The 57,671-nt window shown below is 45.8% G+C and carries 52 protein-coding genes (1 of these 52 running past the window's edge); 40 read left to right on the top strand and 12 right to left on the bottom strand.

Annotation, left to right across the window (positions count from 1 at the left end; genetic code table 11):
• Positions 1–2,206 carry the 5' portion of a two component system sensor kinase gene (locus KO537_RS21735; RefSeq protein WP_219235769.1) on the bottom strand. It extends 569 nt beyond the left edge of the window, so the window shows 2,206 of its 2,775 coding nt (coding positions 1–2,206); it begins with the start codon at positions 2,204–2,206; its stop codon lies off the left edge, out of view.
• Between the two features lie 254 nt (positions 2,207–2,460).
• Between KO537_RS21735 and KO537_RS21730 the strand changes: the two genes are divergently transcribed.
• The 38 genes from KO537_RS21730 to KO537_RS21545 all read left to right on the top strand — a co-directional run bounded on the left by KO537_RS21730 (position 2,461) and on the right by KO537_RS21545 (position 38,479).
• A complete protein-coding gene (locus tag KO537_RS21730) occupies positions 2,461–2,850 on the top strand; it encodes a hypothetical protein (protein WP_247651579.1) in 390 nt (129 codons plus the stop codon).
• A complete protein-coding gene (locus KO537_RS21725; RefSeq protein ID WP_131525041.1) occupies positions 2,847–4,322 on the top strand; it encodes an EscC/YscC/HrcC family type III secretion system outer membrane ring protein in 1,476 nt (491 codons plus the stop codon). The genes KO537_RS21730 and KO537_RS21725 overlap by 4 nt, the downstream gene beginning before the upstream one ends.
• Position 4,323: 1 nt before the next feature.
• Entirely contained in the window at positions 4,324–5,529 is a 1,206-nt protein-coding gene (sctD, locus tag KO537_RS21720; protein WP_168826756.1) for a type III secretion system inner membrane ring subunit SctD, read from the top strand.
• Between the two features lie 8 nt (positions 5,530–5,537).
• Positions 5,538–5,729 carry a hypothetical protein gene (locus KO537_RS21715; protein WP_131525043.1) on the top strand — a complete coding sequence of 64 codons (192 nt, stop codon included), beginning with the start codon at positions 5,538–5,540 and terminating at the stop codon, positions 5,727–5,729.
• 104 nt (positions 5,730–5,833) lie between these two features.
• Positions 5,834–6,202 (top strand): hypothetical protein, encoded by a 369-nt coding sequence (locus KO537_RS21710; protein ID WP_168826759.1) that lies wholly within the window; start codon positions 5,834–5,836, stop codon positions 6,200–6,202.
• Between the two features lie 47 nt (positions 6,203–6,249).
• Positions 6,250–6,825 carry a secretion protein EspA gene (locus KO537_RS21705; RefSeq protein ID WP_006081435.1) on the top strand — a complete coding sequence of 192 codons (576 nt, stop codon included), beginning with the start codon at positions 6,250–6,252 and terminating at the stop codon, positions 6,823–6,825.
• Positions 6,826–6,862: 37 nt separating this feature from the next.
• Complete coding sequence (locus KO537_RS21700; RefSeq protein ID WP_168826761.1) at positions 6,863–7,663, top strand: secretion protein EspA; 801 nt, start codon at positions 6,863–6,865, stop codon at positions 7,661–7,663.
• Positions 7,664–7,673: 10 nt separating this feature from the next.
• Positions 7,674–8,144 (top strand): SycD/LcrH family type III secretion system chaperone, encoded by a 471-nt coding sequence (locus KO537_RS21695; RefSeq protein ID WP_028759293.1) that lies wholly within the window; start codon positions 7,674–7,676, stop codon positions 8,142–8,144.
• Positions 8,134–9,588, top strand: coding sequence for a type III secretion system translocon protein (locus KO537_RS21690; protein ID WP_168826763.1), 1,455 nt, complete (start codon positions 8,134–8,136; stop codon positions 9,586–9,588). The genes KO537_RS21695 and KO537_RS21690 overlap by 11 nt, the downstream gene beginning before the upstream one ends.
• 12 nt (positions 9,589–9,600) lie before the next feature.
• Complete coding sequence (locus KO537_RS21685; protein ID WP_028759295.1) at positions 9,601–10,203, top strand: pathogenicity island effector protein; 603 nt, start codon at positions 9,601–9,603, stop codon at positions 10,201–10,203.
• A gap of 63 nt (positions 10,204–10,266) precedes the next feature.
• Positions 10,267–10,650: a secretion protein gene (locus KO537_RS21680; protein ID WP_173246826.1), complete on the top strand. Its 384-nt coding sequence runs from the start codon at positions 10,267–10,269 to the stop codon at positions 10,648–10,650.
• Positions 10,651–10,698: 48 nt separating this feature from the next.
• Positions 10,699–12,324: a hypothetical protein gene (locus KO537_RS21675; RefSeq protein ID WP_173246823.1), complete on the top strand. Its 1,626-nt coding sequence runs from the start codon at positions 10,699–10,701 to the stop codon at positions 12,322–12,324.
• A gap of 207 nt (positions 12,325–12,531) precedes the next feature.
• Complete coding sequence (locus tag KO537_RS21670) at positions 12,532–13,011, top strand: SycD/LcrH family type III secretion system chaperone (protein WP_173246820.1); 480 nt, start codon at positions 12,532–12,534, stop codon at positions 13,009–13,011.
• A 47-nt stretch (positions 13,012–13,058) separates the two neighbouring features.
• Positions 13,059–14,186: a hypothetical protein gene (locus KO537_RS21665; RefSeq protein ID WP_173246817.1), complete on the top strand. Its 1,128-nt coding sequence runs from the start codon at positions 13,059–13,061 to the stop codon at positions 14,184–14,186.
• Between the two features lie 39 nt (positions 14,187–14,225).
• Positions 14,226–14,927 (top strand): hypothetical protein, encoded by a 702-nt coding sequence (locus tag KO537_RS21660; RefSeq protein ID WP_173246814.1) that lies wholly within the window; start codon positions 14,226–14,228, stop codon positions 14,925–14,927.
• Positions 14,928–15,141: 214 nt separating this feature from the next.
• Positions 15,142–15,840 carry a helix-turn-helix domain-containing protein gene (locus KO537_RS21655; protein WP_173246811.1) on the top strand — a complete coding sequence of 233 codons (699 nt, stop codon included), beginning with the start codon at positions 15,142–15,144 and terminating at the stop codon, positions 15,838–15,840.
• 9 nt (positions 15,841–15,849) lie between these two features.
• Positions 15,850–16,065, top strand: a complete 216-nt coding sequence (gene sctF / locus KO537_RS21650) for a type III secretion system needle filament subunit SctF (RefSeq protein WP_012197145.1) — start codon at positions 15,850–15,852, stop codon at positions 16,063–16,065.
• Between the two features lie 25 nt (positions 16,066–16,090).
• A complete protein-coding gene (locus tag KO537_RS21645; protein ID WP_012197146.1) occupies positions 16,091–16,405 on the top strand; it encodes an EscG/YscG/SsaH family type III secretion system needle protein co-chaperone in 315 nt (104 codons plus the stop codon).
• A complete protein-coding gene (gene sctI, locus KO537_RS21640; protein ID WP_131525054.1) occupies positions 16,392–16,733 on the top strand; it encodes a type III secretion system inner rod subunit SctI in 342 nt (113 codons plus the stop codon). The genes KO537_RS21645 and sctI overlap by 14 nt, the downstream gene beginning before the upstream one ends.
• Positions 16,730–17,449, top strand: coding sequence for a type III secretion inner membrane ring lipoprotein SctJ (sctJ, locus tag KO537_RS21635; RefSeq protein WP_173246808.1), 720 nt, complete (start codon positions 16,730–16,732; stop codon positions 17,447–17,449). The genes sctI and sctJ overlap by 4 nt, the downstream gene beginning before the upstream one ends.
• 29 nt (positions 17,450–17,478) lie before the next feature.
• A complete protein-coding gene (locus tag KO537_RS21630) occupies positions 17,479–18,159 on the top strand; it encodes a type III secretion system domain-containing protein (protein ID WP_219235767.1) in 681 nt (226 codons plus the stop codon).
• Positions 18,156–18,809, top strand: a complete 654-nt coding sequence (locus KO537_RS21625) for a type III secretion protein (RefSeq protein ID WP_012197150.1) — start codon at positions 18,156–18,158, stop codon at positions 18,807–18,809. Before KO537_RS21630 ends, KO537_RS21625 begins: the two co-directional genes overlap by 4 nt.
• A gap of 10 nt (positions 18,810–18,819) precedes the next feature.
• Positions 18,820–19,848: a TyeA family type III secretion system gatekeeper subunit gene (locus KO537_RS21620; protein WP_028761714.1), complete on the top strand. Its 1,029-nt coding sequence runs from the start codon at positions 18,820–18,822 to the stop codon at positions 19,846–19,848.
• A 293-nt stretch (positions 19,849–20,141) separates the two neighbouring features.
• Positions 20,142–20,579, top strand: a complete 438-nt coding sequence (gene sicP / locus KO537_RS21615) for a chaperone SicP (RefSeq protein ID WP_219235765.1) — start codon at positions 20,142–20,144, stop codon at positions 20,577–20,579.
• Position 20,580: 1 nt separating this feature from the next.
• Positions 20,581–24,624, top strand: a complete 4,044-nt coding sequence (locus KO537_RS21610) for a type III secretion system effector BopA family protein (protein WP_219235764.1) — start codon at positions 20,581–20,583, stop codon at positions 24,622–24,624.
• Between the two features lie 118 nt (positions 24,625–24,742).
• Positions 24,743–25,102: a type III secretion apparatus gene (locus tag KO537_RS21605; protein ID WP_219235762.1), complete on the top strand. Its 360-nt coding sequence runs from the start codon at positions 24,743–24,745 to the stop codon at positions 25,100–25,102.
• Positions 25,099–27,159, top strand: coding sequence for an EscV/YscV/HrcV family type III secretion system export apparatus protein (locus KO537_RS21600; protein WP_269319663.1), 2,061 nt, complete (start codon positions 25,099–25,101; stop codon positions 27,157–27,159). Before KO537_RS21605 ends, KO537_RS21600 begins: the two co-directional genes overlap by 4 nt.
• A 12-nt stretch (positions 27,160–27,171) precedes the next feature.
• Positions 27,172–28,503, top strand: a complete 1,332-nt coding sequence (locus KO537_RS21595) for an EscN/YscN/HrcN family type III secretion system ATPase (protein WP_012197156.1) — start codon at positions 27,172–27,174, stop codon at positions 28,501–28,503.
• A 16-nt stretch (positions 28,504–28,519) separates the two neighbouring features.
• A complete protein-coding gene (locus tag KO537_RS21590; protein WP_219235760.1) occupies positions 28,520–28,921 on the top strand; it encodes a hypothetical protein in 402 nt (133 codons plus the stop codon).
• The gene (locus tag KO537_RS21585) at positions 28,914–29,360 is read left to right on the top strand and encodes a hypothetical protein (RefSeq protein WP_131525059.1); all 447 of its coding nucleotides are present in this window, start codon (positions 28,914–28,916) and stop codon (positions 29,358–29,360) included. The genes KO537_RS21590 and KO537_RS21585 overlap by 8 nt, the downstream gene beginning before the upstream one ends.
• 4 nt (positions 29,361–29,364) lie before the next feature.
• Positions 29,365–30,285, top strand: a complete 921-nt coding sequence (locus tag KO537_RS21580) for a hypothetical protein (RefSeq protein WP_219235759.1) — start codon at positions 29,365–29,367, stop codon at positions 30,283–30,285.
• A gap of 119 nt (positions 30,286–30,404) precedes the next feature.
• Entirely contained in the window at positions 30,405–31,055 is a 651-nt protein-coding gene (sctR, locus tag KO537_RS21575; protein WP_012197160.1) for a type III secretion system export apparatus subunit SctR, read from the top strand.
• On the top strand, positions 31,052–31,321 hold the full coding sequence (gene sctS, locus KO537_RS21570; protein WP_012197161.1) for a type III secretion system export apparatus subunit SctS: 270 nt from the start codon (positions 31,052–31,054) through the stop codon (positions 31,319–31,321). Before sctR ends, sctS begins: the two co-directional genes overlap by 4 nt.
• A 2-nt stretch (positions 31,322–31,323) precedes the next feature.
• Positions 31,324–32,124 (top strand): type III secretion system export apparatus subunit SctT, encoded by an 801-nt coding sequence (sctT, locus tag KO537_RS21565; protein WP_028761721.1) that lies wholly within the window; start codon positions 31,324–31,326, stop codon positions 32,122–32,124.
• 21 nt (positions 32,125–32,145) lie between these two features.
• On the top strand, positions 32,146–33,195 hold the full coding sequence (locus tag KO537_RS21560; protein ID WP_219235757.1) for an EscU/YscU/HrcU family type III secretion system export apparatus switch protein: 1,050 nt from the start codon (positions 32,146–32,148) through the stop codon (positions 33,193–33,195).
• 544 nt (positions 33,196–33,739) lie between these two features.
• On the top strand, positions 33,740–34,972 hold the full coding sequence (locus KO537_RS21555) for an efflux RND transporter periplasmic adaptor subunit (protein ID WP_219235755.1): 1,233 nt from the start codon (positions 33,740–33,742) through the stop codon (positions 34,970–34,972).
• A 2-nt stretch (positions 34,973–34,974) separates the two neighbouring features.
• Positions 34,975–37,008 carry a MacB family efflux pump subunit gene (locus KO537_RS21550; RefSeq protein ID WP_173246787.1) on the top strand — a complete coding sequence of 678 codons (2,034 nt, stop codon included), beginning with the start codon at positions 34,975–34,977 and terminating at the stop codon, positions 37,006–37,008.
• A 7-nt stretch (positions 37,009–37,015) separates the two neighbouring features.
• The gene (locus KO537_RS21545; RefSeq protein ID WP_173246784.1) at positions 37,016–38,479 is read left to right on the top strand and encodes an efflux transporter outer membrane subunit; all 1,464 of its coding nucleotides are present in this window, start codon (positions 37,016–37,018) and stop codon (positions 38,477–38,479) included.
• 114 nt (positions 38,480–38,593) lie between these two features.
• Here the strand turns inward: KO537_RS21545 and KO537_RS21540 are convergent, their stop codons facing one another.
• The 10 genes from KO537_RS21540 to KO537_RS21495 form a co-directional block, all read right to left on the bottom strand.
• Complete coding sequence (locus tag KO537_RS21540) at positions 38,594–39,736, bottom strand: site-2 protease family protein (RefSeq protein ID WP_168826794.1); 1,143 nt, start codon at positions 39,734–39,736, stop codon at positions 38,594–38,596.
• Positions 39,737–39,967: 231 nt separating this feature from the next.
• A complete protein-coding gene (locus tag KO537_RS21535) occupies positions 39,968–40,345 on the bottom strand; it encodes a DUF4144 family protein (RefSeq protein WP_028759298.1) in 378 nt (125 codons plus the stop codon).
• Between the two features lie 233 nt (positions 40,346–40,578).
• Complete coding sequence (locus KO537_RS21530) at positions 40,579–42,267, bottom strand: FapA family protein (RefSeq protein WP_173246781.1); 1,689 nt, start codon at positions 42,265–42,267, stop codon at positions 40,579–40,581.
• 479 nt (positions 42,268–42,746) lie between these two features.
• The gene (locus KO537_RS21525; RefSeq protein WP_173246778.1) at positions 42,747–43,790 is read right to left on the bottom strand and encodes a methyltransferase; all 1,044 of its coding nucleotides are present in this window, start codon (positions 43,788–43,790) and stop codon (positions 42,747–42,749) included.
• 196 nt (positions 43,791–43,986) lie between these two features.
• Positions 43,987–45,309, bottom strand: coding sequence for an alkaline phosphatase (locus KO537_RS21520; RefSeq protein WP_173246775.1), 1,323 nt, complete (start codon positions 45,307–45,309; stop codon positions 43,987–43,989).
• Positions 45,310–45,383: 74 nt separating this feature from the next.
• A complete protein-coding gene (gene gshB, locus KO537_RS21515; RefSeq protein ID WP_173246772.1) occupies positions 45,384–46,337 on the bottom strand; it encodes a glutathione synthase in 954 nt (317 codons plus the stop codon).
• A gap of 93 nt (positions 46,338–46,430) precedes the next feature.
• Positions 46,431–47,162, bottom strand: coding sequence for a 16S rRNA (uracil(1498)-N(3))-methyltransferase (gene rsmE / locus KO537_RS21510; protein ID WP_173246769.1), 732 nt, complete (start codon positions 47,160–47,162; stop codon positions 46,431–46,433).
• A gap of 8 nt (positions 47,163–47,170) precedes the next feature.
• Positions 47,171–47,950, bottom strand: a complete 780-nt coding sequence (gene endA / locus KO537_RS21505; RefSeq protein ID WP_219235770.1) for an endonuclease EndA — start codon at positions 47,948–47,950, stop codon at positions 47,171–47,173.
• A gap of 126 nt (positions 47,951–48,076) precedes the next feature.
• Entirely contained in the window at positions 48,077–48,736 is a 660-nt protein-coding gene (locus tag KO537_RS21500; RefSeq protein WP_173246764.1) for a SprT family zinc-dependent metalloprotease, read from the bottom strand.
• A 158-nt stretch (positions 48,737–48,894) separates the two neighbouring features.
• The gene (locus KO537_RS21495) at positions 48,895–50,049 is read right to left on the bottom strand and encodes a hypothetical protein (RefSeq protein ID WP_173497250.1); all 1,155 of its coding nucleotides are present in this window, start codon (positions 50,047–50,049) and stop codon (positions 48,895–48,897) included.
• A 330-nt stretch (positions 50,050–50,379) separates the two neighbouring features.
• On the opposite strand from KO537_RS21495, the gene blaOXA reads away from it, so the two are divergent.
• Positions 50,380–51,204, top strand: coding sequence for a class D beta-lactamase (blaOXA, locus tag KO537_RS21490; RefSeq protein ID WP_105251500.1), 825 nt, complete (start codon positions 50,380–50,382; stop codon positions 51,202–51,204).
• Between the two features lie 163 nt (positions 51,205–51,367).
• Here blaOXA and KO537_RS21485 read toward each other — a convergent pair whose 3' ends face one another.
• A complete protein-coding gene (locus KO537_RS21485; protein WP_105251501.1) occupies positions 51,368–52,279 on the bottom strand; it encodes a LysR family transcriptional regulator in 912 nt (303 codons plus the stop codon).
• Positions 52,280–52,400: 121 nt separating this feature from the next.
• Between KO537_RS21485 and KO537_RS21480 the strand changes: the two genes are divergently transcribed.
• Complete coding sequence (locus KO537_RS21480; protein WP_219235753.1) at positions 52,401–56,954, top strand: biotin carboxylase N-terminal domain-containing protein; 4,554 nt, start codon at positions 52,401–52,403, stop codon at positions 56,952–56,954.
• Positions 56,955–57,671 lie beyond the last annotated feature (717 nt).

Raw genomic sequence — 57,671 nt, 5'->3', positions numbered from 1 at the left:
GAGTCCCTTTTTCTAACGCGGCTTCACCACTGCTAACGGCAATGACTTGTTGTCCTAATTCAAGCAACATTTTACCTATGATATCGCGATTAGTTTCGACATCGTCGACTAAGAGGATCTTTAACCGCCAAGGGAGAAGTGTTGGGGTATGCTGACGTTGCTTATGTGGCAGGTTGTGGCGAATTTCAAAGAGCCTCTGCCATAAACGAGCCGGCAAGTGAGCCAGTTCAGGAGATGCTAATGCCGGATTATCCCCTTCAATGGGGCAAGCTCCCCAGAGTGTGAGTTGTGGATGTAATGCTAAAGGAGCGACAATCACCGTATTAGGCAAACATAGGGGCGCAGTTGGATCAACTAAGGGTAAATCGAGAATAAAGGTACTACCTTCGCCCAAAGTGCTAAACATTGTGAGTTTGCCTTTCATTTTGCTAGCGAGTTTAGCTGAGATAGGTAAACCAAGCCCTGTGCCCGATTTATGATGGCAAGTTTGTGCAAAAGGTTCAAAAATACGCTGCTGATCTTGAATAGCAACCCCCCCCCCCGTGTCTTCCACACTAAAATACAGATGCTGCTTAACCACTTCGATACGTAATAAAATCTGGCCAGCTTCGGTAAATTTAGCCGAATTACCGAGCAAGTTAACCAGAATTTGCCTGACACGCAGAGGATCCAGTAGTGCTTTCTCGGCGACATTAGCATTGACTAAGCATTTCAGGGTGATGGGCTTATTCACGATTCGAGATTGGATGGTGATCATTGCATCATCAGCCAACTTCAAAATGGGGTAAGACTGTAAGTTCATTTCAATTTGGTCGGCTTCTATACGGGAAAAATCCAACAAATTATTGATAATGGCGAGTAAAGAATTGGCACAATTATATGCGGTATCACGCAAATCCATTTGCTTAGGTGTCAGTTGGGTATTACGTAGTAATTCGAGCGACCCAGTAATACCATTCAATGGAGTTCGAATTTCGTGGCTGATAGTTGTTAGATGCTCGGTTTTACGTTCATTGGCCTTTTCTGCTTCTTGCTTAGCCAAGGCTAATTCATTGGTACGAAGGGTGACTTTTTGCTCTAACTCGTCATAGCTTTCTTTTACTGTATCGAGTAGATGGTTATAGGCTTTCGCAATTTGTCCCAGCTCGTCATTACGATCCTGTGGTAGTCGGTGTTCGAAGGTCGACTGACTGGCATTATTGATGATATTTACGAAGTTTCTCATAGGTTTGCTAAGGTTAATCTTTAATATATTCAGTAGGATAGTTGCTGTCAAAACTAAGACCAACAGAGCGCATGGCAGTTCTTTAAAAAAAGGTATTAACGCCATATCTTTAAGATAGACATCTGAAATTAACGTGATGTGCTGCCAGCCTGGCCCATGAATATGCTCTTTTATGACATAGTAATCGCCTAATGGGTGTGCGGTGTTCTTAGCATGTGGGTGGTCATGACTAAATTCATCTTTGAGTTTAACGAGTATCGACGGAGTTAAGGTTAAGGTAGATTTAGAAAATAACTCCCCCTTTGGTGTCATGAAAAAGCTAATGTCCCCAGGTCCTAATGCATTATTTAGTGACATTGCTGACGCTAAATTGATACTAAAACCGACTTGTGGGGATAGGGGATCCTGTGGGTCACTCGAGTAACTGAAACTTAAGTGGTAGTCTTCTGAATTCTTGTCCTTGAGCGGTGTTCCCCAACGATAACCTGTAGTCGACGCTTGTACTGAGAGCTGTTTTATCTCGCGTAGACGAATTTGAAAATATTCATCATTGGCATCGGATGCTGCATAAATCGTAATACCTTCGTTAGGTTTCAAGATGAAAGTATCTAAATATCTGTGTTGTCCAGCACTGCCAAATGTTTGCGCGACCCACATGGTCAAAGTATCGTCATGGCTTTTCGCTTGGAATGGAAAATAATGAGACACAATTTCCTGGTCATTCACTTTGTCTATTGAAGCGAACTGTTTGAGCTGTTTATCGAGCTGGCGCACATCATAACTGGCATCGGTGAAAAGTGTATTACTCACCTCGGCCCGTAATCCGCTGAGCTCACTAAAGGCAACTAAGGAGCGTTCGAGTGTATGGCTGAACGTGTTGTTATAGGATAGATATTCCATCATCAGCCATAGAGCTACGAGCACTGACATAAAGGAGACTGTGAGCTTAGTAACTAAGGAAAACTTCCATTGGATCTTCATCTATGTTCTCTGCTCATCTTATTTCGGCCTTTGTCAGTTAAAAATACGCTATTCATCTTGTTCTTGCATGAACTTCGAAATCCATTCGAACCATTTTCTCATCTTAACCACATTAACGGCCAGTGCTATCAGGTGAATAACTGAGGCTTGGTATTTTTCATCTACCTACCTTAAGTAGTTAAGGTGTTCACCTGATGGGCGCTAGGCTTAGACACTTACATACTGATCCCATGAAAGTGAAACAGGGTGTGAAAATGCTGACGAGATTGATTGAAAGTGGCTTCTTGGCTAGCCAAAACGTCGAAGGAAACACGACTTGGACCTTAGCCGAAAGACAAGCCCTCGTTCTCGAAACTGACACCTCTGTATCTATTGCAATAGTGCTAGCGATTTCGACCGATATTGCTGTGGATTGGCTAACACAAGCAACGCTCGCATTAGCCGCTAGTGATCACGCCTTAGATTGTGGCCTTCAGCTTAGAGGTGAACTCTGGTTGTTATGGCGTTATTACGATGAAATTCAAGATGATGAAGCTTTATCTCAAGGGATTGTCATGCAACTTGCTATAGCGAGGTTTCTCGAAAAGAGCCTGCTTAAACCTGTTGATAGCAATCGAGCTTCACTTATCGGGAGGACAGTATGAAAAAACTACTCAGTCTACTGTTACTTTGTCAGATTGGCCTAGTTCAGGCTGCACCACTGACAAACATTAAATGGCAAGGTGAACCCTTTGTAATGATCAGTCGAGGCACTGCGCTAGCCTCCGTCATCCAAGACTTTGCCAACAATTACGGCGTACCAGTCATTGTCAGTAACAAGGTCAACGACAACTATATCGGCCAAATCCAAGAACAAGATCCTAAATCCGTTATTCAAGATCTGACCCGTCGCTATGGCTTAGTTTGGTACTACAACAACGAAGTCTTATATGTTTACAAAGCCAGTGAAATTAATAGTGAAGTGCTACCGTTAACTAGCTTATCCGCGACTAAGGTCGACCATTACCTGCGCAGTGCAGGAGTGTTAGATAAGGGGGTCTGTAACATTAAATCTATGGCAGGGATCAGTGGCTTACAAGTCACAGGTGTACCCGAATGCATTAACAGTGTCACCAAACTTACGGCACAACTTGATGCCAATGCTAAACAAACCACAGAAAACCAAGAAACGGTTAAAGTCTATCCACTGAAATACGCATCTGCCACAGACTCTATTTATGAATATCGTAGCCAACCTGTGAGTATTCCAGGATTAGTTACAGTGCTAAAAGAAATGGATCAAGGTACACAAGTCGCCAATGCAGTGGCGGGTTCTGTGAGTAATATTAGCGGCCCAGTCTTTGCCGCTGATCCTCGTCAAAACGCCATCATAGTCCGTGGAAGTGCCCGTGATATGGCCACTTATGGCTCTTTGATAAGACAACTCGATACTAAGCCCACCATGATTGAAGTGTCTGTATCGATATTCGATGTGGACGCCTCTGACTTTAAACAGTTAGGCATAGATTGGTCGGCGTCAGCCAAATTAGGGGGTGGTTCAGTCAGTTTCAACAGTGGTGATAGCAGTGACAATTTTTCCACTGTCATAGGCAATACTGGCAACTTCATGATGCGCCTCAATGCACTAGAGAAGAACTCTAAGGCCAAAGTGCTCTCACGTCCCTCTGTGGTTACGTTAAACAATGTGCAAGCAGTACTCGATAAAAACGTGACATTTTACACTAAGTTGGAAGGAGATAAAGTCGCTAAATTAGAGTCAGTGACCACTGGTTCTCTATTACGAGTCACACCAAGATTGATTGATGAAGTAGGTCATCAGGCTGTGATGTTGGATCTCAATATTCAGGATGGTCAACAGAGCCAAGCAGTGAGCCGTAGTGAACCATTACCACAAGTGCAAAACTCCGAGATCTCGACTCAGGCGACGCTGAAATCGGGGGAGAGTCTGTTACTCGGCGGCTTCGTACAAGATAGAGATGAAACGACCCAGAACAAGATCCCGTTACTAGGCGATCTACCATTACTGGGCGGTTTGTTTAGAAGCACAGATCACCACACTCAAAGCGTGATGCGTCTGTTCCTGATCAAAGCGGAACCCGTTAACCAAGGAGATTAATATGTCTTCAGGATACAAGCTCTTATGGTTAAACGGTCCATTGCAAGGACGAGAGCTATCTTTGCCTCTTGGTAACTTAAGCATCGGACCCGATGGTGATGTGTTAGCCACACTTGAACACGTAGAACAAGTGGATTTATTGATCGATGAAGCGGGGGTTCGGCTGCAGTCTTGGGTACCGACTTGGATAGCTGGACAGCCTATAAGCGAAGTCAATATGTTGCCATTGGGGCAAGTTATTGAACTCGCTGGTGTGGGTATCCTCTTAGGCCATTGCACCGATGAATTACAGCAACAAGCAATACCATCACATTTTCAAACAAAGGCAAAGAAGTCGTGGTGGTTACTGGCGACAGTTTCAATGCTCTCTATGGTGCTATTAGCGACAGTGTTATTAGCTCCTGCAAAGATGCCTATCGCCGAGTTGACACAAGCACAATGGTTATCGCAGCAGTTGCAGACCGACGGTTTAAACGGAGTTCAAGCCCATTGGTCAAAAGATGGCGTGGTGACACTGAGCGGCTTTTGCCAAGATTCACAACGTATGGCGCAGTTTCTCGGTGATATCAAAGGACAAGGTATTTTATTTATAGAGCAGACCACTTGTGGCGATCAGTTGATACGTAATGTCAAAGATGTCTTAGTCCAAAATGGATTTGCCAATGCCCTTGTGACCTTAGGTAGTGAGCCCAGCAATGTCATTATCTCAGGCGCCATTCAGTCAGGGGAGCGCTGGGATAAAGCGGTGTCTAGCTTGAATAACCTGCCCGGACTTGTTAATTGGCAAGTTAGCAATCAGGTTGACAGTCAGCTCAAACCGTTAATCTCCGCATTGCGAAACAAAAATTTACTGGTTGGTCTCATGATAGAGCGGATCAATGATGCCATCGTCATGACAGGCAAAGTCAGTGAACAACAACAGCAACAGATTATGACTGTTGCGCAAGGATTAGAACCAACGCATGCCAATGGATTGAAGTTAGTATTTCAAAATATTCCAGTACAAAACGAACTTAATCATTTATTTAATGCTTCTGTGGTGACCTATGGTGGTAATGCTCAGTCTCCATTCATAGAGTTATCGAGTGGTGTTCGGTTATCAACGGGTAGCAAATTAGATAATGGTTATGTCGTGGAGTATATGAACATTCATGGATTAGATCTCAGTAGAGCCGGTGAGTTAATTCATGTACCACTTATTTTTTAGGAGGCATTATGTCAAGAATTACACAGCTTGAGGATGATATTAAATCACATAATTACAAACAGGAGGCTTACCATAATAGACTAGCTAAAATGCGCAGTAATATCTTATCTGGTAATAGTGGAACAATTCCATTGTTGGATGAAGCTATCAATGCGGCAGAAATAGTTATAGACACACTTTTTTCACGTTATAAAAAATAGCTTTAAATTTTAATCTGGTGGTTTGACCAGTTTTGTTTTATTCCCATCGTTTTTAGGTATCTTCAATACATAATAGTATTAATATATAAGTCAAGGGGTTAGTTATGGATATGTTCAGTGATATAAAATCAGTTATGCAAGATCTTCAGCAACGTAAAGCAGCACTTGGAGAACATATTAAAGAATTTCAAGCGCTACAAGAAGAAATAAATCTTCTAGTTGAACGTTCTGATAGGGATCCTGAAGCATTAGCTAAGCTGATTAAGTTAAAGAATGCATTCCCTGGTGGATTTGAATTACAGCAAAATACTGTTATGAATAAAGTCAGTGAATTGGAACATCATTTCAAAAGTCTCGAAACACAATTTAATTTGTTAGGTAAAATAGAATCTGGCGAAGTTGATAATGATATTGACTCAACTTCTAAAGAAAAGGTGATTGACAAGGTTAAAAAAGTTAGAAGTTATATGTAAGTTCAATAAAAATCATGCTTAATTTAAATAATCAATGAGGTGTTATTATGGATATTTCAAATGTAGGTAATCAAGGCACTAGCATTATTAACTCTCAACAACCTGAAAGTGTCAAAAATCAAATTGCTTCACGCGGTGATTCAGTACTCTCAGGGGGAATTGCAGTCTTATATATGTTTATGAATCTGCTTTCTGAATTAGCCGATGCCAAATACAGTCAAATGCAGCAAAAAGCTGATGTTTCTCGTCAAGCGCAAGATATGGCAAATCAGGTTGATGAGGTCATTGCAAACGTCTCCAAAGATGGTGATAAAGCCGTAGGTAAACTTCCTGATGATGTCGTGAAATACATGCATGACAATGGTTTCACCATAGATGGTATGACCATCGATAAGTACCTAGCCAAGAATGACCCCGACGGTAAAGGGTTAGATAAAGGTAAGTTACAGGCGGTGAAAGCGGCGTTGGAATCTGTATCTAACCGTGCCTCTGACTTCGTTTCACAATCTCAGCTACAGCTGCAAAAAATTATGCAGACTTACAACGTTACCGTCAGTTTATTAAATAGTATGCAAACCATGCTAGCGGAGATGAACAAGTCGATTGCACAAAACATTCGTTAATTTAGTGCGATATCGTTTTTTGTTGGAGGTCATCATTGTGGAAATTACAAATGTAGCAACTCAAGGTACCAGTATTACCAACAGTCAAGCGTCGGATGAGGTGAAAGCTCAGATAGCGTCTCGCGGAGATTCAGTGCTCTCTGGAGGTATTGCAGTACTGTATATGTTTATGAATTTGTTGTCAGAATTGGCCGATGCTAAGTATGGCCAAATGCAGCAAAAGGCCGATGTGTCGCGCCAAGCTCAAGACATGGCGAATCGCGTCGATGAGGCGATAGCTCAAGTCGCGAAGCAAGGGGATAAAGCCACGGTAAATCTGCCTGCTGATGTCGTTAAGTATATGAGTGACAATGGCTTTGAAGTTGATGGCATGAGTATCTCTGCTTATCTCAGTCACAATGATCCCTCCGCTGTTTATTTGAAAAAGTTACTAGACAAAATTGCCGCAGCTGGACCAGAAGGAATGCAATCGGCGAGTTGGCAAGATGTGATCAGTTATATGGATGAACACGGCATCAAGGTCGATGGTCAGCGTTGTTGTGATTATATCTGGGGTCTTCCCGAAGTCGGACAGCAATCATGGCAAAGCATCAGTAAGGTACATATGCAACAGATTGCCAATGCCCTTGGCGCTGCTGGAGGACTAGATAAAGGCAAGCTGCAAGCGGTGAAATCGGCTTTGGAATCGGTCTCAAATCGTGCCTCTGACTTTGTCTCCCAGTCACAATTGCAACTGCAGAAAATTATGCAGACCTATAACGTGACCGTCAGTTTACTCAATAGCATGCAGACCATGTTGGCCGAGATGAATAAATCCATCGCCCAAAATGTCCGTTAGGGAGTCAGTTATGAAACAGGAAGAATTTGAAGTAATTGAACACTTTCTGCAACGGGGAGGCTCACTGCGTATGTTGGCTGACGTCGAGCAAAGTGACTTGAATGTGTTGTACCAATACGCGTTGCAGTTAATGGCTTGCCGTGATCAACAGGGGGCGAAGCGGATCTTTTACCTCTTAATGCGCATAGACCAATGGAATTACGACTACTGCTTTTCTCTAGGGATATGCTGCCAGCAGTTACACGAACATGAAGAGGCCATTTTCTGTTTGGGCCGGGCAGGGATGATCAAAGTCGATAATCCGTTACCCGCTTATCATGCTGGTTTGAGTTACTTGGCGTTAGGTAACCATGATTATGCCCAGAGAAGCTTTAACGCCAGTCTACGTTGGTGTGAAGGCCACCCCGAGAGCACAGGGATTGCCGCCAGTGCACAGCGCGGGCTAGCCACACTCGCTAAGGAGAATTCCCATGTCAATTAACAGTGTGACAGAAAGAGGCCCTGAGAATGTGTCGGCCAATTATGCTAGCGCCCAGGCGCATGCTGTTAGCAAAGCAAGTTTGCCCGACTGGTCCATGCCTGTGACGCTCACTCAAACTGAGCATAAAGATCAGCATCAAGGTCCAGTCACAATGAAAGATGCACAAAGGGCATTGCAGCGTATTTTAACGCCCTTTTTTACCCCAGATCCTAAGACGGGCACTGTTGGTGGATTGGGATCATTGAATTCATTAGAAAAAGCGTCCATGGATTCCATGGTCATGATGGCTGCGAATCTCAGTATTTCGACCTTCGCAGACACAGCAAGCTCGGCCATGAAAGCTAGCAAGATAATGACCGATACTCAAGAGTTCCTGCGCGATAAAAAGGTGAAGGAATATCAAGAGCAACTGGCAAAAGCCATCGAGCAAGCTGATAAGGCCCACAAGGGTGGAATTTTCGGAGCCATTTTCGACTGGATTGTCGGAGCGGTTGAGGCCATTTACGGTGTAATTAAGTTGGTCGAAGGCGCCTTACGCTGTGCGGTTGGTGATGTTGCGGGGGGCGCATTAGAAATTGCCGGAGGTGCTGCCTATCTCGCTGCAGGGGTTGCTGGCATGGTTAAAGCCGCGGCAGAAACCGCCATCTTATGTGGGGCAGATAAAGATAAATGCCAGAGCGTAATTGATGTGGCAGGCAAAGTGCAATTAGGTTGCGAAATAGTGGGCATGGCACTGGATATCTTCCAAGCAGGGCGGGCAATTTCAGCGACACGTTCAATTGCCAAAGGTACAGAAACGGCGATGAAGGAAGCGGCTCCTAAACTCGTTGATGGTATTACTAAAGGTTCTACCGAAGCGGTCACTAATGTCGCGAAAGAAGTTGGTAAGCAAGTTGCTGAACAAGTTACTGACCAAGTTATGGCCAACTTAGGCAAGGGTTTAAAAGAAGCCGCTGAACAGGGTGGACGTAAACTTGCCAGCGGTCTGATGGATGCCTTCAGTAAAGAGGCGATTGAGCAACTCGTGACTCGATCTGTCGAAGAAGTCGGCAAACAGGCTATTAAGAAAGGCGTCCAGGTCACTGCCGAGGAAATCACTAAGCAAGTGGTGAAAGAGGTTAGCCATGAAGTGATTAAAACGGCAATCAAGGCATGTACTTTTACGACCTTAGATGTGATCCGTGCGACCGCTGGTGCAGGAAAAGCGATTACCGATGGCAGCATAGCCGTTGAGAAAGCCAAACTGCAAAAGCAAATTGAAGAACTGATTTTAAAACAGAATTTCTTAGAGTTTTGCTACGAGTGGTACGACAAAGCTAAAGAACAGCAAATGAAAACTGTAAAAGATCTGATTGAAAAACAAGGCGACAGCTTAGACGGTGCCAGTAAGGCGATCAGTCAGAGTGGCGCACTACAAGCCCGTATCGCAGGTTCAACAGTATAAGTGAGGTTTACCATGACAGATATCAACATTATTTCGGGCCAAGGCCACACTCCAGCGCCCGTTAACACAGACAAGACTGATCAACTGAATGACAACTGTGCCAGTGACGGTATGGATGCTATCTCGCAAATTAATGATCTTATGCTGAAATTGGCCGAGATGTTTAAAAAATTACGCAACGTATTACAGGACTACAACGTTAAGCAGCAACAACTCGGTTGGGACGTACAAATTGCCTCTATGGACGATAAACGTTCCGCCATTGATAAGGCCTGCGAAGCGAGTATCTGGACTGGTGTATTAGAAATCGCCGGAGGCGTGATAGGTATGGCAGGGGTTGGGTTATCGGGCAAGTTTGGCGATGCTGCGACTCACATGAGTGGGGCGTTTAGCAAAGGGATTGAAGGCACAGGCAAAGTGGTCGGTGCCAATATAAGCAAAGAGGCTGAACTAGAGCGCACTATCGGTGATTTTAAGGCGAGTAACGCCCAGAGCTATATCAAGGGTGTTAATGATCTGAATGATAAAGCAAAGCAAATTTCAGAGCAGATGCGCTCCTTGATCAAAGAGCTCGTCGAATTGCACGGCCGCATTAGCTCGGCAGTACATAACTAGCAGTGCTTCTATTCAACATCATTAAGTGTTAGGTCGAACCGGCCTAACACTAAGGAGATCAATATGGATAGTGTAAGTCAATATCTTGCCCGTCAAGGGGTGACAGTCAGTCCTGCTTATTTTGAAAACAGCCAGTTTGAATGGGGAAAATGTTGGGATAGTCCCCATTGGTCGATGGTGTATCGCGTCGACGAAAACACCCTGACCATTTGTGACTTTTGCAGTAAAGGCAATACTTCGGGGGTCAGCAGTGCGGTTTTACAGTTAGTGGAACAATTACGTGATTTAAGGCGAAGTCTGCCGGATATTCAGCAGATCCGCGGCATGGTAATCCATGATGCAGGTAGGCCTGCACAACGTCTCGCTCGTCAGGCACTGAGAGAGGTATTGCTCAAACAAGGCGCCAAGGAAGTTAATCAGAATGGCGAGACTTGGTTGGTGTACTAGGGCAAACAAAAGCCGTTCATGAGCATGGTCAATTAAGAGGTAAAGATTATGACTGTCGAAGTCGCATTAGGTAGTCAACATACCTATCACTTTAACGAGAGCCGCTTAGAGCGGGTTCTCACCGCCAACACTTTAGATGAAGCGGGGAAAATGGGCTTACTGGACAAAATTCTTGATTGGTTTCGTGGTGGCGTGAAACTCGAAGCGATACAAGCTTTATATCAGCAAGTAACCCAGCCTGGCGTGCTCACTCCTTCCCAAGTGGCACAAAGGTTTTGTGCATTACGTAATTTAGCGGTCGATCAACATCAAACCAAATTTAAATTAGCTCTAGGCGACAATGGTGAGCAATGGCGTATGTTGCTAAGTATTGGTGGCCGTACAATTTATCAAACGGATAACCGCGATATAGACACACATTTCTATCAAGTTGCCGCAGTGAAAACCACAATAACGGCCAGTGATGACTTGCGAAAAATGGCCTCTTCACTCACGCTGGAAAAGTATATTGAAGGCAATATTCAATGTATGTCTGACAATCAAGTTGTACAACAAGCCTTACGAAATAGCTTGACAGATCCTCGCTTTAGCAGTGAAAAGTTTACTGGAATTCTCCCTAATGATAGCGAAGCTGCGACCTTTGTCGCTCAATTTGGCGATCTTCAGTGGACCTTCTCTAATCGCGCTGAAACAAATGGTGAATTTCGCGGCGGTTTACTTAAAAATGCTTTATCTTCAAATGATTATAAAAATATTGGCGACTTGGTGGCTAAAGGTTTTATGAGCTGTGAGGATAATTTTCTGCGTTATGCCGTCACACCATCTCGTTACGAATTACTTAATTACGTTACTGCTCATGGCATGGAGGATGAAGGGCTAATACGAGTGCTATATCAGGCCAAAGTAGGTAATACCAATTTAGGGGCTCTTTATGGTTTACCCGCCCCCAAAGATGCACCGCAACTAGACAATTTCGATGATTTTGTTTTATGTGATGAGAATATTAATCTTGGCGAATCCCAAGCGGATGTTTATGCCGATGAAGCTACATTCTACCAAGGTATAGGGCAGCACCAAACCACCACCATAGGTGATAACTGTTATAAATTACTTCAGTTGGATATCAATGAAGGCCTGCATTATCTCGCGACTAAAGCTAACCCGTATAAATTTCACGGAGGCATGCAGAACGCGTTCGATTACCTTGTTGGACGCAACTCAGGTGCGATTGCATTACGTAATTGTATAACATGCGCTAAGGCTGTCGATGTCAATATGGGACTCATGTTGGCTCGACAAAATGATAGCGTCGTTCCGCTCAAGTTTTGGGAAGCGATAGACACGAGAGCGGGTGTTATCAGTCAAGTTACGGCTCAGAGCCAAACGATAGGGTTATCGCCTGAACAGTCTGTCTCATCGTTATTATTTAGCGCCTTGCCTCAAGGAAAGCGAGCCATAGTCACTGTCCCTGTCAGTGGGGGAAAAGATTCCCATGCCATGAATTTTTTTCACTTCGATTCGGGTAAATGTTTTTTGGTCGATGGACAAAATGGTAAAAGCTATGATCTTCAGCACCCTGAGGATCGCACCGCGTTAGATAGCCAATATAATGCTCAGGGCCGAGACCTAGCACCTATCACACTCCATACCACAGGAGACTTGCCGAAACTTTAAGTAGATAAGGCATTCAATCGGATAGTTTACGATTTTCTCGTTATTCAGATACAGGATAGCAATCCGATTTAAGACACTTATTCGTGAACATTTACCTAGCCAAAAACGAATGAGCATCATCTTTTTTTCATACTAATGGATAGATTTTCGCATTGTCGAGTGGATCCCCGTAAATGCATTTAAATTGAACCGCTAAAGGCACCTCAAATGATAAATAAAGAGATTGAATTAGATTTTGAAAAGCTTGAAGCAGCCTGCAAGTTAGCCTTAGTCGAACAACAGACCTTAGCTGAGCAAGCTGGCTTAACGAGTCAAGATCTCGAGCTAATTTACCTATCAGGTACGAGTAAATATCAGGCAGGCTTACCCGCAGAAGCGATTGTCGATTTTACCTATTTGGTCATGCATCAGCCTTGGGATAGACGTTTTCATCTTGGACTGGGGTCTTGCCTACATTGGCTAGGTGAATACCAGCATGCCTTGACCTTCTATGGTTATGCACTCGTGATGGATGCCTGCTCTCCCGACGCGAGTTTCCGCATTGCGCAGTGCTTTCTGAGCTTAGATGATGACGCCTCGGCAATCGAAGCGTTACAGATGGCTATCTCACAGAGCTACAGTAAGCCAGAGCACCATTTTGTGGGGGAGCAAGCACAGCAATTGCTTAGTGCTCTCAATAATCAATAGACAATAGGATTTGCAATCTTCATTTATATTATTGAAAGAGGTTTATTATGAATGAGTTAACACATGTTCCTTTATCATCCCCGACTTTAAGTAGTTTAGATTTAGTCAGTTCGGCCCGCGCCTTGTTAAAAACACAATTAGGCAGTTTTGATCCCAAACAAGTGCCCCTGAGCTCTGAAGTCGACGGTAAGGTCACTGATATTCAATCCAAGGCACAACTGACTCGGGATGAAGCTAAAGTGGCTGCCGATGAGGCTAAAAAAGTGGGGGTAGATCTGGCCAAGTCCGGCTTTTTTAGTAAGCTCGCTTCGGTGGCTTTTGCTGGTATTGCGCTTGGCGTGTCTATCGCTGCCACAATACTCACGGGGGGCGCAGGGGTTCCCTTATTGATAGCCTCTGGCGTTGCTTTTACCTTAGCGGTCGCCGACGCGGGTTGTGCTTTTGCTGACTGGCGCAGTAAAGCGGCTGGGGGAGAAGGACTCGCCATGGGCAGCGATTCCATTGCTAATGCGCTAAATATCTTGTTAAGCAAGATGGGGGTAAATGATGATAGAGCACAGTGGTGGGGCAAAGCCGTTTCCATTAGCTCAAGAGTTGCGCTAGCAGTAGGCACTTTATGGAGTGCGGTGGTATCTCCTCCCTCTCTTCCCGCGCATATTGCTGGCACAGTTAATATGGTGAATATGGCCCGTAGAAGCGCCGAACCTGTCGTAGAAGGGGTTATCGGTTTAGTGAACCATACCTCGACCAAGGTACTGGATAAGTTAAAAGGTACTTCTCAAAATAAATCATTCGAAGCAGAAGTGTCTAGCGTAAAAGCATACCTACTGCGTCAGTTACAAGCCTCTGTCCTTACACAGCAAGGTAATATGAAACTCAGTGAGGTGCAGTTAGCACTGAAAGAGAGCCAAGCCAATGAAAAAACGGCACAATTTGATGCCGAAATCCGTATGAAACAGAGTGAGCGATTCAGAGGAACTAATCAAACATTACAGCAACAACTTGCAGAGAAAGAGGGATTGCTACTGCAGAGTCAAAATCAATTTGAGCAACTACAGTCACGCTTCGATAAATCCAACGTTCAACTATCAGGCGTGATGCAGCAGCTACAAATGCTACAGCAGCAATTGGCAGCATTACAGCCTGCGAGAGCTAGAAATAATAGCTTTAGCTAAATCAATAACAGTCCTTAAACAATATAGCGAGGAGACAATATGTTAAGCAGTAACGCCTTTAACGCTAGCATAGCGACTGGGTTAGGCCGTTTTTCTCCCTCAGAGAACGCAAGGCAAGCAATTCGGTTATCGCCAGATCAAGCGATAACTCAAAGACAAGCGATTAAAGACCAACACATTACGCAATTATCTGATGCACTATGGCTTAGCAGAGACGGGGATACTGTGGTGGCAAAAGCATGTAAATCCGCGTTTAATGCCCTGGGAACGCAAGCTGATAAGCAAGATGCCGCTAAGCAGCACATCTTATGCTATGCAGCCCTAAAGTTAGACAAATTGATCCAGCATGGCAGTTATCTTGCGAGTCCTAAGGTGAACAAACAGGTACTGGCTGATATCGCTACTATGCTCGAAATCGATAGACACGGTGCAGGCAAGAGTGCCCTTGAGAGCGCTGCAAGGGTCCTAGTCGATAGAGTACATCTCGATCGAGTAGAACACGTAGATCCCGCAATAATGACCGCAGTTAGAGATAGATTAGTCTTAAAAACACTCCATTGTTTGACCGAGAAAATGAATCGGGTCGTCGATAAACATATTGAAAAAAAGGGGTTATACGGAAAAGAGGGCCATAGTTTCAGTTCTGCACAAATTGACCATAAAGTGTATGACCTCCTGCTAATTCATAAACAAGTTCAACGGGGTCAAGATCTTAATGCATTACGCAGTGGCTTAGTCTGAGTCATTACGGACCGTCAGCAAGGATGCTGGCTAGTGTATCAATCGTTTTCTTTTTCAGTCGTTCCTTCGATTCTTATCCCACGGGTTAGTTTCTCATAAGTCGTTGTTGACGCAGCTGCATTTAAGCGAATTCAGATCTCAGGTTAACACCTGATGTCAACCTATCCGCTCGCGTTTCACAATGAATCATAGTTTGCAGTAAGGGTTAATCCATATGAGTGCAATACAAATAATTTTGTTTCGACAGCCAGGGAAAATCCACTATCAGGGTGAAAATCTAGCGGTCGGCAGTAATCAGTTAGTTGTAACCACTGAGGAGGCAACAGCTTCTGCTTTGAGTCGTGACAATTGGATGAGCATCTTTTGTTATCCAGGTGAGCTACACGCATTATTTCACGAAATTGCCGATCTGATTGGCCCGAGTGCTGAGATGAATCGATTTCAACCTGAATCAACAAAAATACTCCCTGTATTTGATGAGTTAAGCAATGTCATAGAACAGTTGAAAGGTAATCATAATTTATTGATTAAGTTTATTTTTATGTACTGTCTTGGCATGGATAACCGTTACTTTTCCGGTTTAATGCGTTACTTCTTAGCCCATAACGACAAGATGCTGAGCTATCTTGAGGGCAATTTTATGCAACCTTGGCCAGTCACACGCTTTGCCGAAAATTTAGGCATTGAAGTACGCCGACTCAATTTCTTGTTTTATAAAAACTATGGTGTATCGGCAAAGCAATGGTTGTTAGAACGGCGCTTAAGTTATGCCCGTCAGCAACTTATGGTGACTGAGAAAAAAGTCGCCGATATTGCCTTAGATAGTGGTTTTAGTAATCACGCACATTTTACCGAATCGTTTAAGAAACGTTATTTATGCAGCCCAACCGTACTGCGTGCAACCTTTGTATAAGGAGGTCCCATGGACTTAAGTGCCATAGTTAATCAATTGTCTCAGCTATCGACGCGCTCAGCTCAAGAGGTACAGGCCAAGATGTCTGCAGGCGATTTGACCGATCCCGACAAGATGATCAAAGCCCAATTTGCCATGCAGCAATACTCTAACTTTGTCGGCTATGAGAGTGCCATGATAAAAGCGATTAAAGACATGATCCAAGGGATCATTTCTAAGATTTAACCCCCTTCGATTGCAAGGATAAATTATGTTAACCAGTGCCGATAAACAACTGTTAGTAGAGGCTGCCATTGCCGCCTCAAACCATGGTCTAACATCGCAAGCCTATGCTTTGCTAGCCATTTTTCCTCAACTGATTAGCGATGATGAAGACAGACATATTTGTGCCAGCCTTATTTACTTTGGTTTAAATGAAAATACTAAAGCATTAAGGGAATTAGCTTCTTGTCAGACTGAAGCAGCCCAAGGATTAAGGTTTTTATTTTCAGGTTCAGGCCCAACAGCTGGGCGGAGTGAAATTATTTCACAGATGTTACGTGGAGGTTCCAATGGAAATTCATAGCCTAAGTCAGCTTGCTAAAGTCACCCAGCAAGCCAGCAAAACTACAGAAGCAGACCCTAACTTAGCAAGCCAGTTTTCACAATTAATGCAATTAGGGGGATCGGATATAAGTCAGGCGGTTAACATAGCAACTCAGCCACAGGCTTCGGGTTCATTACAAGGTGTGATACAGAGTGCTGAAAGTCACGGAGTCGGCCACTCACCCTCTCCAGAGGCCATGTTAGGCGGACAGCTCTTGATGGGTAAAGCCATCGTTGAGGTCGATTTGGCGGCAAAGACTGCGGGCGCCGTCTCCCAATCCATAAACAAATTGGTGAATATGCAATGAAATATTCTAAATGGTCAATATTGTTGCTCGTCTTCGCATTGACTGGATGCAAAGTCGATCTCTATCGAGATCTTCCACAAGATGAAGCGAATCAAATGGTCGCCCTGTTGATGCTTAATCACATAGATGCCAGTGCTGAAGCGGATCAAAAATCAGGTAATGTGTCCTTAAAAATAGATAAAGATCAATTTATCAATGCCGTTGAATTACTGAGGCAAAATGGCTTTCCTAAACCTCATTATGCCAATATCGAGGATTTGTTCCCTTCGGGTCAGTTAGTGACTTCACCCGCCCAAGAGGAAGCGAAAATGGGTTATCTAAAAGAGCAACAACTTGAGCGTACCTTGTCGAGTATGGATGGGGTGATTAGCGCTAGGGTGTCTATTGCTGAACCAGCACCCGACTCAGGGCGTCAGATTGCACAGACTAAGTCGGCCTCCGTATACATTAAATATTCACCTCAGGCTAACTTAACAAATACGGAAAATCAGATTAAGAGCTTAGTGCAGAATGCCGTTCCAGGACTGAGTTACGATAATATCAGTGTCTTTTTGCAAGCTGCGAGTTATCGCTATCAAGCAATTACCCAGCCCACTAGCAGTAGTTCATCTCAATTTTTAGCCCAGGTCGAAGCGTACAAGTTACCATTAGTGATCAGCTTATCTGGAATAATGCTACTCAGCATAGGCGGTATGTGGTGGATGAGACGTAAGTAACCATAACAATTGTTGTTTCTGGAGGAACTATGGAGGACTTGACCCCTAATCAACCACTAATACGGGTCGAAGCTACTGGCCAAAATAAGTTAAATCGAGTTGTATCACCAGCATTATTGGCCTTCAATCGTCTCGTTTGGCAACCTGTTGCGACTATGCATCCGAGCTGGTGGCAAGAATTACAATTAACTCTTTGGCAGGCACAGTATCAAGCGGGTACCCGATTAGCGCAGCGAATCGAAGCAGTTGTGGTTTCCCGTTATGGTTTGGCAGGTCAAGATTTACCAAAGGAATTTAATGAGCTCGAGGCTAACCTGTTAGCCTGCCGGCATAAACTCAGTGCCATAGTGACGGCGTTGGGGCTCTTTCTCCTCAACCGCCCTGATTATGTGTCATTACGTGAATATCGTGATGCCTTGCATCAAGAGTTAAGCCACGCACAAATTCAACAAATTTGGAATTTGTGGCCCCAGAGGCCCCAACTTACAACATATGCCTATCGAGACGAAGTGACTGCGACAGAGTTAGTTGGCGTAGCCCAGACCTGCGCTATTAACCTGATAGGACAATTATGGGGAAACAAACCGTTCTGGCGGGCATTAGCCTTGACCTTACCTGTGCAAGCAACATTGCCATGTAAAGCGGACTCCCTAGCACCTATTTCCTTAGATATTCCTCGCTGGTTAATGAGATTGGAGCGACTACTATGAACCCATTTTTAATTGAGGTACGCCCTTGCGAGCTCCGTCGTGAAGGCCATCATTTGATCAGCGCCACAGCGTTACATCGGGCGAGTGAGTTAGCGGATATGGAACACTTAGTTCGTACGCGAATTGCCAAAGCACTCAAAAAAGCCCGCCGTCAACGCGATGCCGCGCAAACTCGTAGTGAGCAGATACTAGAGCAAGCACAACAGGATGCCCAAGCGCTTAGCGCACAGTGGCAACAGCAAGCTAAAGCTGTGGCCATCGATGAGGCCATTAGCTGGCATTATAACGAAGCCCAGTTAATTCAATCGCTTACCGATAAATTACATGCCAATATTGCCGAGCAAATTAAAAAAGTGCTGACGACTTGGATGCAAGAACATGAGTTGTCTGCATTTCTAATCAAACGGTTATCCGATCAAGTCTGTGAACGAGTAGGGCAAGGTGCCTTAACACTGCTGGTTTCAAATGATGATTTTGCCGCGCTAGCCAAGGCATTCGATGGCCGTATGACAGTGCAAGTATCAGCGGAGTTAGTCTCTGGGCAGGCCGAATTAAGTTCTTCGACTATGACAGCTAAAATTGATCTTAATGAACACTTACAGCAATTACTGGCGGCGTTTGTCCCCGAACCATTAAAGGGCGTTGGCTAAGGAGCTTATTATGGTGCGTATCGATGGTGCCAACGCAGTGGATTTTCATAACACAGCGAGTGTTAACGAAACCCATGGACAAGTGTTTCCGGCAAACAATGTAACAGACATGGCGGCCGCAGAATTAGCGGAAGTGCGTTCTGAAGCATTGGAAGAGACCATGGAAGGATTAAGTCTCGGATTAAGCAGCCATTTGAAAAAGTTAACCTCAGGTAAAGAGCCAACTGATCCCCGATTTACAGCACTCGAGCAGTTACTGCAACAACTGGGAGACACGCAAGCAAGCACAGTCAATAAACTGGCCGAACAGTTTGCGAGCTTAGGCGATGGTGATGAGATCCTTTCGCAACTTAAACAATTGGGTTTAGACAGCGGTAACATGATGCTATTAATGATGGCGCTAGTCATGTCAGGAAAATTAGGTCAATCCGCCCATAATAAGCTACGCAAATTACTGACAGAATTACTCTCGCAAGAAGGAGCTGAAATAGCATTATTTGCCGCCCTTGAAGGCGTTGCACTCGATCATGCTGGTCTGCAAGCCTTGCAACAACTTTATCAACAAGCGGTTCGAGGCGATGCCGGCCTAGCCAAATGGTTTGAATTACTTCAGCATCTTCCTGACCGCCGTAAGCGGATCCGTGTGTTGCTTAGAGCACTATCTGAACCTCTGAGCGATCAGCACAGCGGGAGAAACATGGTCAAAATAGCTGCAGCGGTAGATGACTTACGTCGATTGCTTATTTTTCTTACGATAGAGGAACATTGCTATATGCTCGCCCGTGCGACTCAGCTTGATGGTGAACAAGTGTTAAAAGTCACGTTACAACTGACAGAACAAGCTTGGGTGTATCCCCAATGGATAGATGAACAAATACGATTATTACCTTTAATGCCCGCAAGACGATTGGGATTTCTGCGGCGCTGGCGGGAACTGCTGAGTATTATTCCTCTGGCATGTTTTCGCGATCCAGAACAGAAAGAACATATTGAAGAGGCCATGTTGGGCTTACTCGATGACTGGTGTGATCAGGAATAATGAGCATCTGCTAATGTTAGCGTAACGCAGAACTCAGGCAACTGTGATGATATTACAGGAAAGATCTACATTCAGACCATGTGGAATACCTATACTGTCCATTCGCTGACGCATGGTTGCTTGATTGACCTGCGAGATTTTTTTTGCCGCATAAGACTCGAGACTGACCCGTAATACAACAGGTATTTAAGTTAGAACTCGATTAGTCTCAGGTGTACACCTGATATTCATTCCTCCTGACTCAGGACAAACTTTCATCAAGGTCACACTTTCACCAATTGAGGGGACGCTAGATGAATGTACATGACCAATTATTAGCTCAGCTCGGCCAAGCACTCGGCTTACCATTAGTGTTTGATGCTAATGGACAATGTCTGCTAATGCTAGATCAAAAATTAATGATCTCTATACGTTACGGCGATGCGCAATGGACCTTTTATTGCATGCTCGCTCAGAAGCCGCAGCTGACTGAAAACCACTATTGGCAAGCTTGTTTGCAATTGAATCTCAAACTTGCCGAACAAGGTAAGGGCTGCATCTGCTATGAGCCTCAGTCCGATGCTTTGTTATATTTAACATTTATTCCTATGCCAGCCAGTTCCCCCCTGCTCAGCGAATTTCTCGGTGACTTAGTCGACACGTATCAAGCTCTGCAGAGCCATGTTGAAACCGAAATGACTGGGGCAACCTCATCAATAAATACCATAAATCTTAGTGTGGGGGGGCAATAATATGGCCTTAGATATCAGTGCATTTAGTCATGCGGCTAAGCTTGACGGCCGTCTTTCCTTAGTCGATACCCCCGAGGGTATACCGACGATTATAGTTGCCAAAGAAGGCTTTAAAGAAAAATTACTTAGCATGCTGAGCCATATTCCTTTACTCAAAAATACCCAAGCGGTCCAAGATTATGTCAATGGCTTGTCACTCGATAATAAGCAAGTGTTGGGTGTGTTCTTGCAGGCATTGGCGGTAAGATTTGGTCATGATATTGCACTGGATATGGTAGATGCTGTCGATTTGTCCGGTCATACTCCATTAACTCGGCGCACGATCGAGCAACTCACCGAGCGGTGTGAAGCATTTATGCCGCTCCCTCCTTTAAACATATGCGAGACTAATGAAGATACGCTAAAAGTTCTTGCTTTACCTTCCCAGAGCGGGATTGAGTCTAAATCGTCGGAGAAGCAAACACTCAGCCCATCAGTGCTTAAACCTTCAGCAGAACCTATATCCGTCGATAAAGACATCAGGGGAACGGCTTTCCATATTTTAAGCCAGCAGCTTATTACGCCACAGGATATTTTACACACACAGAATCAATGCCTTAAGCAGTTGTTAACTACACCAGTACCTCAAAAATTAACTATGCCGACCACTCAAACTTGGCTGGCGTCTTGGGTGTATTCAGAACCTGAACCCATTAAAACCTTACAACAAGCTATTAAAAATTATAATCAAGTACTTAGCGACACTCAGCTAGCGACATGTATACAGAATTTAAATCAGAGTCGAGATCCCTTGATTAGCAGCGATGAACTGACTGCAATGCGTGATCATGTTAAATTTGGGCTAGTGCAAATTAAGCAGGCTTTAACCCTAGTCGCTGAATTGAAAGCTAATTTGTCGGTGGAGCAGAGCAGTGTTCTGTCGCCGCTACTGGCCGAAGTCAATCTGGGATTATCGCAATATGATGTGTTAACTACGGCGATGCAGACATTTGAGCAAGCCTTATTAGTATCGACCCCGATGCGCCTAGCCTTATCTGAGTTTCATGCCCAGCTTCCCTATGCACTACAAAACAAACTGACAGCGGATACTTTAGTGAGTAGTTATCAACTGTTTTCCCCTTTAATGCAAAATGAACTCAGTCAGACAGAGAGAGTTGAATATATAGCGGCAAGCTTAGTTTCTATGCTCAATGAGGAGAACATCAGCGAAGTCTCAGGGCAAAAAAAAATAATGCCAGAGATCAAAAGCTTAGTATTACTTATTAACCAGTTTGTGCTAAACCCTATACAAGAACCTCTAGCCATGAGTTCGTCATTTAAGACTCCATTTGAAGCGCAACAGGCTGAAGCCGAGCAACATCTAATCCAGCTAGAACAAGCACAAACCTTACTGGCCGACTGCCTTACTCGGGCCAGTAATCTTAGCGAACAAGCGCTAATCGCTGTCGGCAAGCAAGTGAAAATCGAAGATCATTTAGCTGCAGTGAAACAGGCTGGAACCCAACTCAGTACTATATTGTATAAGGCTATCAACCCTTCTGGGGAAGAGGTTCATTTCGAAGATCTCACCGCAACATTACTGTATCTTGGCGGACAAGAATATGTCGAGAAAGGCAGTCGTTTACAGTTCGATGAGCCTGTTAACTTTGATGATCTCGACCTTGAGCAGACACTAAGAAATGAGCTCGATAGCTATACTTTAACACCTCAAGTGGCAAGTTTAGCGCAGCAAGTTCTACAAACTCAGCATCATCTTAATTGGTTCGAGGGAGTGAGCTCCATCAGCTTTAGCCCAAATAATTCGCAAGATATTTCGTTGTTTGATGATGTTAACAACCTGCAACTAGTCTCACAGATTGAGCAAGATCAAGCTCGTTATCACAGTTTTCTGACCGAACGTCTTGCCTTGTGTAATGATTATCACCGAGCCGTGACCGAGTTGCTGTCGGCTGTTCCCTCTGAGACGGTGCGCAATCAGCTAACCCAAGAGCTAGTGCAAATTAGTGCGGATCAAGATGCGACCCGAACTTTAGTTGAGCGACTCAATCGACTGCAGAGTGCACAAGATGTGCTAGTGATAGCGGGAAATAATGTCGCTAAATTGTCAGCGTTAACCCAGCAACTCGCGCAAGTTAGGAGGGAAACAAATGCTGAACGTGCCGAGGTCAATTTAAGTTATTTTCTTAGCCATCTTCCTGAATTACAAACTAATAATGAAAAAGTGCGCGCCTTAACTCAAGAGCAGCATCTTTTATCGGCTAAACTGGAAAAATTGACCGCACATTTACAGCAGTTATATGGTGAAGGGCTAGTACTCACTTTAGCCGAACCTGAGGCAAGTTCCCCTGAACTGCGAGCTTTTCACACTGTGACTCGCCAGTTAGCCGAAGTTAATCGCTCTATTGAAGATCTCGATGATGCCTACCAACATGGTTTGTTACAGCTGAAAAAGGCCACAATTGCAGCAAAAAATAATGGCGGCTATCCAGATCAGGGGGGGATGGCGAGTGGGCATGCATGGCAAAGTTGGTTAGTGCAAAAGTTTGTCGGCAATTGGTCTTCCCAATATCGTCCAAGTTTAGAAGAACTTATTTTATCTAGACAGTTGGCCAAAAATAACATGAGCAGTGTCGCGGAGGCTTATCTCGCTTTAGCATCAAGTGTTAAAGACTCGAAAGCTAGCGTAGCAAATGTGTCAGTTTTAACCTCGCCTCAAAACATGATGGCTGCACTGGGCGACCTGCATAATTGGTCGATGGCACATCCGATCGAGGCACGTGAGCTCGCAGGCAATTTAACTCAAGCCTACAATATTATTTTGGCCAACCCAGGGACTTTTGGAATGGAACTGGTTAACACTGTCACCACAGTGTGGCAAACCGGGACGGTACAAAACCAAGTGCACGATATTCTGCAAGGTAAGAGAGAAGAGCTGCCGGATAAAACGAATTTCGCTATGACACCGCAAATGATTGCGTTATTACACATGGCACAGTTAGCGCCGTATATTGCGGGTGGGGCGAAAGGGGCTGCTAATACAGGCATAGGTGGGCCTTTAGTAAGCGGTGTATTTGGGATGATGTTTCCTGGCGCAGGGATGGCTACACCTGTCGTCGGCTTAGTTGGCGGCGTCCTGCAAACTTGGTCAGAACGTCAGCTTGCCAATAACATGCGTGCGTATCGTAGCAGTGAAGTTATGGTGAATGCTTTAATTAAAGGCATGCAGGCAGAAGGCGGACTTAGTGCTCGTGGCGAGGCCATCGCTGGTTATATGCTACAGCGGCAGGCCCTGCAAGATGTTGGTACAGTCTCCCGTGATTGTTTTGAAGTAGGTAAAGTCGGTGCAGTTAAGCGTGCACTCACAGATATCGTTAATTGGTGGAAACATGCTTCAACGGGAGCCAAAGTCTTTGCTGTGGTGACGACACTTGTGGTTGCCTCTGTGGTATCGGCGGGAGCGATCGCGGCGGCATTGTTTACCTTAGGGACTGGTGGCGTTGGAATAGTGGCAGCTGTGGGGCTTGGACTGGGAGGATTAATGGCAGGCGCCTATTTTTCCAAGGCTGTGGTGTCGACATTGCAAGGGGCTAATTTTTTAGGCATGGCCGATACTGCCCGCGCGGCCGAGGCTGAAATGACAGAAAAACGAATTGAGCAAGCGTTCGCGCAATTGGGTCATACTCCCGTATCTCAAACTTCAATAATTAAGACAATTGCCCACAGCGTATCAGGCACCCCAGAAATCCCCAAATCGATGGCGGATGTATTGGGGCTTGAACAACACCAAGCCGCGCTAAAAGCACATTTACTGCCGCAATTAGTCGGCCTCGATAGTGATGCACAGCAGGCGATCTTTGTTCAGAGCATGCAACAATATGCCAATGATAAAAGTCACGAAATAGAAATTAATCAAGCAATAGACAGGGAGAAAACAGTCGAGCGGGCTATGAAATGGGTTGCTGAACTTGACATAGTACCAGCACAATTACAGCAATGTATGGAAGAAATCGATGCGGCCTTATTGATGGAGAACTCTTCTCGATAATCCATAGTGGTTGAATCGCTGTTGACTTAGTACTTGCGGGTATTCAGGTGTTCACCTGATACCCGCTTTTTATTGTCTGGGAGATGATAAGACCGAGAGTTAATGCTGGAGAAGCGATATGGATTTACTACTAATGCGCAACCTCGAACAATTTTTTCGGTTAGTGAATCGCTGGCCTGTGAAGCTTGAGGAACGCATTGAATGCCATTGGCCTTCACACGGAGTGTTACTCGAGTGCCATCAAGGACGATTATTGATGACGACTTGGTTGCTTAACACTCCCGCACGTGATCTCAAACCTTATTTATCACGTTGGCATCCAGAAGCTTTTGCGGGCAGAGTTCAGCGATTGTTCATCGTCAAAAACCGTTTAATGATCAGTTGCCTCTGTCCATCGACACACCAGGGTCATGATTGGTACCACTTGTACCAACTGCAACAAAAATTCCTAAATCGTATGCTCATAGGAGGTCAATGATGAACCTCATCAGTCGTTGGTTAAGTAAAGCCGCAGGGCGTCACGATATCATCTTAAGTGCCATGTTAATGGTAGCTGTATTTATGATGATCTTGCCTCTACCGACACCTTTGATCGACGTATTAATTGCCTTAAACCTTGGCTTGTCCATAGTGTTATTGATGATCGCCATATACATCCGTGACCCTTTAGAGTTCTCAGTATTTCCATCCCTACTATTGATCACAACCTTATATCGTCTGGCACTTACTATCAGTACCAGTCGTTTAATTTTGCTGCAGCATGATGCTGGAGATATTGTATACACCTTCGGTAACTTCGTGGTCGGCGGCAACTTAGCGGTCGGAATTATTATCTTTGCCATCATCACCATAGTGCAGTTTATCGTTATCACTAAGGGGTCTGAGCGGGTGGCGGAAGTGAGTGCACGTTTTTCCCTCGATGGTATGCCTGGTAAGCAAATGAGTATCGATGGTGACATGCGTGCTGGCATCATTGACGCTAAAGAGGCAAAGCGTCAACGGGCACAAGTTCAGAAAGAAAGTCAGCTTTATGGCGCGATGGACGGCGCGATGAAGTTTGTAAAAGGCGATGCCATAGCCAGTATTATTGTCATTTTAACTAATATCATTGGTGGTATCGCTGTCGGTGTCATGCAGCACAATATGTCGGCTGCCGAAGCATTAAATACCTATGCAGTCTTGTCTGTCGGGGATGGTTTGATAGCCCAAATACCTTCGTTACTGATTTCAGTCACTGCAGGCTTAATTGTGACCCGAGTTCCTGGAGAGCAGAGACAGAATTTAGCCAACGAATTAGTGATGCAAGTAGGGCGTCAACCTGCATCATTGCAAATGGCCGGGATAGTCATGTTCATCTTTGCTTTAATCCCTGGCTTCCCAATTTTAGTCTTCGGCACACTCGGTTCGGTCGTTTTAGGGGCTTCATTGTGGTTGAAGCGTCAGCAAAAACGAGCAAGTGCTCAAGGAGAGGAGAGCCATTTCACTGAAGCAGGCAAAAGTGACACGGCCAATGTCGACAATATGGCACCAGGGGCTGTACCACTGATTTTATATCTTGGAGCCGATGTGCCTATCCATGGGGTTAAAGAGGCTCTGCAAAAACTGCGTTGGCAATGGTTTGAACAATTAGGCGTGCCATTACCGGAAATCCAATTACAAATAGCGAAGAAAGGCAGCCTAGGTTGTTGTGATGTGCTCTTGTACCAAGAATCTGTATTGCAATTGCAGCTAGTACCACAGGAAGCCCTTTTGATTGACTCCATCGCAACGATTCCATGCCGTGTCGAGTCCATTCCTTTTAGTAATCAAAGATTGCATTGGATCAAAGGTAATGCGCTTGAACAGGCGGAAGCCCAAGGTTTAGCTGTTTGTCGTGATGAGCAAATTCCCGCTTATGTGATGGGTAAAGTGATCGACCGCTATGCAGGGGAGTTTATTGGTGTACAAGAAACCCGGTATTTAATGGATGCTATGGAGGCTCGTTACGGTGAGCTCGTCAAGGAACTTCAACGCCTCTTGTCAGTAGGAAAGGTCGCCGAGATCCTACAACGCTTAGTTGAAGAGGGGATTTCGGTGCGCGATTTACGAACTATTTTTGAAACCTTAGTCGAATGGGTGCCAAAGGAGAAAGACATCATCATGTTAACTGAGTATGTACGGATTGCGCTTCGCCGTCATATTCGCCGCAAGTTTGCTACCCCACAAGGTTGGATCGCTGTGCTCATGGTTGGAGAAGGAATTGAAAATGTGATCCGTGAATCGATACGACAATCGACTGCTGGCTCTTATTCGGCCTTGGACATGGCACAAACTCAGCAAATATTAACCTGCATTCAAGAACAGCTGCCACCGGAACAAACCTGTGTACTGTTGACCTCGCTCGATGTGCGTCGTTACCTGCGAAAAATCGTAGAACGCGAGTTATTTAGCACACCCGTTTTGTCGTTTCAGGAATTAGGCGACGATGCAGAAATAAAAGTCATAGGCCAAGTGGACTTAGTGGGTGAGGTACTCGATGCCGCACTGGCAAGCTAATGGAGGCGATAGATGAAATTACCCAGTAAAGAAACACTTTATGCACAACTCGAACCTAGTTTATTCGCCACTCAGAGTTTGTTGCCTGTTCCATCGGTTCGCTATTTCGGCAAAGTTCAAGAAGTGGGGGCCACACTCGTGCGTGCAACTTTGCCCGGTGCACATCAAGGAGAGCTTTGTCTCATTGGTAATCGCCTCAGCGCCGAAGTCGTTGCGGTAAAAGGCGATGAAGCCCTGTTATCGCCCTTCGACGTTACGGCGGGACTATGCAGTGGAGAATTAGTTGAAACCTTAGGCCATGGGCATCAAGTCCCCTTAGGTCAAGGCTTGCTTGGTCGAGTGGTCGATGGCCTTGGTGCTCCTATGGATGGCTATGGACTGACTGCAACGTCATTAAGGCCTAACCAAGGTTCTGCACCTAATCCATTATCACGACAACTTATTGATACTGTCATGCCCATGGGGATCCGCGCTATTGACAGCGCCCTCGCCTGTGGCATCGGCCAAAGGATTGGTATTTTTGCCGCAGCAGGAGGGGGAAAGAGTACCTTACTTGGCATGATCGCCGCGCACTGCCAAGCGGATGTGATTGTACTAACCTTAGTCGGCGAGCGTGGTCGTGAAGTCCGTGAGTTTATCGAATATAACCTCACGCCAGAGGCAAGAGCACGCACTGTGATGGTGGTTGCTACATCGGATCGTCCTCCGCTTGAGCGAATGAAAGCCACACTAACGGCAACGACTATTGCTGAGTACTTTCGCGATCAAGGTAAGAATGTGCTGTTGATGGTGGATTCACTGACCCGATTTGCCCGCAGTGCGAGGGAAATTGCGTTGGCGGCTGGCGAGAGCCCAGTGTCTAGCGGTTATCCTCCAAGTGTCTTTGTCAATTTATCGGCCTTAGTCGAACGAGCTGGCCCCGCTGCCAAAGGTAGTATCACTGGCATATATACCGTACTGGTTGAAGGGGATGATATGAATGAACCTATCGCCGATGAAGTTCGTTCCTTACTTGATGGACACATAGTGCTATCACGTCGACTCGCTGGAGCGGGCCATTACCCTGCAATTGATATCAATGCCAGTGTCAGCAGGGTAATGGATCAGATTGTTAGCCCTGAGCAGCGGTGTAATGCCGCCAAGATGCGCCAGTTACTGGCATTGTATCAAGAGGTTCAATTACTCATCCGAGTGGGTGAATACGTGCAAGGCGAAGATCAAGAAACCGATGAAGCAGTGGCTCGCCATCAGGATATTCAGCAGTTTTTGTGTCAATCAGTCAATGAATTCAGTCCCTATGAAGAGACACTACAAAAATTGAAATTATTGCTTTTAAGCCATTAATGGGAGGAACTCAATAATGAACCCATCCCAACTTACAGCGAAAGACGAGCAATTATTACAGCGATTACTCGCAATTCGTAGTGACAAAGAAGCTAAATTGCGCCGAGAGCTAGCCCTACATAGACAAAAATTCAGGGAGCTACTTGACAGGCAAATCCTCATCAATCTCGAGTGGCAAGCGCAAACTAATCGGCTGCGTCTGCAGCAGATGCCAGAACAAATATTAACTCCAACTGAGCTAATCACTTTTAAATTGACCTTAATGAAAGAATACCAAAAAGAAAGGACATTAGCCGAAACTGCTGAGATGTTGGTAATAGAAAAAGAGCAGTTGGAGTCCACTATGGTGCATATGCAGCAGGCGATTCTTCAGTTAGTTAAATCCCAACAAAAACTGCAGGAGGTTGTCGATGAATAATCCTATGGCGATAGTGCGAACATCGAAAATATCTTTCCCCAGTGTCGAAGCCAGACAAGAGTCGGATCCAGAAATGCGTCGCTTGTTTAACCGTTATTTCTGCGGTCAACAGGAAGATGACAACACTATATCTACCAAAGATCGGCTTACCGCTAAGGCACTACTCAGCCGCGATGGTGGTGTGTACCGACAAGGAGCGGCCGAAGTCATCCGGCAAGGTGAGCAACTATGCTATCGCTTGCTCAATGGCCCTATGATGGGATTAGTGATCCAAGCCTGTTACCAACCACGAGGAATTCAATTGCAGTTGTTTCCTAAGACAGCGCGTCAATCGGAACTGCTCGCAAGACTCTTACCTCAACTCAGCGAGCAACTACAAGGGCGACGCTTTGCTATTCATTTAGATCTTATGCCAACCAACACAGCAGTGACGAGGTAGATGAATGAACATCAATAAACTGATCAATGCTAGCCAAGTTATAGGCCGTGGCCTAGCACAGCAAGCTTGCCAAATCGAACTGACGCGTATCGGGGGCGATGGAGTATTCTGGCAAAGACGCAATGCTCCATCAGGATCTGGTCTGTGGTGTTCTAAACAGGATTGGCAACTGTGGGTAACCGCAGTGACTGGTGTAACTTCCTCGGCTGAGATTGCTTGTGATTTATTGCCCTGTGTTAGTGCGGCGGCATTTGATGTAGCGGGTGAATGGTTGGTCGATTGCCTTGAAGAAGTCCCTAAGCCATTTGGATTGGTGCCAGATATTTATCCCGTGCTAACGCTTCAAACTACGCAATTGGAACAGGGCGACGTGGAGAGTGCTGGTCAATTGGCTTGTGTCTTAGTTGATTGGCCGCAAGAGGACTGGCAGAGCCAAGTTGAGTCATGGTCAGCATTCTCTGGTAAAACGGTGGATGTTAGTTTGAGTTTAGTGGCCGGTTTTGTGCCCCAAATAACGTCTACACCTGACTTACCCGAAATAGGCGGGGGGTTATGGCTCGATGGTGATGTGCAAATCGAGCAGGGGGAAGCGCTGTTATGGGCGGACGGACCGTTGGCTAAGATCAAGTTCATCACCCCTATTGATGGTCCTCAAGCACAACTCGAAATTGTGTCTTTATTGCCTAAGATGGACGCTATTCAGCCCCCTTTGATCGCCGATATTGGTCGAGTGAGTCTACCTCTGGCTAAGCTCGGCGCTATGATGACGGGTGATAAGTTAACGCTGGAGGTTACGCTGAATAATCAAGTGCGTTTAGGACGGTTCAGTCATCAGTACGGTCAAGAGCTGTACCAAACTCTGGCAAGTATTAATCTCCTGCGTGGAGAGTCGGGATTACTCGCACAAATCGAGGCTCTAGTATAAGGGGAATGGTGTTGCTTTTACGGATATGTCAGCGGTTTTTAGTTAGCTAAGGTCTTCACCTGATACAGGTCAATCACAAAGCGCGCCATGATGGAACCCTAGCCACAAAGGAGGTTTCCATGACCTTACTCGACCATCCAATCCAATTGATCATTATGTTGTTTTGCTTGTCACTGCTGCCGCTGTTCGCCGTGATGGGCACTTCATTCTTGAAATTGGCAATTGTGTTCTCTATGTTACGTAACGCCTTAGGGATCCAGCAGATCCCACCCAATATGGCAATTTACGGCCTCGCATTAATTCTCACTCTGTTCACCATGGCACCCGTGGGGATGGCAATCAATGACAATCTAAAAGCCACTCCTATAGTGTTCGATGCACCCAATGTATTTGAGCAAATCAACACTGAAGCCATAGCACCCTACCGCGCATTTCTCGAAAAAAATACCAGCAATACTCAGATTGAATTTTTCGCCAATATTGGCCATAAGGTCTGGCCCGAAAAATACCAACAAGTGCTGACCAAAGACTCACTGTTAGTGATGGTGCCAGCCTTTACTATGAGTCAGCTCATAGAGGCATTTAAGATAGGTTTACTCATTTATCTTCCCTTTGTCGCAATTGACCTTATCGTCTCCAATATTTTACTGGCAATGGGCATGATGATGGTGTCCCCCATGACGATAGCCCTACCGTTCAAATTGTTGATTTTTATCTTGATGGGTGGATGGGAAAAACTGATCAGTCAACTAATGATGTCATTCTCATGAGTGAAACTATCATAGTACATTTCACCTCTGAACTACTGTGGATGGTGTTACTGCTGTCGCTACCTGTTGTTATCGTGGCCTCAGTTGTCGGAGTTTTGGTTAGCCTTATTCAAGCCCTGACCCAAATCCAAGATCAAACATTGCAGTTTCTGATCAAACTCATCGCCGTGTGCGTGACACTTGTGGTCTGTTATCACTGGATGGGTAGTTCACTGTTGAATTACGCCAGCATGGCTTTCGATCAAATTAGCCAAATGGGGGGGTAGTGATGACAACTCTGCTACCCAACCTATTAACAGCACAACTTCCGGTGTTGGCACTCTGTATGATGCGCCCTTTAGGCATGATGCTGCTATTACCCTTATTTAAAGGGGGGGCAATGGGGAGCGCATTAATCCGTAATAGTCTGATTTTAATGTTTGCTTTACCTACTGTGCTGGCAATGGATGAAATGCAGCCGATACTGCAGCAGGCCGACACTTGGATGCTCATCAGCCTATTTGGCAAAGAAATTATTGTAGGCATGTTACTCGGTTTCTGTGCCGCCATTCCCTTTTGGGCCATAGATATGGCGGGATTTGTAATTGACACAATGCGGGGGGCATCCATGTCGACTGTACTTAACCCATTGATGGGACTGCAATCATCGATTTATGGCATGCTGTTTACTCAAGTTCTTACTGTGCTGTTTTTAGTCTCGGGTGGTTTTAATTTTCTGCTAACTGCACTTTATCAGTCATATCAACAATTACCCCCAGGATTTAATTTAACGCTAAGCCAGCCCTTGATGGTGTTTATAGCCCATGAGTGGCAATTGATGTGCCAACTATGTCTCAGTTTTGCCATGCCCGCCATGGTGATTATGATCTTAGTCGATGTAGCCTTAGGGCTAGTAAACCGCTCGGCGCAGCAGTTAAACGTCTTCTTTTTGTCTATGCCCATTAAAAGCGCTTTGGTCTTACTTTTATTGATCTACAGCTTACAGTTTGCTTTGTCCCATTACCTGCAGACCATTTCTGGGGTAGAGCAGCACGTAGATATTTTGTTTGGACTCTTAGCAGGGCACTAGTGCCCCTGGTGGATATGACCTATGGCCGAGAAAACAGAAAAACCCACAGAAAAACGTTTACGAGAAGCGAGAAATCGCGGTCAGGTCATTAAAAGTGCTGAAATTGTCACAGGGTTACAGATGGCGATCATTCTCGGGTACTTTCTCTACGAAGGGCCTGCACTCGTCCAAGCCATTATGGCGTTAATCGACTTAACCATTCACGCCATCAATCTTCCCCTTGAAACTGCGGCCGAGCAAATCGTTGGTACCTTCGCCATGCTGGCATTACGTTTTTTAGGTGGGCTGACATTAGTACTCATGTTTACCATAGTGGTGGGGAACTTAGTCCAAACAGGTCCCGTTTGGGCGGCTGAGTCTATAATGCCGAGCATGGATAAACTCAATGTCATGAATAATGCTAAGCAACTTATTTCACTGAAAAGTCTGTTTGAGCTCGCTAAAAATCTCGTTAAAGTCACAGTGCTGAGTTTAGTGTTTTACTATCTGCTCCATCGTTACGTTAACGCCTTTCAATACTTGCCTTTATGCGGAGAAGCCTGCGGTATCAGTGTGATTTCGACCATGATCACTTGGCTCTGGGGCAGCTTTTTAGGATGTTACTTAATATTTGGGATCGCTGATTATGCATTTCAACGCTATAGCCTAATGAAAGAACTCAAAATGTCTAAAGATGACACCAAGCAAGAATACAAAGATTCTGAAGGTAACCCCGAAATGAAACAAAAACGCCGCGAAACCCAGCGAGAAGTGGCGTCTGGTAGTCTTGCCAGTAACGTTCGCAAAGCCACAGTGGTTGTGCGTAATCCAACCCACATTGCCGTGTGTTTGTATTATAGTGAAGGTGAGACGCCGTTGCCTAAAGTGCTTGAAAAAGCAGAAGATCACATGGCCTTACACATAGTGGCATTAGCTGAGAAAGCTGGGGTGCCAATTGTCGAGAACATTCCATTGGCCCGCGCCTTATTTAAACACGTTGAGGCAGGAGACGTGATTCCAGAGAGCCTATTTGAACCCGTAGCAGAGCTTTTACGTCTAGTGATGACAATATCCTATGATAATATGGAGTAACAAGTCTTACTGTAATCAAATAGGATCCTTGATGATAATTGTCTCTTACGAATCCCATAATGAATCTATGAAATTCAAATAAGTAGCCACGCATGATATTGTTTGAAGTAATCAATTTTACCAAAATATTACTCTGAATTTGCACTAAGTTAGGTTTACGCCCGCCGCTGAGAGATAGCACACTGCAAGTGTGGGGTGAAGCTCCACGACGTTGATTTTTTTCTTGAAACAGAATCAAATGAAGTCTGTATCTAGATTCGTTTGAATGGCTGAACTACCACAAGTGGCACAGTCATAGAATGTAGACCCCAACAATTTATCACCTGACGATTTGATAACGCACTAAATTGGCATGGCAGTCTAAGCACCACTCAATCGTGCTTTCCTTGTCAATTTCTACACAGATATTTGCAAATCTTTACCTGTTAACGACACTTCCTTCGTCTACTGTCTTTGGCTAACTCTATATACTGTTGGAACAATTTCAGTTCCTTAGCAAGATGAATGCTTGCTGTCTTTAGCATTGATGGACACGACAATACCGATGAAAAAATCCTCAAAGCGTAAATTGCTGCTCGCGTTAAGCGGCTTAATCCTCCTGAGTGGCGGTGCTTATTTTATGTGGCATAAGCCTGAAACGGCACCTACCTATGTGACTGAAGCGGTGCGCCGTGGCGATATCGAAAACTCAGTGCTGGCCAATGGCATGTTGCAGGCATCCAAACTGGTGAGTGTGGGCGCACAGGTATCGGGGCAAATCTTAAGTTTGCCGCTGGCACTGGGTGATGAAGTAAAGAAAGGCGATTTGATTGCTCAGATTGATAGCCTAGCGCAGCAGAATAATTTGAAGGATGCCCTCGCATCACTCAAAAGTATCAATGCTCAGTTCCGTGCTAAACAGGCGCAGATCCGCCAAGCTAAATTGGAATTTAGCCGCCAGCAGCAAATGCTTGTCGATAAGGCCAGTTCTCGCGCCGATTATGAAGTGGCCGATGCTAATCTAACGGTTTATCAAGCCGAGCTTGAGCAATTAGAAGCGCAAAAACAACAGGCTGAGATTAACGTCGACAGTGCCAGAATCGATTTAGGTTATACCAAAATTACCGCGCCGATGGATGGCACTGTGGTGTATTCCGCGGTGGAAGTGGGGCAAACCGTTAACGCCAATCAAACGACACCGACCATAGTTGAAATGGCGCAGCTGGATACCATGACAGTTAAAGCGCAGATTTCCGAAGCGGATGTTGTCAATGTCCATCCGGGTCAAGCCGTGTATTTCACGGTTCTTGGAAAACCGAATCATCCCTACCGCGGCGTTTTGAGGGCGATTGAACCTGGGCCGATTTCGATGGATGGCGACGATAGCAATATGAGCTCTAGCGACTCAGACGCCATTTATTACCATGGTCTGTTTGATGTAGAAAACCCTGACCGCACCTTGCGTATCGGCATGACGGCGCAGGTGTCTATAGTGTTAGCTAAGGCCGATGATGCGCTATTAGTGCCTGCGCAGATATTGCGTATAAAGCCGAGGGAGAAATCCGCGGCGCCAGAGGCTAAGCCTGTCGAGCGTAAAGCCCGCAGCGGCCCGCAATATCAAGTGCCTGTATTAGTTGATAACCAAGTGCAATATGTGGATGTCACTGTGGGGATTAACAACAAAATCAATGCTGAAATCACCGCGGGTTTGAAGGAAGGCGATCAGGTTGTGCTTGGCATGCCGTCTTCCGATGATGGCAGCAGTAAATTACGTCGCCCACCTAGCGTGAGGTTTTAACAGTGACAACGGCATTACTTGAAATTTCAGGTTGTTATCGCACTTTTCAGGCGGGTGAGCAGCAACTCACTGTGCTGAAAGATGTGAACTTGTCGATTGGCCGTGGCGAGATGGTGGCGATAGTTGGTGCTTCTGGCTCGGGTAAATCGACCCTAATGAACATTCTTGGTTGTTTAGATAAGCCGTCAAAGGGCGCGTATTTTATCAACGGCCAAGATACCTCGACTATGGACGTTGATGAGTTAGCACAGCTGCGCCGCGAGCACTTTGGTTTTATCTTTCAGCGTTATCATTTACTGGGCGATTTGACCGCCATAGGCAACGTCGAAGTGCCTGCTGTGTATGCGGGTAAAGAACGCACGGTTCGTAAAGACAGAGCCGAGCATTTGTTAACGCGTTTAGGCCTTGGCGACAGGCTTGACCATAAACCCAATCAGCTCAGTGGCGGACAGCAGCAGCGGGTCAGTGTGGCGCGCGCTTTGATGAATGGCGGCGATGTGATCCTTGCCGATGAGCCGACGGGTGCGCTGGATAGTCACAGCGGCGAAGAAATGATGCAGTTGTTGCAGGAGCTTCACAGCGACGGTCATACCATCATTATCGTGACCCATGATATGCACGTGGCCCAATATGCCGACCGCATTATCGAAATCAAAGACGGCGTGATCATCAGCGATGAGCGCAGTCAGGATAAACAAACGGCTAAGCCACAAAGCTCGACGTCACAAACTTCGACGTCGCAAAGCTCAACGTTACAAAATATGGCGCCACAAAATCCTAGCGGTGCAGTGGCAGCAAAAGACAGCTCGCGTGCGCGGGTGGCTTCGTGGGACAGATATGTCGAAGCGCTTAAAATGGCGCTGGTGGCGATGTCGACCCACAGGTTACGTACCTTCTTGACTATGCTCGGGATTATTATCGGTATCGCCTCTGTGGTTTCTGTGGTGGCCTTAGGTGAAGGCTCGCAGCAGGCCATCCTCAAAAGTATCAGTTCGATGGGAACCAACACGATTGATATTCGCCCCGGTTCAGGTTTTGGCGATCGACGCTCGGCGCGGGTGCGCACCTTAACCGCAACGGACGCCAATGCCCTTAAAAATCTGCCCTATGTTGATAGCGTGACGCCAAGCATTGGCTCTACTGCAACGGTTCGTTTTGGTAATAAAGCGGTATCGGCATCGGTGAATGGTGTGGGACCTGAGTTTTTCCGTGTAAGAGGGTACGAGTTAGCGCAGGGCCAATTTTGGGATGATGCCAGTGTCGCATCGCTCGCCCAAGATGCGGTGATTGATGACAACACCCGTAAGGAGCTTTTCCCTAACAGCGCTGCCGACAATAACTCGGCGATAGGGCAAGTGATTTTCCTTGGAGATTTACCCGTACGTATCATAGGTGTGACTCAACCCAAAGAAAGTGCTTTTGGTAACAGCGATGCGCTTAATGTATGGGTGCCTTACACCACAGTTTCTGGCCGTATGGTGGGTAAAAATTATTTGGATGGTATTACAGTTCGACTCGATGAAACTGTGCCGAGTAACGCGGCGGAGCAGGGCATTATCGCGCTGCTTAAAATGCGCCACGGCACGCAAGATTTCTTCACTATCAATACCGATACCATTAGGCAGAACATCGAAAAAACCACTGCGACCATGACCTTACTAATCTCGGCTATCGCGGTGATTTCCCTTGTCGTTGGCGGAATTGGGGTGATGAACATTATGTTAGTGTCTGTGACTGAGCGAACCCGTGAAATCGGTGTTCGTATGGCCGTGGGTGCGCGCCAGAACGATATTTTGCGCCAGTTCCTTATCGAAGCCATTTTAGTGTGTTTGTGTGGTGGCACCTTAGGCATCGCCTTGTCCTACTTAATTGGCGTGGTGTTTGCTCAAACGGGGGGCAGTTTCCAAATGATTTATTCTACCACCTCCATCGTTGCTGCCTTTGCCTGCTCGACCTTAATTGGTGTGCTATTTGGTTTCTTACCCGCCCGCAATGCGGCGCAGTTAGATCCCGTTGACGCACTAGCCAGAGAGTAATAACACCATGAATAATAAACTATTTAATCGACCATTTTCGCCTCGTAGCTGTGCTATTGCTGTTTGCACGGCTTTGGGATCAGCTCTGTGCATAGCACTACTGAGTGGCTGCGGCAGTGTTATGCGTTCAGACTTTGAACCGCCTGCATTGGCAATTCCAGAACAGTGGCAACACACCACAGTGAACGAGCAAGTAAAAGTCGACCCTTGGTGGCAGCAGTTTCATCAGCCCGAGCTCGATAAGCTGGTCAGCCAAGTGTTGATCACTAACAATGACTTAACCCTGGCGACCTTAACGCTGCTTAAAGCACGCTTGCAGGCAGGGCTAACGCGGGATGATCTATACCCACAGTTATCGGCAAACCTTGACGCTTCCCGTAATCAGCCACTTGAGGGTGGCGATGCGACTAAGAGTTATCAAGCAAAATTGTCCGTGAGTTATGAGGTGGATTTGTGGGGCAAAGTGTCGGCCAATATCGACCAAGCTCAATGGGCGGCGCTGGCGAGCGCCGAAGATAGGGAAAGTACCACCCAAAGCCTAGTGGCGACCACTGCATCCTTGTATTGGCAGATAGGTTATTTAAATCAACGGATTGATTTAAGCCAAAAGAGTATCGAGTACAGTCAGCAAACGCTGGCATTAACCCAAAGGCAGTATGATTCTGGGGCCGTGACGCAAGTGAATGTGCTCGAAGCTCAGCGCAGTATGGCGGGACAAGAGGCAGCCCATAGCCAGCTTATTCAACAATTAACTGTGGCTAAAAACGCCCTCGCGATATTACTCAATCAAGCGCCAGCCGCTGATCCAGTGCAGAGTTTAGCTTCAGGGGGAACTTGGGTTGAGATTAAGCAACTCCCCGACGTAGCAGTGCCGGACGTTAGCGTGGGTGTACCCGCAGATTTATTAGTGAGACGGCCAGATGTGAAGGCCTCCTTGTATCAACTGCGCTCCGCCTTGGCGAGTAAAGATGCGACCTATGCGAGTTATTTCCCAAGCCTGAGTTTAACCGGCGGTGTTGGGGAGTCGACCTCTGAGTTAAAAGAGTTGTTACGCAATCCCGTTGGCAGTTTAGGCGCAGGGCTAGTCTTGCCCTTTTTGCAGTGGAATCAAATGCAAATTAATAATGACATTGCCGATATCGATTATCAAACCGCAGTGGTGAATTATCGCAAGACGCTTTATTCCGCCTTTGAGGATGTCGATAACGCGATTTCGGCTAAGCAGCAATATCGTTATCAAGGGGAGAAGTTGGCACAGCAATTTAGCGCAGCGGCGGCCGTTGAAGCCATTTATGAGAGCCAGTACCGCAATGGCGCTATCGGTATTCAGAATTGGATTGATGCCCAAGAGAATCGTCGCAGCGCCGAGGCGGCTTTACTCGAGAATCGTTACAACCAACTCACCGCCCAAGCGACGCTTTATCAAGCTCTTGGTGGCAGCGATATCGCCCCTCCTTTGGCAAAGGAATAGCGCATTTTTGTAAAAGCATCACAGCGCGACAGAAAAATAAAAAACCGCTATTAATAGCGGTTTTTTGTATTGCTCAGGGTGAGTGTTTGAATCTGTGCTTAGCCGTTAAGTGGATTAACTGCGTAATATTTGCAGCGGCAAGCTGAGCATATCATCGCCCGTTCCCGCTAAGTGCCAGATGATGCCGACTAAGGCACCAACTGTGAGCAAGTACCAAATAACCGAGAAGATTTGCCCGTATCTGTCTAATGGCAGCAGATGGCTTTGATGGCGAGTTCGCCACTCGAAGATGATTTCTAAGCTGCCGATCAACAACAAGAAGCCCAATAGCGCTAAGCCTAAGGTGTAGCTGATATACACTCCGAAAGCGGCACCGGCGGCGCAGGCGACCAGCCCCATGATGCTGTTCATCGAAAAACTGATGCTCTTTAAAATATGGCCGCCATCGAGTGGCAAAATAGGCAATAAATTAAATAGGTTAAGCAGCGCATTAAAGGCGGCAAGGCCAGCAAAAAACACATTGCCCGTTGCGTGGTAAGCAATCAAGGAAGCGATGGACATCAAGAGCCCAAAGGTAGGTCCCATGATAGAAATCACCACATCTTGCCAACGTGTATTAATTTTCTCATCGGAGAGCGCGAGTCCGCCCATAAAGGGAATAAGGTAAATCCCTTTGGTTTTCATCCCAAAATATTTCATTGCGCGAATATGGCCATATTCGTGGAATACCAAACAGGCGATAAGTGCGAGGGCGAATTGGAAGGAGAATAGCCAAGAATAAGCGGCAACACTGGCGCCCGCTAACACTACCTTTATGACTTTAGCGCTCTTTAACAGCTTAAAGCCGAGGGAGGCGAGTCCTATCATGCTGATTTTTTGCTGCTTAACGATGGGCGTTTCTGGTGTTTGGCGTTCGATATCTTTCTCTGTCCGTCGCCCTTGGTCGATAATCTTGTCATCCATCAGCAAGCAGTAATCGAGGCGGAAAGGCTGCCAAACGAGATCGGTTTCGAGGCGAACTTGGATTTTAGCTTCTGTTATGGCGATGGCTTGCTCACCACTTTCTGTCACCAATGGGCTGCTGTGGTGGGTGAGCTCAAAGACATGGACTTTGAGGCCGCCATTATCGACGGAAGCTTCTTTTTGTGAGACTAAGGTGTTGTCCCAGTAGAGTTGTTGCCAGCCCGCGAGCGAGCCTTCTAAGCGCAGTTGTTTGCCTAAGCAGTCAATCTTAAGTAGTTCCAATTTCGGTTCCATCTATTTGTATATTTAGTGCCAACTTAAACGTCATCCCTTGAGTCGACGCAGAAAACGGTTATTTTGGAGTGCATCTTAAGCGCTTTACCATCTGGCTTAGCGCTGTTGCACCGCGGCAAATTATGCCTGTGAATTGATTATGAGGATATTAGCTTTTAAGGTCATATTGTTTTTTATTGATTAACTGAGTCATTGATAGCCATTTATTATGGCTTATCATGTGTTTGCTGTTTATTCATCGAGGGTACGAACAATTTCGATTCCTTGGGCAATTGTCGTGAAAGCCAGTTTAGCAACACAACATTGTCCTAGTGCTTGGGCATGATTTTGAACCCATTTGATAAATTCATTGAGTGGTAAATCCTGTTTTTGGCGCAGTAATCGAGGTAATTCGCCAACAGGATCTTCATGGATTTTTTGTGGACAGGCACTGATAAGGTATCGCTGCCCTTTGGAGTCTAATAATTGATCGGTTTCGATGAAGTGATGCTGATAGAGACAGGCCAGTTCGAGCCAATCTCTTTGATGTTCTAGGTAAAGTAATTCGTCATTTTGAGTCAGTTTTACAATCGCTGGCCATTCAATACTCGACATCTTAACGCTAGTCATTTCAGATCCTTAGGAAGTTTAAAATGGGCTCTGAGGTATTCTCTGAGATCAATCGGCGGCAGTAGACAAGGATTAGGATTTAGCAAGAAGGTGACTTGGCATACTGCTGCGTGCGTTTATCTGTGAGCAGTATGCCACGCTTGGAGAAGATAGATAGAGGCCAGAACGAGTTCAGAGGTTTGGCTACCGAGCGAAAGCTGCCTCAGCACTGGCGTTAAGAACCCTAGTGAACCTTATGTGCTCGGTACAGCTTTTGCCTTGGCGTTATAGTCAAAGTTAATCTCTTGATTAACATTGGCAATACAACAAGTGCCGTGTTCACGTGCCGTACGGTGATTTGCTTGACCTATATGCAGCTCAACGTTAAGGAATACGTGTTTAAGCACTTCGATACGGTATTTTTCGTAGTAGCCTTCGACTTCTTGTTTAAAGGTATCGAATTCAAGCTCTTCACGGGTACGTTCGTCCATGATGCGATTCTTCTCATCAAGCATCATCTTTATTTGCTCAATCATAACCGCGTCAGCTTGCCATTCTGACTTGGGGGGCAGTTTATTGAGGCGAGCCTCGATATCTAAACTGGCGACAACCATAGCTTTAACGCTCTCATCGAGTAGCTTGAGATCTTGCTTGAGTTCAGCCTGTCCCATTGCGCAGTAAACGTCAGTTTTAGTCCCTGCCGTTGCACCTATGACAACCGCCGTGATGCCTTTTTCAGCGTGTGCAACTCCGCCAACCAGATCACCACGACGACCGCTAGGATCGCTGACCGTTAAACTGCCGGCGGTTTTGGTATTACTGTGCAGCAACTGTTTAGTGACTAAGATATTACCTTTGGCAACTAATTGAGAATATTGCACAAATTGGGCGCTGATCTGGCCTTGAGAATAGATATTGGTAGAGTATTCATTGGCTTTAATCTGGCGGCCAATGATGCCTTTACTCACAGTGACATCGCCTTCTGCTTCAAGGGTGGCGGAGTCCACAAACCCCATCACGGTAATATCGCCTGAGCTTTTAACTATCATGCCCTCGTGGACATCACCTGTGATTAAAATACTGCCCTTGAAGGTGACATGGCCTGTGCTGATGTCGACATCTTTAAGTTGCAGTACATCATCGACATTCATACCTGTACGGGTTTCGACGGGTTGCCCCGGCACTGTGGCGATCAGCTTATTGGGATCTTTGGGATGAAAAGCTGTGCCTGTACCCGCTTGAAGCACTGCATCCTTACCTGGTTTTTGTTTAAGGACTTCGCCCTTGATGTTGTAGCCCGGAGTGCCTTCGGTGGCTAAATGTTTAACCATCAAGAGATCATTGGCTTTAACAACGATCATTGCGCCTAAATTGCGCATATCGACACTGCCATCTTCGCGCTCTTGTGGCTGAAGCAAGCGCTCCCGCGCAAGGAATACTTTGCGTTCTAGTACCGCATTGAGTCCATTAACAGGGGCTTTGCCTTGGGCTATTTCACTTTGGCAGATTTCCCCTGGCTTGAGTGTGCTGAGTTGCTTTAGTAGAGCTTGAATTTTGAGTTTGCTTAGCCCCATGCAGACGTTGTTTTTTTTGAGATGAGTGAGGATCTCTGGCAAATCTATCTGTTTACCACCCCATGCTGCGGTAAGTTTAAGACTGGCTTGCATTTTATCGGGACTAATCTCGATAGCTATGCTGCCATCGCGACGTTCGGCCAAAGTAGTATAGAGCTCAAATTTTCCATCGTCTTGATTACAAAGAGAGTTGATTTTAGCGACGGTTTTAGTAATGGCTGGTTCTAGCGGAAACAGGGCGGCGAATTCAGGTAAAGACAACAGGCGCATTATGTCTTCATGGGTGACTGGACCATGGACATTAGGGATCAGGCGCAATTCAGCTTTTGTCTTATCGCTGTTTAGCTCTATGAGTTCAGGGTCCAGCATAGGGGCATTCCTAGTAATTGCGTTTTATTCTTGTTAAGAAGCTGTTTTGAGTATAACAGTAGAAACTTAGGGTAAAGAAGCCTTTTTGGCTGCAAAATCAGCAAATGTTGTCATTTTGTTGTTAATGGTCTATGAGTGAATTTTAAAATAGTTTTTTATAAAAAATTGAGTCTTATAATCAGTGTTATCTCTGGTTTTATAACAAAAATTACTGAATAAACCACAACTTATATTGATTTTAGGTTTAACCATTATTTTGATGTTTTAAATCGAATCCCTATGTTAGGAACGGCTGTTGAGTGACTATAAGTGAGGAATTGTCAGAATCGCTGGCATGCGGCAGATCACAATATTGAATTTTGTAACACGATGAAAGGGAGGTTTTATCTAAAAACAAACAGGGATTGGGATAAGAGTGAGTGGCTGGGTTGCCAATAACGCGCTTCAGCGAAAGCATCTGCGCGTTATTAATCAAACATCTATTTGTGCTGGAAGTAATACAACTTGTACTTGTTGTTATCGGCAACCACTTTCAATTGGCCAAATTCGGCGGCGATAATATCGGAATAGGGCAGGTGGCGATTGGCGACTATTTGCCAAATACCATTATGTTGTAATTGCTTAGCACTATCGGTGACAAAGTTCTGCGCTATGCTGGTGGTGCTGGCGAGGCCATCATGAAACGGCGGATTAGAGATAATGCCGTTAAATTTTCCTGTGGTTTGCGCGAGCCCATCGGATGGATACACTTTGGCTGTCATGCCATTGGCCGCCAGGGTGAGTTCACAAGAAGCTAACGCCATGGCATTAATATCAACACATTCTAGGGATAGGCTCGGTTGTGCTTTTAGTAGAGCGGCGGTGATCACGCCTGCGCCGCAACCAAAATCGAGCACTCGACCCGAGAGTGTTGGTAGGTGTGACAATAATAATTCAGTGCCGAGATCTAACCGTTTTTCGCTAAATACCCCGACTAAATTACAGATACTGATCTCGCCTTGCGGCGTTGTGAGTTGATACTGACTGACCCAGTCGCTAAGTTTCATTGCCGGGGCGCTGCCCTCTAAATGGCTACCAAACAGCAGGCAGTGGCGGGCGTTATCGAGCTTCATCCCCGTCGTAAAATACTCAGGCAAGAGTTTAACTAAAGACTTAATCCCGCCTTTGTTTTCCCCAACCACTAACAGTTGGCCGTTAGGCACAAGATTGCTGGCGGCGAGGTTAAACAGATAAGGTGCGAGGGGTTTAGCCTTGGGGAAATAAACGATAACAGTATCGTACTTTTCTGGTTTAATTGGGTCTTGATGTGGCAGTTCGTGGCCGAAGTAGCAACGCAGTTTTGAATTCGCGTGCGGCGCTAAGTGTAAATAATGGTGATAATCCAAGGCGAGGGCATCGACCGAGGCCGCGACATCGAGCAGGGCTTTTGGCAGTAGATCGGCTTCATGATTGAGCACTAACACCTTATGTTGGCTTAGGCTGTCTTGATTACGAATAATGACTTGCGATGGATTAGTTAACACAGTTACTGGCACCGATAGACTTAAGTGCGGGCATTATACCTGTTATTTATGCCCGAGCCAGTTTGCATCGAATCACTGCGCTAAGACCTAATAAAATCCCTAATAAAATCCCTAATAAAAAGACCCAATAAAAAAGGCAACTGCATTATGCGGTTGCCTTATGTGATTGTCTTTAATGAACGGAATCGACTAACGCTTAGCTTTTAGGTTTCTTCGGTTTTGGCAATAAGCTGAAAATCTTATTGGCGATATCAGTATTGTCTTGATGGCCGTTAAACAGCTCAGATGCGGGACCTGCGGCAAACACTTGTACGTCTGTGCCTGTATGACCGTCGGTTGTCCAACCTGTATCAGTTCGCTTATCAATAACATGGCGAATTGCAACCGCGATGGTTTCTAATCCCTGCATTCTGGCGACCGTTAATTTTGCGATTTCTTCTTCGTTGAGCTCAAAACCTAAACCGCGGGCAAGATCGGCCTGCCATTGTTCACCGCTGATGGCGGCTAAGGCTAATGTGTCGGTACTGGCTGAAACGTTGCGTAGGATTTCAGGGTTCCAGTTGTACTTTCCATCGACGCCAATCGATAGGCCGCCGGTGTTATGGTCGGCGGTGATCACCATCAGGGTATCAGGATGTTCACGCACGAATTGCTCAACCACTTCAATGGCATTGGAGAATTCATCCATCTCACCCATAGCAGTGGCGATGTCGTTATTGTGGCCCGCCCAGTCGATGAGACTTCCTTCGACTAACAACACAAAACCTTGGTCATTCTGCGACAGTAAATTGAGTGCTTTTTGGGTTAAAGTGCTGAGTTTTTTCGCATCTTTTTCATCAATCGCCCAAGGTAATTGGACTTCGGCAAACAGTCCCAGCACTTTAGGTTGGGTGATGCTGGCGAGATCTTCAAAACGAGTAATATGTTGATAACCCTTGGCTTTAAATTGTGCTAATAGTTCAGGGGTAAAGTATTTTTGACCACCGCCTAAGAATACATCGGCGTTAGTTTCTAGATAGCTGAGTGCCAAAGCATCGTAGTTTTTACGGCTTTCGTTGTGGGCCAAAAAGGCGGCTGGCGTGGCGTGGTTGATTTGCGACGTTACAGCGACACCTGTGCTAAGGCCAAGGGATTTGGCTTTTTCGAGTATGGTCGGCAGCGGTTGCTTTTGGGTATCGACCGAAATCGCCCCATTGTAAGATTTAACGCCAGTGGCGAGCGCAGTTGCTGCCGCGGCTGAGTCGGTAACATAACCACTGACACTGGCGGGATAAGTGCTCGCCATCCCTACAAGTAAACGGTCGAATACGGTTTGTTCGACTTCCTCTGTGTCAGGATTATCTTTGTAGTAACGGTAAGCGCTAGTGTAAGACGGTCCCATACCATCACCTATCATGATGACAATGTTTTTGGGACGCGACGGTGCTTTCGTTGGACCTGTTTCTATGTTGGCCCAAGTCGGAGTCGATAGTAATAAACCTATGCCGAGTAACAAGAATGGCGCTTTGGTGAAACTCATATCACATCCCTAGAAAGTGGCTAGGCGCTTGTGATGTCAAAGCGCCTTAAATCAACAAACTCGTTGGTAAATTTTTATGCTTTGGTGTTCATGCGTGCTTCAATAGCATCCATTAACATGCCGGTGATGTCGACATTAAATGCTGCTTGGATCTCACGGATACAAGTTGGACTGGTTACGTTGATCTCAGTCAGCTTGTCACCAATGACATCGAGGCCGACAAAAATCAGTCCACGTTTTTTAAGTTCTGGACCAATGGCGCGGGCAATTGCCCAATCGCTGTCGGATAAAGGTTGAGCCACACCGCTTCCGCCTGCCGCTAAGTTACCACGGGTTTCGCCTTTCATTGGGATACGCGCCAAGGCGTAGGGCACAGGCTCACCATCGACCACTAAAATGCGTTTATCGCCTTTGGTTATCTCAGGGATAAAGGCTTGCGCCATGGCATATTGTTGGCCATAGCTGGTCAAGGTTTCTATGATGACCCCAAGGTTTGGGTCGTCCTGCTTCACGCGGAAAATCGAGGTGCCGCCCATACCATCAAGTGGCTTAAGAATAATATCGCCCTTCGCTTGGTGGAAAGCGCGGATACGTTTGGCATCACGGGTTACGATCGTTTCTGGAGTGAATTCGCTAAACCATGCGGTAAATAGTTTCTCGTTAGCATCACGTAAGCTTTGTGGCTTGTTAACGATCAACACGCCTTGTTCTTCGGCGCGTTCAAGCATGTAAGTTGCGTAGATAAACTCAGTATCGAATGGCGGGTCCTTACGCATTAAGATCACGTCGAGTTCGCTCATTGGCGTGTCTGTAGCTTCGCCGAGTTCAAACCATTTGCTCGCATCATTGAAAACAGTTAACGGACGCATATTGGCCATAGCCACACCGTTGACCATGGCAAGATCGGCCATTTCCATATAAAACAGCTGATAACCTCTTTCCTGCGCGGCCATTAACATGGCAAAACTGGAGTCTTTCTTAATGTTGATCTCACTGATGGGGTCCATCACTATGCCGAGTTTTATCATTAATCTGTTCCTTATTTGTCGCCGTTTGCAGGCAAAAAAGCATTTATTGGATAATGGGGTGCTATACCACCGCTGTGTGCGGCTGTGGACGGTCTAGCCTAAATCACCAAATCTGAGTTGCAGTGCCGTAATGGCGGTGAGCGAGGCGGTTTCGGTGCGTAGCACTCTGGGGCCAAGCAACACATCGGTAAATTGATAGGTTTCTGTCATGGCGATTTCTTCCGCCGACAAACCGCCTTCTGGGCCAATTAATAGTCGCACGCGGGTATGGGCCAAATCTAAGCCATTGATACCGTGTGCGGCACGTGGATGCAAATTGAGTTTAAGCGCTGAGGTCGGCTCACTGCACCAATCGTGTAAGTCCATCGCTGGGCGAATCACGGGCACTTGGCTGCGTCCCGATTGCTCACAGGCGCTCACGACGATCTTCTGCCATTGCTGAATTTTTTTCTCTAGGCGTTCGCCGTTGAGTTTCACACCGCAGCGATCTGAAAACAGCGGCGTAATAGTATTGACGCCAAGCTCGACTGATTTTTGAATGGTGAACTCCATTCTATCGCCACGGGAAATCACTTGGCCTAAGTGCAAGTTGAGTGGCGACTCAGATAAATTGGCCTCACAGGAGAGCAGTTTTACTGTGACATGCTTCTTACCTGCGTCAACAATTTCAGCAAGATAATCATTGCCATCGCCATTAAATAGACTGATATGTTCGCCGTTGCCCATGCGTAGCACCTTGCCGATATGGGCCGCGCCATCTTCGTCTAAGTTCAACTGTTGATTGATGGCTAATGGCTGAGGTTGATAAATTCTTGGGACTCTCATTGTCGACCTTATTCGGCTAATTGTTGACGCTGTGGTGGCGCATTACAGGCATTCTGCACAAAGGGGTTATGGTTACCTTGGGTTTGCGCTATGGCGTTATCACGTTTGCACTCAATAGTATCAACTGGATAGGTTTTATCCCATGCCTTAAATAATTTTAATTGGCTAGAGGCGATTTTAAGACCATAGGTCTGCTGCATATAGAGGTAGGTTCTGGCTATCTTACCGCGGGTATTCGCGGGAGGTTGTGCTTGACGATTCTTAAAGTCGACTACCATAGCACATTGGCCATATTGGTCAGCCTTACCGTTCCATTGGCTAAATCGGAAGTTGCTGCGATCGCCATTGACCTCACCAATTGCGGGTACCAAATTATGCATGTCCGATTCCATTTTATTAAATTCATTACTGTTATCGGCACAGTTTTTACGGCCGCCCTTTTGCCAGCATTGGAGTTGATGGCCAAATTCCCAGGCGGGGACTATGTGTTCCCACTCGATACGGTTGGCGCGGGTTTCCTGTTTACGGACTTGATAACCACAGCTGGCGAGATCGGGTTTCCACGATTTACCTTTGATCTGAATTTCACAGCCACAGTAAAAGCTGACTGCGGGCAGAGTACCTTGGCGACTACCTACGTAGAGCGCCTGTGACTTGGTTTTTGCTTGGCTGAAACTGCTGGGATGTGACACTGAGGCACTTGCGGGCACAGATAAGGTCGCCGCCCAAGTGATTAGGCACAACAAAAGTCGCCGTGAATTAACGGTTAAAGAAGCTATGTTCAAAATTTATCCCAAAATAACAAACACTACGCGAGCCTTTGGCTCGTCTTTTATGGCGTGATGGTAAGGGAAATATCGCTGTTTATGCAAATTGAGTCGTACTTAGGTGGGAGTTTTGTTTGCTGAAAGTCGCTAGAACGCAGTTAAATGGGTCTTACAGCGTTTACAAATATAACGACTTTCACCACGCAACACCTTGTTATGGCGGCGAATACTCAGTCGAATCGGTCCACAGGCGCAGCGATACTCAACATCGCGACTCGTAACTGAAGTGGTATTAAAGCTATGTGTGGTACTCGGATTGACCTTAAATACCGTTAACATCAAAGATTGCCATTCTTTACCGTGGGGCTTGGTTTTGCCAAAAAGCTGAAAACACAGCAAATGACAAATTTCGTGGGGGACGACCTCAGTCAGAAATGCCTCGCTGTTTTCGCGTAGCAATACAGGATTGAATCGCAAGCGATTCTGTTGCAGATGAGCTGTACCCGCGCTCTTACCCCTTAGACTAAATTGAGTGACTGGGCGTGGAAAAGTGCGCTTAAGCGATACCTCGGCCTCTTGATAACAAGCTTCAATTCGCTCTAGTACTTGAATTTGTAGTGACGAGAGTGCGCGTGATGAACCGGTGAAAATATGTGCCTGAGCCGGATTTGGTGCTGGTGGACTCGTTATCACCTGCGACTTATCTTGGCTTTGGCCCAAGGCTGCGTACGTCGACCTTGACAGTGGTGCAAGTGCTTCACTGCTGCGACGGCGTAAGGCATTGAGTAAGTCAGCGGGTTTCAGCATAGGGTTAGCGTTGGATCTCGTCGGTTAAAGATAAAATTGAGTGCTTAAAACTTATCGGTGATTAAGCCTGCCTAAGCGTTCACATCAGAAGCGTTCACATCATAGCGAACGCTATCTGACAATGCTAGTTTCAGCCTGTTTCAGGAAATGTGACTTGGCTATAAACTCGCTGCCGCCTGCATCACCATAGTGCGTACTTGTTCGACTATGGCTTGCTCAGTATCTGCGTCATAGCCTTTGACTCTTGGTGTGTGAATGTGGCCGACCTTGGCATGGCTATTAAACTTTTGCTGCAAGACTATGGCACGATAGGAGATTTCATTAGAAAGATAACCGCCGCCAGAGCCTTCGACTGAGGTTTCGTTTTGCAGTTCGTTTAATGACGTCGCGCTAAATTCGCCGCGGGCAAGGGTAGTGACAGTATGGTTATCATTGACTTTCCATTGACCATCTTTGACTTGCATAGCCGAAACAGGCAGTGAAAATTCCACAAATTCGGGGCCGATAAAATCTTTACCATTAAGCTTTGGGGCAACGGGTGCGGTTTTCGTGCCGCCAGTGAGTACGTTTTGGTTATCGGGCGCCGCTGCGCTGCGATTTCGCCCAGGGAAACGTTCGATATCAAAATCAGTTCGGCCCATGCTAACGGTGAATACAAATTGGGTTTTGGGATCGCGATAAATCGGGCTCAATAGCGACTCGATAAGTCCTTGATCAAAATCTGCAAAACGTACTGGCACCATAGCGGTTTCTATTTGCGCCGTTTTACCATTAATATCAAAGCGAAAACCATCCAAGGCGAGGGCAACTAGACCGGAAGGATTACTCTGGGTGATATCTTTGTCGAGGAAGAAAGGATCGAAACCCGTGAGAAATATTTTGATTTGGACATCATCACCATATTGAATATCGCTAAAACCCCGTGAGGCTTTTTCAACCGCACTCATTAATATGTCTTGTTGCCAATCGGCCATTTTAAAGTTGGCGCTGGTGGTTTTTAGACTATTAAGCATGGCAAGGCGAGCCCAGTATAAAGGTCGGTCGTCAAAATGCCCTGACTGCACATCGCGGACAGCTTGTTGCCATAATCTGTGTCCTTGGCGTGCCGCTAATTGGGTGGCGTCAACTTCGTTTTTCTTTGAGCTCAGCTGAGCCAGACCATCGTCAAGAGCTTGATAGCGAGTGACTACGTCGCCTATGGTTTTTTCGGCTGTTGGTAGGCGGGAAACTTCAACATCACCAAATAACTGCACGGCACTGGCTGTAGTCATCAAGCTGGTGGTGAGGATGAGTGTTAACACTGGCTTTAACATGTTTGGCTTCCCTGTAGTGATTAGACGTTATTCATTGGAAATAATGATTATTTTTTTCGTACGGATAGGCTCTTATGCCAAAAAGTATGCACTACAAGCTGAGGGTAATAAAGTTAAGCTCAGTGATCTTCGTCATCTTATGTCAATATCTTCTATCACAAATCATATGGCGCTAGCATTAATCCATCTGCAACAGTGCAATAGGGTCTAGTTTGCCTCTTTTTTGCCACAATTGGTCAGCAGTTTGCTAGGGCTTGCCAAAACCCTAAGTGATAGCCTTAATCACTTTTTTAGTTCATTGGATTGTTTGTTTTTCTACAAGGAGACTTTATGCGTTTGTTCACCATATCGGCTGTGCTGGTGATGTCGTCTATTTTAGTGTCGTCAAGCTTAGTGGCGCCGACTTTTGCATCTACTACAGCTAAGGAGTGGCAAGAAACCCGCAGTTGGGATGCCAGTTTTACTCAGCACCAAACTAAAGGCGTAGTGGTGTTATGGAATGAAAACAAGCAACAGGGATTCACTAATAATCTTAAACGTGCCAATCAAGGTTTTTTACCTGCATCGACGTTTAAGATTCCTAACAGTTTGATCGCGCTAGAGCTTGGCGTGGTGAAGGATGAGCATCAAGTCTTTAAGTGGGATGGTAAAAGTCGAGATATCGCAACTTGGAATCGTGATCATAACCTTATTACTGCAATGAAGTATTCGGTTGTGCCTGTCTACCAAGAGTTTGCTCGCCAAATTGGTGAGGCGCGTATGTCGAAGATGATCGCCTCGTTTGATTATGGTAATGAGGATATTTCGGGAAATTTGGATAGTTTTTGGTTAGATGGTGGCATACGAATTTCGGCTACGGAGCAAATCGATTTCCTACGTAAGCTTTATCACAACAAGATACACGCTTCTGAGCGCAGTTTACGTATTGTTAAGCAAGCCATGCTGACTGAAGCGAATTCTGACTATATTATCCGTGCGAAAACCGGCTATGCAGTCAGAGCAGAACCAAGCATTGGCTGGTGGGTAGGTTGGGTTGAACTCGATGATAATGTATGGTTTTTTGCGATGAATATGGATATTCCCGACGCCGCAGGTTTACCATTGCGTCAAGCCATTACTAAGGAAATCTTAAAACGGGAACGCGTTATTCCTTAGCCCATGCTAGGTCGCGTAAGCATAGCGTATCTAAACCTTGCGAGAATTGCGTATGAAGTGGCCTACTTGGCTGACATCAATCGTGATACTGAAAGCCTAGACTCAGATCTAGGCTTTTTTATTGGACTTTCTTGAAACAGGTTTCCTGATGCGACGGGAAACGTTAACCCATTAGGGATTGCAGGCTTTCTTGGCTGCTGAAGCGTTTTACAAAGAAATCTAAGAAGACACTGATGTTGGTGGCCAGTTGGCGTCGGCTCGAATAAACCCCGTAAACCTTAAAAGGTTCAATCGGCCACTCCTGTAAAATCGGTACTAGCTGTCCATTAGCAAGTTCAGTCTTACAGGCTGAATTGGATAACATGGCGATGCCAAAATCATCTATGGCTAATTGCTTCACCATTATCGGGCTGTTGACCCTCACTTTACGCTGAAAGTTAGCCATGGTTTTACGCGAACCTTTACCCAATGGCCAAATTGGTGCTGAGCGAGAAGTCCCCAATAAAATCCCACTGTGCAGGCTGAGTTCCTTTGGGGTCGCGGGTGTGCCTTTGAGTTTTAAGTATGCAGGGCTTGCCACTAAAATTGGCTGGCGTTCAAACAGTAATCTTGCGACTAAGTCCGACGATTGAAGTGGACCATATTTGATGGCTATGTCATATCCTTCACCGACTAAACCAATATCGTTGTCGGTAAACTGGACATCCAATTCAACATTGGGATATAAACGCATAAATCCGCTACAGAGGTTAGCGATAAGTTCTTGGCTAAATGACACTGGGATTGCAATGCGTAATGATCCTGACACATCATCGTGAGTATTCTCGATAACTGCCTTGGCCGCTTCTACCTCATTGCGAATCGAATCACAGTGTTGATAAAAGAGTGCCCCGATTTGGGTCAAACTCAAATTACGGGTGTCGCGCTGTAGTAATCGCACGCCAAGTTGTTCTTCTAGCTGCGCGATTTTGCGACTTATGGTGGATTTTGGGTGGCCGGTTTCACGTGCAGCTTGGGAGAATCCCTTCGCTCTAACTACGGCTGCAAATAGCATCATACCGTTTAAATCTGGCATGTTATTCCCACTGTCTCATATTTGGAACAAAGCGTCCTATGCAGTTTAATGGCATTTGACGGGATAACAAAGTTATATTTATTGGCTAAAAATTTTCAGAGGCTAAGCAGAGGATCTTTTGATGACCAGCAATAATCAGCCCAAACACATGACTCAAGCCCAAACGCCCGATCCGCTTTTTTTACAGGCCGAGCATTTGGCAAAAGATTTTTCTCTGTTTCCTAAGCACAGTAAACAGAGTTTATCGGAAGAAATTAAAGGTCTTTTAAATGAGGATGCTATTCAAGCAAACTTAAAAGACTTGGCATCTTTAGATGTCGACGGTTACGTTGCTAAAGTGATCCAGCCGACCCAAGATAAAGGTCGTCCTGGTGCAAAACGTATTATTGCCGATCTTAAAGGTCGTTTGATTACGGAAACTCACTTGGGCTCTTTTTACAGTGCTGAGGTCGAGCTGAACTTTGGTTCACGCACTCGTCGTATTGGCTTTATTGCCCAAGAACGCACTACCGCTAACGGTGCTTGGATGCCTGAGCATCATTACGCCGCTTGTAAAGCAATTCGTCATTTCGCCGAATTGTCTATGCCTATTATCTATTTAATTGATACCCCAGGGGCGGATGCTGGCGAAATCGCTAACAGCCAAAACCAAGCGCATTCAATTTCTAAAGCCATCGCAGAAAGTGCCAACGTTGACGTACCGACAGTCGGTATCGTAATTGGTGCTGGTTATTCTGGTGGCGCAATTCCATTAGCGGCGGCGAACATTCTGTTGTCGTTGCGTGACGGTATTTTCAACACGATCCAGCCACAAGGTCTGCAAAGTATTGCCCGTAAGTACAACTTATCTTGGCAAGAATGTGCGAAATCTGTGGGTGTATCACCAGAAGAGCTTTATACCTCAGGTTGTATCGACGGTATCATCGACTTTTCACCAGGCGATCGCGACGAGCGTCAGCACAATCTGCGCCGCGCTATTATTAGCAGCGTAGAAGCGGTTGAGCGTGCAGCGATGAATTTTGTGCGTGAATCTAAAGATTTACGTGAGCATTATGATCGCAGTTTAACTCGTTTCCTTAATCCATCTAAAAACTTGATGGCTTTGGAACTGAACGCAGAATTGGCTGTGGCAACGAGCCCAACCAGTCACCATAACTTGTTCGGTAGCGCCTATCGCTATCTGCGTTATTTAACGCTACGTAGCCGTATCCATTCTATTTCTCAAGAGCAATATGGCCGTCTGTCACGTGCTAGCGTGCCAGAAGGTGATCTGTTGGCACGTATTCAACAGGAACAAGACCGTGTGTTCCAAGCTTGGTTGTCTAACCCTGACAAGCTAGTTTATGACGAAGATTTGAATAAATTGTGGACTAACTTTGTCGCTAAACGTGACGAAGTCTCGACCGAGCGTAACATGTTGACACGTTTGATTTTGGGTGAGCCAAAAGAGAACTATAAAAAAGCACGTAAGGCGTTGTTATTCAACATCAGCTGGTCTTTGTATCACCGCTGGAAAAGCAATGCGGCTAACAACTTTAAAGGGCTGATTCAGCACTTAGAAAGTTTGCCAAAGTCTGTGACTCAAGCTAAATGGCCTGAGCTGAATCAGCTGACTGTGCTTGATGTGGTGGTAAATGAAGAACTGCGTGAAGACTTTATTTGGCAATGCCATAACATTCTGATCTTCAATGCCTTGTATGACAACGTTGTGGGCAGCTTAGCGTCAATCGCTAAAGAAGCCATGATGTCGAAGAGTTTGTCACGTAACTCAGTGAACAACCTGTTGCACAAGTCAATTGACCATGCATTGTCGACGCAAGATACCTCGAACGACAAAGCTAAGTTCTATAAGTGGCTCAAGTATTTTATGGGTCAATCGAACCGCGCCGATTTGCTGGTGCGAGTAGAGCAGTGGAAGAGTGTGGGTTTCCCACAACTTAACGACAGTCTATTCGTGGTACTGACTTACTTCTTCGAGCGTTTACTGCCTGAGTATTTCGATAGTGAAAGCGATACCAGCAAGTACACTGGCGCGATCAACCCTGTGCGTATCGGTCGTCGTAAGGACTTCTGGAACCGCTTGACCATGGGTTATCAGGATCTATTGATCCAAAAAGTGCTGCGTGACGAAAAACGTAAAGGCAACATGACTTGGGAAAATGTGGTGAAGCAGTTCTTTACCCATTTCGAAGAGATCAACGGCGACAAGATGTCGGCTAACTTGCTCAACTTCCCTGGCTTCCGTTTATCAATCGAAGATGCGTTAGACAAAGGCATTCGCCCATGTGGTTTGATCACAGGTATTGCTGACTTTAAAGAAAAAGGTCAAAAAGTGCGTGTGGGTGTGGCTGTGTCTAACACGGCATTCCAAGCGGGTGCATTCGATATGGCCAGTGCTGAGAAATTCTCTGCACTATTGATTGAGTGTGCTAAGCGTAAATTACCCGTTGTGTGCTTTATCAGTTCAGGTGGTATGCAGACTAAAGAAGGCGCCGCGGCGCTATTCTCTATGGCTGTGGTGAACGACCGTATCACGCGCTTTATTCGTGATAACGAATTGCCAGTACTGATGTTTGGTTTTGGTGACTGTACCGGTGGTGCGCAGGCGAGTTTTGTGACTCACCCATTGGTGCAAACTTACTATCTGTCTGGTACTAACATGCCATTCGCAGGTCAAATGGTGGTGCCAGCGTACTTACCATCAACGGCAACGCTGTCTAACTACTTGTCAAAAGTACCTGGCGCAATGGCGGGCTTAGTCCATAACCCATTCAGCGACAATTTAGACTCTCAGTTAGCAGGTATCGATCCTCTGATGCCAATGCCTTCGGCAAAAATTAACGACGTGATCATCAATGCACTGTCGACCTTAGTGGTTGAAGCTACTGTTGAAGAAGAAGTGATCGTGCAGAACGATCCACGTAAGTTAATGAAGCCAATTAACAAAGTATTGGTTCACGCCCGTGGTTGTACAGCTGTAAAACTTATTCGTAAGGCGCATGACAATAATATCAATGTGGTATTAGTGGCGTCTGATCCAGATATGACGTCAGTCCCCGCGGACATGCTCAAAGAAACCGACAAGTTAGTTTGTCTCGGTGGTAACACATCGGATGAAAGTTACTTGAACGCATACTCTGTGCTGAAAGTAGCCGAATATGAACAGGTTGATGCATTGCATCCAGGTATCGGTTTCCTATCAGAAAGCCCGCAGTTTGCTGCATTGTGTGTGAATAACGGTGTTAACTTCGTCGGTCCTAGCGTGCATTCAATGACGACTATGGGTAACAAGTCGAACGCAATTAAGACATCGCAAGCGCAAAACGTACCTGTTGTGCCTGGTTCGCACGGTATTCTGACCAATGCTGAACAAGCCGTAAACGTGGCGAGCGAAATTGGCTATCCAGTATTGCTTAAAGCGGTACAAGGTGGTGGCGGTAAAGGTATTCAGGTTGTAAAACGTCCTGAAGACATGATTGGTTTATTCCAAAAAACTGCAACCGAAGCAGCTGCAGCCTTTGGTAACGGTGACTTGTACTTAGAGAAATATGTGACATCACTACGTCACATCGAAGTGCAGTTACTGCGAGATAAGTTCGGCAACGCGAAAGTATTAGGTTTGCGTGACTGTTCGGTTCAACGTAACAACCAAAAAGTGGTCGAAGAATCTGGCTCTACTATGCTGCCGGATGAGCTGAAGCGACAAGTGCTGGCCTATACCCGTGCCTTAGGCGACGCGACCGATTACATGGGCGCAGGTACCGTAGAGTTTATCTATAACTTAGATGCGAACGAAGTCTACTTTATGGAGATGAACACGCGTCTGCAGGTTGAACATCCAGTCACGGAAGCGACTTCAGGTATTGATATCGTTAGTGCGCAGTTTGATATTGCCGCTGGCCGTTCAATTGCAGCGTTAGAGCCTAAAGAAATTGGTTATGCGATGGAAGTACGTGTGACGGCTGAGAAAGCGGCGCTCGATAGCCATGGCATACTGCAGTTGATCCCAAATCCAGGCAAGATCACTGAGTGTGTGTTCCCAGAACATCCAGATGTGGAAATCATTTCGATTGCTGCGCCAGGTAAAGAAGTATCGCCATACTACGATAGCTTGATTGCGCAAATCATCATGCGCGGTGAAAACCGTGAAGATGTGATTGCCAAACTGTACGAATACTTAGACAGTGTAGTGCTGAAAGGCATCGCGACTAACATTCCGTTACTCAAACTGATCTTGAAAGATGGTACCTTCAACGAAGGTGTTTACGACACTAACTATCTGCCACGCTTAATGGCTGAGCTCGATATTCCTGCGTTGATCGCAGAAATGGAGGCTGCCGCTGAAACTGTGGAAGTAGACACTGAGTCACTGCGTGTTGGCGAAAGTAACGAATTGAAAGTGTTAGCCCAAGGCGCAGGTATCTTCTATACCTCTTCTGCACCGGGTGAAGCGGACTTCGTGAAAGAAGGTGACATAGTCACGGTTGATCAAACACTAGCACTAACGGAAGCGATGAAGATGTTCTCGCAAGTGACCTTAGCCGGCTTTAACCGCCAGAGTGCGATTCTGTACCCCGAAGATAAGAAGTATCGTATAGAGCGCATCCTGAACAGCAATGGTCAGCAAGTGTCTCAAGGCGACTTACTGTTCGTGGTCTCGCCTGTTGAAGAATAAGCTCAGCGTTTAGCGCCATAGCTGAATGAGACAATACCCGCCATTGGCGGGTATTTTTTTGCTTCTAAATTATTGCCACTAAATTTCCTGTCACTAAATATAGGTAAGCAAACATGCCACTCTTAATGTGCATGACGTCTTTGATAAATCAACTTAGCTTTAATAGATAAGCATATCGCTAACAAGTGGCCAATCTCAGCTCTGTGCAATACGACCTGTATCTCTGATTAAGTCGGCAAAGAGTCTCTTTAATCTATCGTTTGCCCATTTATTAGAACAAGCTGCATCAAGAATCCACCTCTGGCCTCGAGAATCAACGGAATCTCCATGCTTTATTCGTAGTATATAGAGGCTCATCAAACCTCATTTTAAGTTGAAACTGAGTCTAAAATGAGCTGTGTGTGGATAACTTTGGGGGTAAGTGGTGGGTATGATGTGACTAGATTAGATAATTAGAATTAACTGCAAATTTCCTTAAAATAGGGGTTGCACAAAATCTCCTGCTGCCTATAATGCGCATCCACTGACACGGCAGACAGCGTTAAGCAGCCTGATGTGACGGTTCATCGATGAGTTTACTGATTGATGAGTGTTGAGAAAGTTTGCAAAACTCCTTGACGCGAAACGGGAAATGCGTAGAATACGCAGCCCTAGCCAACTGGAAGCGTTCAACGCTCAGTGTGGTACTCAAGTTCTCTTACGAATATTGAGTTGCTC

This window comes from Shewanella sp. NKUCC01_JLK, from assembly GCF_019345615.1.
Taxonomy (GTDB): domain Bacteria; phylum Pseudomonadota; class Gammaproteobacteria; order Enterobacterales; family Shewanellaceae; genus Shewanella; species Shewanella oncorhynchi.
The sequence above is the reverse complement of the archived record's forward strand: the minus strand, read 5'-3'. Positions and strand labels throughout refer to the sequence as shown.

Excerpts from the sequence above, each read along its gene's own strand:
- KO537_RS21730 (WP_247651579.1), top strand. The coding sequence starts at position 2,461 with ATGCTGACGAGATTGATTGAAAGTGGCTTCTTGGCTAGCCAAAACGTC.
- KO537_RS21725 (WP_131525041.1), top strand. The coding sequence starts at position 2,847 with ATGAAAAAACTACTCAGTCTACTGTTACTTTGTCAGATTGGCCTAGTT.
- sctD (WP_168826756.1), top strand. The coding sequence starts at position 4,324 with ATGTCTTCAGGATACAAGCTCTTATGGTTAAACGGTCCATTGCAAGGA.
- KO537_RS21715 (WP_131525043.1), top strand. The coding sequence starts at position 5,538 with ATGTCAAGAATTACACAGCTTGAGGATGATATTAAATCACATAATTAC.
- KO537_RS21710 (WP_168826759.1), top strand. The coding sequence starts at position 5,834 with ATGGATATGTTCAGTGATATAAAATCAGTTATGCAAGATCTTCAGCAA.
- KO537_RS21705 (WP_006081435.1), top strand. The coding sequence starts at position 6,250 with ATGGATATTTCAAATGTAGGTAATCAAGGCACTAGCATTATTAACTCT.
- KO537_RS21695 (WP_028759293.1), top strand. The coding sequence starts at position 7,674 with ATGAAACAGGAAGAATTTGAAGTAATTGAACACTTTCTGCAACGGGGA.
- KO537_RS21690 (WP_168826763.1), top strand. The coding sequence starts at position 8,134 with ATGTCAATTAACAGTGTGACAGAAAGAGGCCCTGAGAATGTGTCGGCC.
- KO537_RS21685 (WP_028759295.1), top strand. The coding sequence starts at position 9,601 with ATGACAGATATCAACATTATTTCGGGCCAAGGCCACACTCCAGCGCCC.
- KO537_RS21680 (WP_173246826.1), top strand. The coding sequence starts at position 10,267 with ATGGATAGTGTAAGTCAATATCTTGCCCGTCAAGGGGTGACAGTCAGT.
- KO537_RS21675 (WP_173246823.1), top strand. The coding sequence starts at position 10,699 with ATGACTGTCGAAGTCGCATTAGGTAGTCAACATACCTATCACTTTAAC.
- KO537_RS21670 (WP_173246820.1), top strand. The coding sequence starts at position 12,532 with ATGATAAATAAAGAGATTGAATTAGATTTTGAAAAGCTTGAAGCAGCC.
- KO537_RS21665 (WP_173246817.1), top strand. The coding sequence starts at position 13,059 with ATGAATGAGTTAACACATGTTCCTTTATCATCCCCGACTTTAAGTAGT.
- KO537_RS21660 (WP_173246814.1), top strand. The coding sequence starts at position 14,226 with ATGTTAAGCAGTAACGCCTTTAACGCTAGCATAGCGACTGGGTTAGGC.
- KO537_RS21655 (WP_173246811.1), top strand. The coding sequence starts at position 15,142 with ATGAGTGCAATACAAATAATTTTGTTTCGACAGCCAGGGAAAATCCAC.
- sctF (WP_012197145.1), top strand. The coding sequence starts at position 15,850 with ATGGACTTAAGTGCCATAGTTAATCAATTGTCTCAGCTATCGACGCGC.
- KO537_RS21645 (WP_012197146.1), top strand. The coding sequence starts at position 16,091 with ATGTTAACCAGTGCCGATAAACAACTGTTAGTAGAGGCTGCCATTGCC.
- sctI (WP_131525054.1), top strand. The coding sequence starts at position 16,392 with ATGGAAATTCATAGCCTAAGTCAGCTTGCTAAAGTCACCCAGCAAGCC.
- sctJ (WP_173246808.1), top strand. The coding sequence starts at position 16,730 with ATGAAATATTCTAAATGGTCAATATTGTTGCTCGTCTTCGCATTGACT.
- KO537_RS21630 (WP_219235767.1), top strand. The coding sequence starts at position 17,479 with ATGGAGGACTTGACCCCTAATCAACCACTAATACGGGTCGAAGCTACT.
- KO537_RS21625 (WP_012197150.1), top strand. The coding sequence starts at position 18,156 with ATGAACCCATTTTTAATTGAGGTACGCCCTTGCGAGCTCCGTCGTGAA.
- KO537_RS21620 (WP_028761714.1), top strand. The coding sequence starts at position 18,820 with ATGGTGCGTATCGATGGTGCCAACGCAGTGGATTTTCATAACACAGCG.
- sicP (WP_219235765.1), top strand. The coding sequence starts at position 20,142 with ATGAATGTACATGACCAATTATTAGCTCAGCTCGGCCAAGCACTCGGC.
- KO537_RS21610 (WP_219235764.1), top strand. The coding sequence starts at position 20,581 with ATGGCCTTAGATATCAGTGCATTTAGTCATGCGGCTAAGCTTGACGGC.
- KO537_RS21605 (WP_219235762.1), top strand. The coding sequence starts at position 24,743 with ATGGATTTACTACTAATGCGCAACCTCGAACAATTTTTTCGGTTAGTG.
- KO537_RS21600 (WP_269319663.1), top strand. The coding sequence starts at position 25,099 with ATGATGAACCTCATCAGTCGTTGGTTAAGTAAAGCCGCAGGGCGTCAC.
- KO537_RS21595 (WP_012197156.1), top strand. The coding sequence starts at position 27,172 with ATGAAATTACCCAGTAAAGAAACACTTTATGCACAACTCGAACCTAGT.
- KO537_RS21590 (WP_219235760.1), top strand. The coding sequence starts at position 28,520 with ATGAACCCATCCCAACTTACAGCGAAAGACGAGCAATTATTACAGCGA.
- KO537_RS21585 (WP_131525059.1), top strand. The coding sequence starts at position 28,914 with ATGAATAATCCTATGGCGATAGTGCGAACATCGAAAATATCTTTCCCC.
- KO537_RS21580 (WP_219235759.1), top strand. The coding sequence starts at position 29,365 with ATGAACATCAATAAACTGATCAATGCTAGCCAAGTTATAGGCCGTGGC.
- sctR (WP_012197160.1), top strand. The coding sequence starts at position 30,405 with ATGACCTTACTCGACCATCCAATCCAATTGATCATTATGTTGTTTTGC.
- sctS (WP_012197161.1), top strand. The coding sequence starts at position 31,052 with ATGAGTGAAACTATCATAGTACATTTCACCTCTGAACTACTGTGGATG.
- sctT (WP_028761721.1), top strand. The coding sequence starts at position 31,324 with ATGACAACTCTGCTACCCAACCTATTAACAGCACAACTTCCGGTGTTG.
- KO537_RS21560 (WP_219235757.1), top strand. The coding sequence starts at position 32,146 with ATGGCCGAGAAAACAGAAAAACCCACAGAAAAACGTTTACGAGAAGCG.
- KO537_RS21555 (WP_219235755.1), top strand. The coding sequence starts at position 33,740 with ATGAAAAAATCCTCAAAGCGTAAATTGCTGCTCGCGTTAAGCGGCTTA.
- KO537_RS21545 (WP_173246784.1), top strand. The coding sequence starts at position 37,016 with ATGAATAATAAACTATTTAATCGACCATTTTCGCCTCGTAGCTGTGCT.
- KO537_RS21540 (WP_168826794.1), bottom strand. The coding sequence starts at position 39,736 with ATGGAACCGAAATTGGAACTACTTAAGATTGACTGCTTAGGCAAACAA.
- KO537_RS21535 (WP_028759298.1), bottom strand. The coding sequence starts at position 40,345 with ATGACTAGCGTTAAGATGTCGAGTATTGAATGGCCAGCGATTGTAAAA.
- KO537_RS21530 (WP_173246781.1), bottom strand. The coding sequence starts at position 42,267 with ATGCTGGACCCTGAACTCATAGAGCTAAACAGCGATAAGACAAAAGCT.
- KO537_RS21520 (WP_173246775.1), bottom strand. The coding sequence starts at position 45,309 with ATGAGTTTCACCAAAGCGCCATTCTTGTTACTCGGCATAGGTTTATTA.
- gshB (WP_173246772.1), bottom strand. The coding sequence starts at position 46,337 with ATGATAAAACTCGGCATAGTGATGGACCCCATCAGTGAGATCAACATT.
- rsmE (WP_173246769.1), bottom strand. The coding sequence starts at position 47,162 with ATGAGAGTCCCAAGAATTTATCAACCTCAGCCATTAGCCATCAATCAA.
- KO537_RS21500 (WP_173246764.1), bottom strand. The coding sequence starts at position 48,736 with ATGCTGAAACCCGCTGACTTACTCAATGCCTTACGCCGTCGCAGCAGT.
- KO537_RS21495 (WP_173497250.1), bottom strand. The coding sequence starts at position 50,049 with ATGTTAAAGCCAGTGTTAACACTCATCCTCACCACCAGCTTGATGACT.
- blaOXA (WP_105251500.1), top strand. The coding sequence starts at position 50,380 with ATGCGTTTGTTCACCATATCGGCTGTGCTGGTGATGTCGTCTATTTTA.
- KO537_RS21485 (WP_105251501.1), bottom strand. The coding sequence starts at position 52,279 with ATGCCAGATTTAAACGGTATGATGCTATTTGCAGCCGTAGTTAGAGCG.
- KO537_RS21480 (WP_219235753.1), top strand. The coding sequence starts at position 52,401 with ATGACCAGCAATAATCAGCCCAAACACATGACTCAAGCCCAAACGCCC.